At 63.8% G+C, this 57671-nt stretch carries 51 protein-coding genes, 1 tRNA gene and 1 other RNA gene (2 of these 53 cut by a window edge); 25 read left to right on the forward strand and 28 right to left on the reverse strand.

The window, feature by feature from the left end; all coding sequences use genetic code 11:
* Positions 1 to 639, reverse strand: partial view of a M23 family metallopeptidase gene (locus IEY62_RS15430; protein WP_456152522.1) — the start only. The gene continues 822 nt to the left of window position 1, outside the view; only the first 639 of its 1461 coding nucleotides appear in the window; it begins with the start codon at positions 637 to 639; its stop codon lies beyond the left edge, outside the window.
* A gap of 654 nt (positions 640 to 1293) precedes the next feature.
* Positions 1294 to 1689: a MarR family winged helix-turn-helix transcriptional regulator gene (locus IEY62_RS15435; protein ID WP_189019393.1), complete on the reverse strand. Its 396-nt coding sequence runs from the start codon at positions 1687 to 1689 to the stop codon at positions 1294 to 1296.
* Between the two features lie 96 nt (positions 1690 to 1785).
* On the opposite strand from IEY62_RS15435, the gene IEY62_RS15440 reads away from it, so the two are divergent.
* Positions 1786 to 3228: an MFS transporter gene (locus IEY62_RS15440; protein WP_189019395.1), complete on the forward strand. Its 1443-nt coding sequence runs from the start codon at positions 1786 to 1788 to the stop codon at positions 3226 to 3228.
* Positions 3229 to 3262: 34 nt separating this feature from the next.
* Positions 3263 to 4186, forward strand: coding sequence for an oxygenase MpaB family protein (locus IEY62_RS15445; RefSeq protein WP_189019397.1), 924 nt, complete (start codon positions 3263 to 3265; stop codon positions 4184 to 4186).
* A 159-nt stretch (positions 4187 to 4345) separates the two neighbouring features.
* On the opposite strand, the gene IEY62_RS15450 is transcribed toward IEY62_RS15445, so the two are convergent.
* Positions 4346 to 7807 (reverse strand): bifunctional proline dehydrogenase/L-glutamate gamma-semialdehyde dehydrogenase, encoded by a 3462-nt coding sequence (locus IEY62_RS15450; protein ID WP_189019400.1) that lies wholly within the window; start codon positions 7805 to 7807, stop codon positions 4346 to 4348.
* A gap of 123 nt (positions 7808 to 7930) precedes the next feature.
* Between IEY62_RS15450 and IEY62_RS15455 the strand changes: the two genes are divergently transcribed.
* Positions 7931 to 8860, forward strand: a complete 930-nt coding sequence (locus IEY62_RS15455; RefSeq protein ID WP_189019528.1) for a LysR family transcriptional regulator — start codon at positions 7931 to 7933, stop codon at positions 8858 to 8860.
* 64 nt (positions 8861 to 8924) lie between these two features.
* On the opposite strand, the gene IEY62_RS15460 is transcribed toward IEY62_RS15455, so the two are convergent.
* Positions 8925 to 9009 (reverse strand) — tRNA-Ser (locus tag IEY62_RS15460).
* 304 nt (positions 9010 to 9313) lie between these two features.
* On the opposite strand from IEY62_RS15460, the gene IEY62_RS15465 reads away from it, so the two are divergent.
* From IEY62_RS15465 to recR, 4 genes are all read left to right on the forward strand, one after another.
* A complete protein-coding gene (locus tag IEY62_RS15465) occupies positions 9314 to 9637 on the forward strand; it encodes a hypothetical protein (RefSeq protein WP_189019402.1) in 324 nt (107 codons plus the stop codon).
* A 79-nt stretch (positions 9638 to 9716) separates the two neighbouring features.
* Positions 9717 to 9813, forward strand: an RNA gene (gene ffs, locus IEY62_RS15470) — signal recognition particle sRNA small type.
* Between the two features lie 33 nt (positions 9814 to 9846).
* Positions 9847 to 13140, forward strand: a complete 3294-nt coding sequence (locus IEY62_RS15475) for a DNA polymerase III subunit gamma and tau (RefSeq protein ID WP_189019404.1) — start codon at positions 9847 to 9849, stop codon at positions 13138 to 13140.
* Positions 13141 to 13173: 33 nt separating this feature from the next.
* The gene (recR, locus tag IEY62_RS15480; RefSeq protein ID WP_018778094.1) at positions 13174 to 13773 is read left to right on the forward strand and encodes a recombination mediator RecR; all 600 of its coding nucleotides are present in this window, start codon (positions 13174 to 13176) and stop codon (positions 13771 to 13773) included.
* A gap of 15 nt (positions 13774 to 13788) precedes the next feature.
* Here recR and IEY62_RS15485 read toward each other — a convergent pair whose 3' ends face one another.
* A complete protein-coding gene (locus IEY62_RS15485; RefSeq protein ID WP_189019406.1) occupies positions 13789 to 14856 on the reverse strand; it encodes a hypothetical protein in 1068 nt (355 codons plus the stop codon).
* A gap of 88 nt (positions 14857 to 14944) precedes the next feature.
* Here IEY62_RS15485 and IEY62_RS15490 point away from each other — a divergent pair, with 88 nt between their 5' ends.
* A complete protein-coding gene (locus tag IEY62_RS15490) occupies positions 14945 to 15469 on the forward strand; it encodes a DUF427 domain-containing protein (protein ID WP_189019408.1) in 525 nt (174 codons plus the stop codon).
* Between the two features lie 152 nt (positions 15470 to 15621).
* The gene (locus IEY62_RS15495; RefSeq protein ID WP_189019410.1) at positions 15622 to 16968 is read left to right on the forward strand and encodes an aspartate kinase; all 1347 of its coding nucleotides are present in this window, start codon (positions 15622 to 15624) and stop codon (positions 16966 to 16968) included.
* 77 nt (positions 16969 to 17045) lie between these two features.
* Here IEY62_RS15495 and IEY62_RS15500 read toward each other — a convergent pair whose 3' ends face one another.
* From IEY62_RS15500 to IEY62_RS15515, 4 genes are all read right to left on the reverse strand, one after another.
* Positions 17046 to 18293 (reverse strand): Dyp-type peroxidase, encoded by a 1248-nt coding sequence (locus IEY62_RS15500; protein WP_189019412.1) that lies wholly within the window; start codon positions 18291 to 18293, stop codon positions 17046 to 17048.
* An 11-nt stretch (positions 18294 to 18304) separates the two neighbouring features.
* Positions 18305 to 18874: a copper chaperone PCu(A)C gene (locus IEY62_RS15505; RefSeq protein WP_229785354.1), complete on the reverse strand. Its 570-nt coding sequence runs from the start codon at positions 18872 to 18874 to the stop codon at positions 18305 to 18307.
* Positions 18875 to 18953: 79 nt separating this feature from the next.
* Positions 18954 to 19556 carry a copper resistance CopC family protein gene (locus IEY62_RS15510; RefSeq protein WP_189019414.1) on the reverse strand — a complete coding sequence of 201 codons (603 nt, stop codon included), beginning with the start codon at positions 19554 to 19556 and terminating at the stop codon, positions 18954 to 18956.
* 96 nt (positions 19557 to 19652) lie between these two features.
* Positions 19653 to 20288: a hypothetical protein gene (locus IEY62_RS15515; protein ID WP_189019416.1), complete on the reverse strand. Its 636-nt coding sequence runs from the start codon at positions 20286 to 20288 to the stop codon at positions 19653 to 19655.
* 321 nt (positions 20289 to 20609) lie between these two features.
* Here IEY62_RS15515 and IEY62_RS15520 point away from each other — a divergent pair, with 321 nt between their 5' ends.
* Positions 20610 to 20909 carry a DUF4193 domain-containing protein gene (locus IEY62_RS15520; RefSeq protein WP_018778105.1) on the forward strand — a complete coding sequence of 100 codons (300 nt, stop codon included), beginning with the start codon at positions 20610 to 20612 and terminating at the stop codon, positions 20907 to 20909.
* A gap of 106 nt (positions 20910 to 21015) precedes the next feature.
* Here the strand turns inward: IEY62_RS15520 and IEY62_RS15525 are convergent, their stop codons facing one another.
* From IEY62_RS15525 to IEY62_RS15535, 3 genes are all read right to left on the reverse strand, one after another.
* Positions 21016 to 21399: a LapA family protein gene (locus tag IEY62_RS15525; protein ID WP_189019418.1), complete on the reverse strand. Its 384-nt coding sequence runs from the start codon at positions 21397 to 21399 to the stop codon at positions 21016 to 21018.
* 168 nt (positions 21400 to 21567) lie between these two features.
* A complete protein-coding gene (locus IEY62_RS15530) occupies positions 21568 to 21798 on the reverse strand; it encodes a hypothetical protein (RefSeq protein ID WP_189019420.1) in 231 nt (76 codons plus the stop codon).
* Positions 21799 to 21976: 178 nt separating this feature from the next.
* Complete coding sequence (locus IEY62_RS15535) at positions 21977 to 22201, reverse strand: hypothetical protein (RefSeq protein ID WP_189019422.1); 225 nt, start codon at positions 22199 to 22201, stop codon at positions 21977 to 21979.
* 114 nt (positions 22202 to 22315) lie between these two features.
* Between IEY62_RS15535 and IEY62_RS15540 the strand changes: the two genes are divergently transcribed.
* Genes IEY62_RS15540 through IEY62_RS15555 form a run of 4 tightly spaced genes read left to right on the forward strand, consistent with a single transcriptional unit; the run spans position 22316 to position 24702 of the window.
* Positions 22316 to 22804, forward strand: coding sequence for a MarR family winged helix-turn-helix transcriptional regulator (locus IEY62_RS15540; protein WP_189019424.1), 489 nt, complete (start codon positions 22316 to 22318; stop codon positions 22802 to 22804).
* An 8-nt stretch (positions 22805 to 22812) separates the two neighbouring features.
* Complete coding sequence (locus IEY62_RS15545; RefSeq protein ID WP_189019426.1) at positions 22813 to 23358, forward strand: SSI family serine proteinase inhibitor; 546 nt, start codon at positions 22813 to 22815, stop codon at positions 23356 to 23358.
* A complete protein-coding gene (locus tag IEY62_RS15550) occupies positions 23345 to 24283 on the forward strand; it encodes a 3-methyladenine DNA glycosylase (RefSeq protein WP_189019428.1) in 939 nt (312 codons plus the stop codon). Before IEY62_RS15545 ends, IEY62_RS15550 begins: the two co-directional genes overlap by 14 nt.
* Positions 24284 to 24312: 29 nt before the next feature.
* Positions 24313 to 24702 carry a serine protease inhibitor gene (locus IEY62_RS15555; protein ID WP_189019430.1) on the forward strand — a complete coding sequence of 130 codons (390 nt, stop codon included), beginning with the start codon at positions 24313 to 24315 and terminating at the stop codon, positions 24700 to 24702.
* 87 nt (positions 24703 to 24789) lie between these two features.
* Here the strand turns inward: IEY62_RS15555 and IEY62_RS15560 are convergent, their stop codons facing one another.
* Both IEY62_RS15560 and IEY62_RS15565 read right to left on the reverse strand, forming a co-directional pair.
* On the reverse strand, positions 24790 to 27966 hold the full coding sequence (locus IEY62_RS15560) for a S8 family serine peptidase (protein WP_456152521.1): 3177 nt from the start codon (positions 27964 to 27966) through the stop codon (positions 24790 to 24792).
* A gap of 259 nt (positions 27967 to 28225) precedes the next feature.
* Complete coding sequence (locus IEY62_RS15565) at positions 28226 to 31168, reverse strand: exo-alpha-sialidase (protein ID WP_189019432.1); 2943 nt, start codon at positions 31166 to 31168, stop codon at positions 28226 to 28228.
* 237 nt (positions 31169 to 31405) lie between these two features.
* Between IEY62_RS15565 and IEY62_RS15570 the strand changes: the two genes are divergently transcribed.
* Together IEY62_RS15570 and IEY62_RS15575 are read left to right on the forward strand one after the other, a co-directional pair.
* Complete coding sequence (locus IEY62_RS15570; RefSeq protein ID WP_189019434.1) at positions 31406 to 32353, forward strand: phosphoglycerate dehydrogenase; 948 nt, start codon at positions 31406 to 31408, stop codon at positions 32351 to 32353.
* A gap of 133 nt (positions 32354 to 32486) precedes the next feature.
* Entirely contained in the window at positions 32487 to 33455 is a 969-nt protein-coding gene (locus IEY62_RS15575) for a manganese catalase family protein (RefSeq protein ID WP_189019436.1), read from the forward strand.
* 62 nt (positions 33456 to 33517) lie between these two features.
* Here the strand turns inward: IEY62_RS15575 and IEY62_RS15580 are convergent, their stop codons facing one another.
* Both IEY62_RS15580 and IEY62_RS15585 read right to left on the reverse strand, forming a co-directional pair.
* Positions 33518 to 33808, reverse strand: coding sequence for a DUF1540 domain-containing protein (locus tag IEY62_RS15580; RefSeq protein ID WP_018779990.1), 291 nt, complete (start codon positions 33806 to 33808; stop codon positions 33518 to 33520).
* A gap of 125 nt (positions 33809 to 33933) precedes the next feature.
* Entirely contained in the window at positions 33934 to 34116 is a 183-nt protein-coding gene (locus IEY62_RS15585) for a hypothetical protein (protein ID WP_110505467.1), read from the reverse strand.
* A gap of 325 nt (positions 34117 to 34441) precedes the next feature.
* Here IEY62_RS15585 and purS point away from each other — a divergent pair, with 325 nt between their 5' ends.
* Genes purS through purL form a run of 3 tightly spaced genes read left to right on the forward strand, consistent with a single transcriptional unit; the run spans position 34442 to position 37783 of the window.
* Entirely contained in the window at positions 34442 to 34693 is a 252-nt protein-coding gene (gene purS / locus IEY62_RS15590; RefSeq protein ID WP_011773385.1) for a phosphoribosylformylglycinamidine synthase subunit PurS, read from the forward strand.
* 1 nt (position 34694) lies between these two features.
* Positions 34695 to 35477, forward strand: a complete 783-nt coding sequence (gene purQ / locus IEY62_RS15595; RefSeq protein WP_189019438.1) for a phosphoribosylformylglycinamidine synthase subunit PurQ — start codon at positions 34695 to 34697, stop codon at positions 35475 to 35477.
* Positions 35474 to 37783, forward strand: a complete 2310-nt coding sequence (gene purL / locus IEY62_RS15600) for a phosphoribosylformylglycinamidine synthase subunit PurL (RefSeq protein ID WP_189019440.1) — start codon at positions 35474 to 35476, stop codon at positions 37781 to 37783. Before purQ ends, purL begins: the two co-directional genes overlap by 4 nt.
* Positions 37784 to 37809: 26 nt before the next feature.
* Here the strand turns inward: purL and IEY62_RS15605 are convergent, their stop codons facing one another.
* From IEY62_RS15605 to IEY62_RS15635, 7 genes are all read right to left on the reverse strand, one after another.
* The gene (locus tag IEY62_RS15605) at positions 37810 to 39267 is read right to left on the reverse strand and encodes a putative bifunctional diguanylate cyclase/phosphodiesterase (protein ID WP_189019442.1); all 1458 of its coding nucleotides are present in this window, start codon (positions 39265 to 39267) and stop codon (positions 37810 to 37812) included.
* Positions 39264 to 39767 carry a hypothetical protein gene (locus tag IEY62_RS15610; RefSeq protein ID WP_189019444.1) on the reverse strand — a complete coding sequence of 168 codons (504 nt, stop codon included), beginning with the start codon at positions 39765 to 39767 and terminating at the stop codon, positions 39264 to 39266. Before IEY62_RS15610 ends, IEY62_RS15605 begins: the two co-directional genes overlap by 4 nt.
* A complete protein-coding gene (locus IEY62_RS15615; protein WP_189019446.1) occupies positions 39764 to 40948 on the reverse strand; it encodes a GGDEF domain-containing protein in 1185 nt (394 codons plus the stop codon). Before IEY62_RS15615 ends, IEY62_RS15610 begins: the two co-directional genes overlap by 4 nt.
* A gap of 104 nt (positions 40949 to 41052) precedes the next feature.
* On the reverse strand, positions 41053 to 43008 hold the full coding sequence (locus IEY62_RS15620) for a glycosyltransferase (protein WP_189019448.1): 1956 nt from the start codon (positions 43006 to 43008) through the stop codon (positions 41053 to 41055).
* Complete coding sequence (locus IEY62_RS15625; protein WP_189019450.1) at positions 43005 to 44699, reverse strand: ArnT family glycosyltransferase; 1695 nt, start codon at positions 44697 to 44699, stop codon at positions 43005 to 43007. The genes IEY62_RS15620 and IEY62_RS15625 overlap by 4 nt, the downstream gene beginning before the upstream one ends.
* Positions 44689 to 46665 (reverse strand): cellulose biosynthesis cyclic di-GMP-binding regulatory protein BcsB, encoded by a 1977-nt coding sequence (locus IEY62_RS15630; protein WP_189019452.1) that lies wholly within the window; start codon positions 46663 to 46665, stop codon positions 44689 to 44691. The genes IEY62_RS15625 and IEY62_RS15630 overlap by 11 nt, the downstream gene beginning before the upstream one ends.
* A 191-nt stretch (positions 46666 to 46856) precedes the next feature.
* The gene (locus IEY62_RS15635) at positions 46857 to 47498 is read right to left on the reverse strand and encodes a GntR family transcriptional regulator (protein WP_189019454.1); all 642 of its coding nucleotides are present in this window, start codon (positions 47496 to 47498) and stop codon (positions 46857 to 46859) included.
* 231 nt (positions 47499 to 47729) lie between these two features.
* Here IEY62_RS15635 and IEY62_RS15640 point away from each other — a divergent pair, with 231 nt between their 5' ends.
* The 6 genes from IEY62_RS15640 to IEY62_RS15665 are packed head-to-tail and all read left to right on the forward strand — an operon-like array spanning position 47730 to position 52987.
* Positions 47730 to 49103 carry an MFS transporter gene (locus IEY62_RS15640; protein WP_189019456.1) on the forward strand — a complete coding sequence of 458 codons (1374 nt, stop codon included), beginning with the start codon at positions 47730 to 47732 and terminating at the stop codon, positions 49101 to 49103.
* Complete coding sequence (locus IEY62_RS15645) at positions 49100 to 49894, forward strand: carbon-nitrogen family hydrolase (protein ID WP_189019458.1); 795 nt, start codon at positions 49100 to 49102, stop codon at positions 49892 to 49894. Before IEY62_RS15640 ends, IEY62_RS15645 begins: the two co-directional genes overlap by 4 nt.
* A 10-nt stretch (positions 49895 to 49904) precedes the next feature.
* Entirely contained in the window at positions 49905 to 50615 is a 711-nt protein-coding gene (locus tag IEY62_RS15650; protein ID WP_189019460.1) for a DUF2848 family protein, read from the forward strand.
* Entirely contained in the window at positions 50615 to 52087 is a 1473-nt protein-coding gene (locus IEY62_RS15655) for a 4-hydroxyphenylacetate 3-hydroxylase family protein (RefSeq protein WP_189019462.1), read from the forward strand. The genes IEY62_RS15650 and IEY62_RS15655 overlap by 1 nt, the downstream gene beginning before the upstream one ends.
* A 2-nt stretch (positions 52088 to 52089) precedes the next feature.
* Positions 52090 to 52461, forward strand: coding sequence for a cupin domain-containing protein (locus IEY62_RS15660; RefSeq protein WP_189019465.1), 372 nt, complete (start codon positions 52090 to 52092; stop codon positions 52459 to 52461).
* A 1-nt stretch (position 52462) separates the two neighbouring features.
* Entirely contained in the window at positions 52463 to 52987 is a 525-nt protein-coding gene (locus IEY62_RS15665) for a flavin reductase family protein (RefSeq protein WP_105693877.1), read from the forward strand.
* Positions 52988 to 53044: 57 nt separating this feature from the next.
* Here IEY62_RS15665 and IEY62_RS15670 read toward each other — a convergent pair whose 3' ends face one another.
* The 5 genes from IEY62_RS15670 to IEY62_RS15690 all read right to left on the reverse strand — a co-directional run.
* Entirely contained in the window at positions 53045 to 53365 is a 321-nt protein-coding gene (locus IEY62_RS15670) for a putative quinol monooxygenase (protein ID WP_189019467.1), read from the reverse strand.
* A gap of 118 nt (positions 53366 to 53483) precedes the next feature.
* The gene (locus tag IEY62_RS15675; RefSeq protein WP_189019469.1) at positions 53484 to 54377 is read right to left on the reverse strand and encodes a carbohydrate ABC transporter permease; all 894 of its coding nucleotides are present in this window, start codon (positions 54375 to 54377) and stop codon (positions 53484 to 53486) included.
* Positions 54377 to 55393: a carbohydrate ABC transporter permease gene (locus IEY62_RS15680; RefSeq protein ID WP_229785356.1), complete on the reverse strand. Its 1017-nt coding sequence runs from the start codon at positions 55391 to 55393 to the stop codon at positions 54377 to 54379. Before IEY62_RS15680 ends, IEY62_RS15675 begins: the two co-directional genes overlap by 1 nt.
* Before the next feature lie 5 nt (positions 55394 to 55398).
* Positions 55399 to 56808 (reverse strand): N-acetylglucosamine/diacetylchitobiose ABC transporter substrate-binding protein, encoded by a 1410-nt coding sequence (gene ngcE / locus IEY62_RS15685; protein ID WP_189019473.1) that lies wholly within the window; start codon positions 56806 to 56808, stop codon positions 55399 to 55401.
* 567 nt (positions 56809 to 57375) lie between these two features.
* On the reverse strand, positions 57376 to 57671 hold the 3' portion of the coding sequence (locus tag IEY62_RS15690) for an MmcQ/YjbR family DNA-binding protein (RefSeq protein ID WP_189019476.1). The gene runs 115 nt beyond the window's last position; the window shows 296 of its 411 coding nt (coding positions 116–411); the start codon falls outside the window, past its right edge; its stop codon occupies positions 57376 to 57378.

Below are 57671 nucleotides of genomic sequence, written 5' to 3' on the forward strand. Positions count from 1 at the left end.
CATGGTTTGCAGCGGATCCACCTGCTTGATGGGCAGATACGTCCAACCGTTCGGGTTGGTGTGGAGCCCGTTGACGATCGTCTCAAAGTGGAGGTGGCAACCCGTGGACCAGCCAGTAGTGCCTACCTCGGCGATGACCTCGCCGACGCGGACAGACTGGCCCTGCGTGACGCCGATGTCCTGCAAGTGGTTGTACGTGGTGACCAGGCCGTTGCCGTGTTCGATTTCCACGCGGTTGCCGCCGCCCCAGATGTGCCAGCCGACCGCGCGGACGACTCCGGCGTCGGCTGCGTAGACGCGCGTTCCGCAGGCTGCAGCGTAGTCCTGGCCCCAGTGGAACTCACCGGCCAAGCCTGTCAGCGGGCTGTAGCGGTAGCCGTAGGGGGAACTTGGGTTGAGTACTTCCAGGGGCGCATAAAGGCTGCCCGCAGGGGGTCGGGACATTCCGGCGGAGGCTACCGTCAGGCCGGTGGAACCATCCTTGCTGACCGTCCGGACCATCGCCCGGTCAAAGTAGACCATGGGCGTGCCGGGCAGTTGCTCGGGAGGTGCCTGGGTGGGGTCGATGACCATGGTTTCCGCTTCGGGCGGGGTCAGGCTCCCCAACGCCGTGGGTCCAACGACCCCTTGGGCAACCATCCCGTCCACCGTTCCCGCAGGAAGGGCGGTCAGAGGTTGGAAGCCGAAGGCGAAGAAGGCCAGAACGGCAAGACATCCGGCGATGAGAACGCGACGGAATTTTTCGGTGCGGATCAGGTCAATCGCCCGGTCTGATTCATGATGCTTGCCCACAAAACACTCCCCAAAAGCCAGCGGCACCAAACCCCAGCCTGGCGTGCAAGCACCATTGTTGCGGGTATCACCTCAGAAATAAAGGCTTCCCGGGCGCCGTGGAGCGAAAGGTTGAATCAGTTTTTGCTCAAGATGTCTTGAGCTTCTGCGGGGGGCGCTTTTGCTGCGGACACTTCCAGGCGGCCGGCTCGAAGATCACCCCTACCGTCCGAGTGGACGTGTAGCGTTTAAGGCCCCTTTACCGGGCATTTTGCGGGCGGGTCTTATGGCTCCAGCCCCTTCCCGAAGCACAGGGTGCGGGAGAGACTATCTGGTTTGCGGTGCCCCTGAACCTGACGCGGAGCAAATGCGGGAGGGCCTTCGCGGACGTTTGGAGAAGGACGGCACAGCGACTGTTCCGGGAGTCCCGGCTTATGTCCATGACGTCAATCTTGGTAGCCGTGTGCGCGTCATGCGAAAAACGATGATGCTTTACTCCAGCGGCTGGCATCCTGCGGCCAGCTAGGAGCCCAGGTTAGCCTTCAGCAGCGCTCGGTGCTCGACGGCGGCAGTCGAGTGGAGTGCGCGGCCCGCCTCAGTCAGTTCCAGGAACAGCGAGCGGCGGTCTTCTTCGCAGGTTTGCCGGGACACGAGCCCTGCCTTTTCCAGTCGGTCCACCACTTTGGAGACGGCACTCTGGGTCATGGGTGTCCGCTCCCCCAAGGACTTCATGCGACACGACGACTCTTCGCTCTCGGCCACGAGGTCAAGGATTTCGAACTCATTGAGGCCGATGTCGAATTTGGCTTCCAGGGCGCGGTCGATTGCTCCTGCGGTGCGGAAGTAGGAGCTCTGGATGTCGCGCCACTGCTCGACCAGTTCACGGTCTTCCAGTTGGCGGTCACGCGTCGTTGCCATGCCCTGATTCTAGTTCATGAACCAGTTAAAATCCACGTCATAAGATTCCGCGTCATATTCCTTGTCATTGAATGACGTGTCATATAGATTGATCGCATGACCTCACCCACCACCCTCAAAACACCTGCCGAGCCGCCCTTGGTTTCAGCCGTTCGCTGGACCCGGGCCCAGTGGCTCCTGCTGATGGTCGTCTGCACCGTTCTGGCCCTGGACGGGCTGGACGTGTCCATGGTTGGCGTCGCTTTGCCCTCCATCGGACAAGAACTCCACCTCGGAACCGATTCACTGCAGTGGATCGTTTCGGCCTACGTCCTGGGTTACGGCAGCCTGCTGCTCCTCGGCGGCCGGCTCGCGGACCTGTTGGGCCGCCGTCGAATCTTCCTCATCGCCTTGACCGTGTTCGCCGCGGCGTCGCTCCTTGGCGGCCTGGTGGACGACCCCGCCGTCCTGATTGCCACGCGTTTCGTGAAGGGCCTCGCAGCGGCCTTCACCGCACCCACCGGGTTCTCGATCATCACCACGAACTTCGCCGAAGGACGCGAGCGCAACAAGGCGCTGTCCATCTTCACCACGTTCGGCGCCAGCGGATTCTCGCTGGGCCTGGTAGTGGGAGGCCTGATGACCAGCCTGAGCTGGCGCTGGACCTTCCTGGTATCAGTTCCGATCGCCGTGGTGGTGGTCCTTCTGGGCATCAAGTTCATCCCCAAGGACAAGCCGTCCGCCGAAAACAGCGGACACGACATCTGGGGTGCCGTGACCCTGGCACTGGGCATGCTCGGCCTGGTGTACACCTTGGTTTCAGCACCGGAGCAGGGCTGGGGATCTGTGGCAACAATCGCCGGATTCGCAGTCTCCGTTGCAGTGCTGGCAGCATTCGCAATCATTGAAAACAAGGTCAAGCATCCGCTGATCCGCTTCGGCATCCTCAAGGAAGGCTGGGTAGCAAGGGCCAACCTCAGCGCGGTGGGGCTGTTCGGGTCCTACCTGAGCTTCCAGTTCATCGTCACCATGTTCCTGCAATCCGTGCTTGGTTGGACACCGTTGGGCATGGCGCTGGCCTTGCTGCCGGCCGGCCTGCTGGTGGCCACCAGCGCACCTTTCGCGGACAGGCTCATCGAAAAGTTCGGAGCCACGCAGCTGATCCTCACCGGTCTTACTGCGCTCGGCCTGGGCTATGTCCTCTTCCTCCGGGTGGGCACAACTCCGAACTACGCCCTGGACATCCTGCCGTCGGTGGTCCTGCTGGGCATCGGCTTTGCCCTGGCCTTCCCTTCCATCAACGTCCAGGCCACAGCCGGGATCAAGGACTCGGAACAGGGACTGGCGGCAGGGCTGATCCAAACCAGCACGCAGGTAGGCGCCGCATTGGTCCTCGCCGTCACCACAGCCCTGGTCAGCGGTCACGGCCAAGCCGCCGGCACCGTCAGTGCCCAAGCCATGCTGGAACAGTACCGTCCGGGACTCATCCTGAGTGCCGCCGTCGCAATTGCCGCCCTGCTGGTGGCCGCTGCACCATCGCGCAAGCGGGTCCGCACGTAGCTGGCTCTGTACACCTCCGCCAAAGCGCTGTCTCATGGGATGCATGAGGAATTACCTCACTGAGTACCGCCACGAACTGCAGCGCACGTTCACCGGCACGTCGGGAACGCCGCCTGAGTGGGTGCCGCGCCTGGCGGAAGGGAACGACGCCGGTTATCACCTTCCGGGCTCGGCCGTCTGGGCGGTGCACGGCCACGTGGCTACCATCGTCGCCGGGATCAGGGTCCTGCTGATGCAGGCCCTGCATCCCGGCGCGTTGGCAGGTGTCTACGAGCATTCAGGTTTCCAGAAGGATCCCCTGGGCCGCCTGGCGAATACCGTGCGGTGGATCTTCACCGTGACCTACGGATCCACCGAGGCAGCCGAGTCCGCAACGGCCGTAGTGCGGAGGATCCACGAACGCGTCCGGGGGACGTACGTGGACGGACACGGCACCGTCCACGAGTACGCCGCCAATGACCCCGAGCTCCTCCGCTGGGTCCACGTCACCTACGCGGACTCATTCCTCACAGCCAACCGCATTTGGGGCACCTCCATACCGGGAGGTGCCGACGCCTACGTCAGCGAATGGGCAGCAGCCGGTCGACTCATCGGAGTTCAGGACCCGCCCCTTACCGAAGCACAAGTCCGCGACGAGCTGGAGGGATGGTACGCCTCAGGGATTCTTCGGGCCGATGAACGCTTGGCCGAGACCGTCTCGTTCATTCAGCACCCTCCACTGAGCCCGCTCCTCAAGCCCGGGTACCGCATCCTGTTCGCAGCCGCCGTCGCAAGCCTTGAGCCAAAATACCGGGACCTGCTGGGGCTCCAGCGTGCCCGGTTTGGCGTCGTTCCGCTGCCGGTCATCACGGCGGCAAGGGTGGTGCTGGGCATGGTCCGGTTCGCTCTGGGATCGCACGGCCCCAGCGAACTGGCCGCGCGGCAAAGGTTGCAAAGGCTCGGATACGCCGACGCGTAGTTGCGCCGAGGGGTGAGCTCTCAACCTTTCAAACGACGCACAAAAGCCGAAAGCCAACCCCTCGGCGACACCTCACGTTATGTGGGGTTCGCCGAGGGGTTGGCTTTCAACCTTTTACGCACATGCTTTCTGCCGGGAGCTCACCCCTCGACGCACGAACTAGATCAGGTGATCCGACAGGTGATTCGGGGTGCCGAAGCGGTGGGCGGTGATGGACACGGCCTGCTCGCGGAGGAACGGCAGCATCTCGATCCGGCCGGCCTGGGTCACAGCACCGTGGTACACCGCAACGTCCGGGCGGCCACCCATCGCTGCGCTCAGCGCGGCGAAGTCCCCACCGATCAAGCGGATCCGGCCGGCGTCGAACTTGGCAGCGCGGCCCAGCCACGCGGCGTCGTCCTCGATCCGGACGTTGACGCCCAGGTTCGCAAACACAGTCACCACAGCGTCGGGAAGCACGACGGCGGAACTCACCGTGAGCTTGGAGCCCGCCACTGCACCGGCTGCGACAACGCGGATCAGCTCAGCGAGCCGCTCGCCTTCGGAGAGGCGGATGGTCACCGGCAGGGAACGGTAACGGAAGACGTTGCGCTCTGCGGTCAGGGCGGAGACGTCCTTGGTGGTGCCGAACTCGGCTTCCCAGGCCGCCGCGTCGCTGAAGAGTGCCTGCTGGAGGCTCTGGAGTTCCTCAGCGGTCACATCAGCGGACTTGGCAGCGGCGAGGAGCTGGGCGGCAGACCCCTGAAGGACAGTGCCGCGCTTGGCCTTGGCTTCGGCGGGGGTCCAGGAACCAAGCCCGATCAGGTAGTTCGGTCCACCGGCCTTGGTTCCGGCGCCTACAGCCGACTTCTTCCAGCCACCGAACGGCTGGCGCTGCACGATAGCACCGGTGATGCCGCGGTTGACGTACAGGTTTCCGGCCTGGATCTTGTCCAGCCAGACACCCATTTCAGCGGAGTCCAGGGAGTGGAGGCCGGCGGTGAGGCCGTACTCGATCTCGTTCTGGATGGCGATAGCTTCTTCGAGGGTTTCAGCGGTCATGACACCCAGCACCGGGCCGAAGAATTCGGTGAGGTGGAAGTAGGAGCCGCGCTTGACGCCCGAGCGGATGCCCGGGGACCAGAGGCGGCCGGTCTCGTCGAGGCGTTCGGGCTTGACCGCCCAGCTTTCGCCGTCGCCCAGGGTGGTGAGGGCGTTGAGGAGCTTGCCGTTGGCGGGCTCGATGATCGGCCCCATCTGCGTGGTGGCGTTCTCCGGGTAACCAACCGTCAGGGAGCGCGCGGCGTCGATCAGCTGGTTGTGGAAGCGGGCGCTCTTGGCGACTGAACCGACCAGGATCACCAGCGAGGCAGCCGAGCACTTCTGGCCCGCGTGCCCGAATGCCGAGTACACAACGTCCTTGGCAGCGAGGTCCAGGTCCGCACTCGGGGTGACGATGATGGCGTTCTTGCCGGAGGTCTCCGCGAGCAGCGGCAGGTCCTGGCGGAAGGAACGGAACAGCTCGGCGGTTTCGTAGCCACCGGTCAGGATCACGCGGTCAACGCTCGGGTGGGAGACCAACTGGGTGCCCAGTTCGCGCTCTTCGAGCTGTACCAGCGCCAGCACGTCCTTGGGGACGCCTGCTTCCCAGAGTGCGTCCACCATGACCGAACCGGAGCGGCGGGCCTGCTTTGCCGGCTTGATCACGACGGCGGAGCCTGAGGCGAGCGCTGCGAGCGTCGAGCCTGCGGGGATCGCCACCGGGAAGTTCCACGGCGGGGTCACCACGGTGAGGTTGGCTGGGACGAACGTGGCGCCGTCGACCGTTTCCAGGTCCTTGGCGCGCTCGGCGTAGTAGTGCGCGAAGTCGATGGCTTCGCTGACCTCGGGGTCGCCCTGATCGATGGTCTTGCCGGTTTCGGAAGCCATGACCTCCAGGAGTTCGGCGCGGCGGGCCTCGAGGACTTCACCGGCGCGGTGCAGGATGGCTGCCCGCTCGGCGGCGGGACGTGCGCCCCAGGCCTTCCCGGCGTCAACGGCGGAGGCAATGATCTGCTCGAGTTCCGCGGCGTCGGAAACCTTGGTGGATTCGACGATCTTGTTGCCGGCCGTGGATCCCGGGATGCGCTTGAGGATGTCGCGGCCCCAGGCACGGTTTGCCGGGAGGGCGGGGTCGGTGTCCGGGGTGTTGCGGAAACCCTCCAGCGGTGCCGGTTCCGCCGGGAGACGGCGGTCCTGCTGGCGGTTGGGCCCCGGAACTTCGCTCTTCATGCTGGCCAGTGAGTTCAGGAAGCGCTGCTGTTCGCGCTTGAACAGGGCTTCATTTTCGCTCAGCTCAAACACTGCGGACATGAAGTTTTCCTGGCTGGCGCCCTCTTCGAGGCGGCGGATCAGGTAAGCGATGGCGACGTCGAACTCGCCCGGGTGGACCACCGGTGTGTAGAGCAGGAGGCTGCCGACGTCCTTGCGGACCGCGGTGGCCTGTCCGGTTGCCATGCCCAGCAGCATTTCGAATTCGATGCCTTCCGTCACCCCGCGCTGCTTGGCGAGCAGCCATGCGAAAGCAACATCGAACAGGTTGTGGCCCGCGACGCCGATGCGGACCGCGTCAATGCGCTCCGGGGTGAGGGCGTAGTTGATGACGTTCTTGTAGCTGGTGTCCGAGTCCTGCTTGTTGCCCCAGGTCGCCAGCGGCCAGTCGTGCAGCGAGGCTTCCACCTGCTCCATGGGAAGGTTGGCTCCCTTGACCACGCGGACCTTGATGGGTGCGCCACCCTCGGCGCGACGGGCAGAGGCCCACTCCTGCAGTTCCTGCATGGCGCCGAGTGCGTCAGGGAGGTAGGCCTGGAGGACGATGCCGGCCTCGAGGTTCTTGAACTCGGGCATGTCCAGGATGCGCTTGAACACCGCGATGGTCATGCTGAGGTCCTTGTATTCCTCCATGTCCAGGTTGATGAACTTGGGCTTGGGGAAGGACGCTGCGAGGCGGTAGAGCGGGGTGAGCTTCTCCACGACGTGATCGACGGCTTCGTCGAAGGCCCACGGGGAGTGCGGAGCAACTGTGGAGGATTCCTTGATGGAAACGTAGTCCACGTCTTCGCGGGCAAGGAGCTTCAGGGTGCCTTCCAGGCGGCGCTGGGCTTCGTGCTCGCCCAGGACGGCTTCGCCGAGGAGGTTGACGTTCAGGTGCACGCCGTCCTGGCGGATCTTGGCGATAGCCGGTCCGAGCTTGGCGTCGGTGGCATCCACAATCAGGTGGCCCACCATTTCGCGGAGTACCCGGCGGGCGATCGGGATGACCACCTGCGGCAGGATCGGGGCCATGACACCACCCACACGTACAGCGCTGCGCATGTACCAGGGAAGGAACTTGGGCACCTTGGGGGCGAGTTCGGCGAGCTTGCGGCCGGCGACGGACAGATCCTCAGGGCGGATGACGCCGTCGACGAATCCGACAGTGAAGTCCAGCCCGTTGGGGTCCTTGAGGACGCCGGCGAGGCGCTGCGCCGAGACATCCACGGGGATCTTGCTGGCTTCGGTCAACCAGTGGCGGACCAAAGCAATGGCTTCCTGGGCCAGAGCATCGAACTGCCCCGAATCCTCGGTGCGCGGGGCGGTGGCATCCGGGAGGGTGCTGGTCATGGGGGCTCCTTCTGGGACGGAGAAGTTTGTTTGTTTCCATCAGTATGGATCTACAATCTCATTAGGAAAAGCGATCTTTTCTGACGAATATTGATTACCCATCCCGAACCTTTGGAGGCTGCCTTGCTGGACGTCCGCAGGCTGCGTTTGCTGCACGAACTAAAGATCCGCGGAACCCTGGCCGAGGTGGCCGATGCGATGCAGTACAGCCCTTCATCGGTATCCCAACAATTGACCCTTCTGGAGAAGGAAGCCGGGGTGGAACTGCTGCGCAAGGCAGGCCGCCGGGTCCAGTTGACGCCGCAGGCCGAGATCCTCGTGGCGCATACCGCGGCGCTGCTGGAGACACTGGAACGGGCGGAAACCGAGCTCGCCGCGTCCCTGTCCATGGTGACCGGGACCGTGCGTTTGGCCGTTTTCCAGTCCGCGGCACTGGCTTTGCTTCCCGATTTCCTGAGCATCATGCGGCGGGAGTACCCGGAGGTCCGCGTGGAAATGACCCAGCGCGAGCCCGAGACCGCCCTCTACGAAACGTGGGCCCGCGACTTCGATCTGGTGGTGGCCGAGCAATACCCCGGCCACGCGGCGCCGCACCACAGCGGACTGGACCGGGTTACCCTGACCAGCGATGCCATCAGGCTGGCCACTCCCCCGGTAGGACTCGGCGGCGAGACCGTTTCCTCTCTTGCGGACACCGCCACCATGCCGTGGGTCATGGAACCCCGGGGAGCCGCGTCCCGGCATTGGGCCGAGCAGGCATGCCGCTCCGCCGGCTTCGAGCCGGACGTGCGCTACGAAACGGCCGACCTTCAGGCTCAGATACGGCTCATTGAGTCCGGAAATGCCGTGGCCCTCATGCCGGACCTCGTCTGGACCGGGCGAAGCAGGACGGTCCAGCTCCTGGATCTTCCGGGCCTGCCGAAGCGGACCGTCTTCACTTCCACCAGAACAGCGGGCAGAATCCACCCGGCCACCGCCGCTTGCCGCGAGGTGCTTGAACGCGTTGCGGAAGCCCAGCAGCAGGATGCCGAACAGCAGGCCGACGCCGGCTAGCCAAGCTCAGCCGAGGTGTCCCGGGAACGCAAAAGGCCCCGGTCCTGGGGACCGGGGCCAAACGCGGAGAATGGGGGATTTGAACCCCCGAGGGCGTTAACCCAACACGCGTTCCAGGCGTGCGCCATAGGCCGCTAGGCGAATTCTCCTTGCTTCCGATTCGAAAGCAGATACTACTGTACCTGAGAATTTCGGCATCGTGTAATCGGGTTGAATCACCGCCAAAGGCCAGCCTGGGAAGCGCACCCGTTAACGGAAAAATGGACGCCCCCAACGCGCCCATTCTTGCGGCACAACCGTTGAGCTACCGGGTCCGGCCCCTCGCCCCCAGGCCCCGCAGCTCACAACCTTGAGATTGCCCCAATCGGTGTACATTCCCATGGTCCGCCGCCACCCCGTCTTTTGCAATGGTTGAGACCGGTTTGTAGCCTAATTTGCTGACAAGATGTCCCCATGACGCAGCTTCACGCCTTGGTGGTCTACGTGCCCGAGACACATATCGAAGAGGTCCTGCTGGCCATCGGCGACGCCGGTGCGGGACGGATCGGCGACTACTCCCACTGTTTCTACACATCCCCGGGCACAGGCCGGTTCACTCCCCAGCCCGGCGCCCAGCCCTTCGTGGGAGAGGTCGGAATTGAGGAGCAGGTCCCCGAAATCCGCGTTGAATGCGTGGTTGAGGAAGCAATGCTCGACGTCGTGGTGCTGGCTTTGCGGGCAGCGCACCCTTACGAGGAACCGGCTTTCATGACGTGGCCGGTGAACGGTTGGCGGTGACCCAACCACCCGCCGTCGAGCGTTATCCACAGCCGTCCGTACCGATTCGAACCCCGAACCAAGTTCGGGTAAGCTTATCGACGGCCCCTCATGTGGCGTCATCCTGTTGAACTCCCCCAGGACCGGAAGGTAGCAAGGGTAGATGGGCTCTGGCGGGTGCATGAGGGGTCACTTATTTAAATGTCAGTCTCTATAGGTAGGTTTCACTTGTGACTGTTACAACTGCCCTGTATCGAAGGTATCGCCCGGACTCTTTCGCGGACGTTATCGGGCAGGAACACGTCACAGAGCCACTGATGACGGCGCTCCGGAAGAACCGCGTGAACCACGCCTACCTCTTCTCAGGTCCGCGCGGCTGCGGCAAGACCACTTCCGCCCGCATCCTCGCGCGCTGCTTGAACTGCGCCGAAGGCCCCACTGACACTCCGTGTGGCAAGTGCCCCAGTTGCATCGAACTTGCCCGCGGTGGCTCCGGCTCGCTGGATGTCATCGAGATCGACGCCGCCAGCCACGGTGGCGTGGACGATGCCCGCGATCTCCGCGAGCGCGCAACCTTCGCCCCGGTCCGGGACCGCTACAAGATTTTCATCATTGACGAGGCCCACATGGTCACGTCTGCCGGCTTCAATGCGCTGCTGAAGATAGTGGAAGAGCCGCCGGAACACATCAAGTTCATCTTTGCCACCACGGAGCCGGACAAAGTCATCGGCACCATCCGCTCCCGCACGCACCACTACCCCTTCCGTTTGGTGCCGCCCGAGCCGCTCATGCACTACCTTGAGCTGCTCTGCCAGCAGGAGAACGTTCCGGTTGCACCCGGCGTGCTGTCGCTCGTGATCCGCGCAGGCGGAGGTTCCGTTCGCGACACCTTGTCCGTCCTGGACCAGCTGATGGCCGGCGCCGGACCGAATGGCCTGGACTACGAGCTCGCGGTTGCCCTGCTCGGCTACACGCACGCTTCCTTGCTGGACGACATCGTTGATGCCGTTGCCGCAGCCGATGCCGCCACCGTTTTCCGCGCCGTGGACCGTGTTATCCAGACCGGGCATGATCCCCGGCGCTTCGTCGAGGACCTGCTGGAGCGCTTCCGCGACCTCATCATCGTCCAGGCGATGCCCGAAAGCGCCCAAGCCATCCTCCGCGGAATGCCCGCCGACCAGATTGCCCGCATGCGCAACCAGGCAACCAACCTTGGCGCAGCCGAGTTGTCCCGCGCCGCGGACGTCACCAACACAGCCCTTACAGAGATGACGGGTGCAACCTCGCCCCGGCTCCACCTTGAGCTCCTGTGTGCCCGGATTTTGCTCCCCAGCGCTGAACAAACCGAGCGTGGTATCGCCGCGCGCATCGACCGGGTGGAACGTCGCCTTAACTACGCGGGCGACGACGGCGCTCCGGCTGTTGCTGCAGGCACACCTGCAGCCGCGGCTGCTTCGCCGGTGGCCGCGCCCGTTGCGCAGTCGACGCCGGTTCCTGCGGCTTCAGCTGCACCGTCGGCCGAACCCGCAGCAGTGGAGCAGGTCCCTGCTGCTTCAGTACCTGTTGTTCCTGAACCGTCGGCGGGAGGTGCTCCGCGGGATGCCATCTCTGCGCCCCGGGTGTCCACCAACGATTGGCCCGTGGAGGAACGTCCGGCCCCGGCCCGCGCGGCCCAGGCTCCTACAGCCCCGGCTGCTCCCGGCCCGGCACGAACCCAGCATCCAGAGCCCGTCCAAGCGCCCGCAGCCGCCGCACCGCAGGCCCAGCCATCCAAGGCTGCACCGTCACAGGCAGCGCCCCCGGCCGCGCCACCTCAGGCTGCACCGTCACAGGCAGCGCCGCAGGTACAGCCATCCCAGGCCGCACCCCAGGCACCTGCGTCAGCGCCGCAGCCTACTGCTGCTTCAGTTCCGGCTGCCGGAGGCACAGGGGACGTCGAGGCCCTTCGCCGCGCCTGGCCGGATGTGCTTCAAACACTGACCAAGATCAAGCGCAGCACATGGGCCCTTGTTGAGCCCAACGCACAAGTTGCCCAATTCGACGGCCAGGTGCTGACCTTGGCCTTCACTACCGGCGGCCTTGCTGGTGCCTTTGGACGCGCAGACCATTCCGAGAACCTACGCCAGGCAATCCACAAGACCATCGGCATCGACTGCCAGATCGTCGCAGTGGCTGGCGGCAACAGTTCAGCGAGCTCTGAGCCAAACCCAAAAGCGCCTACTAGCCGGGAGACCCCGGCTGCCTCGACGCCAACGGGTGCCCCGGTACCGGCAGGCGGACCCGCTGCGGCCATGGAGTCCCCGGCCGCGTCGACGTCGGTACCGGCTCCGGTGTCGTCGGTCGACTCGGCGTGGGGCCTCGCTCCAGCCAGCCCTGCCGCGGCCACGGCTCCATTGGCAACTCCCGCCTCGGGCATAGCTGCGTCCTCGGGACCATCCCATGCAGCTGACGTGGCTCCGGCGGAGAAGCCCCAGCCCTTTGCTACACCCGCCCCCTCAGCAACATCAGTTCCTACCACTGCGGCGCCGGTCCAGGCACCCGCCCAGACACCGGCCCCCGCTCACGCTGCACCTGCACCTGCACCTGCACCAGCACCAGCACCAGCACCAGCCAGGGTCGAGGCCGTTCCTTCCTCCGCGGGCGAATACTCCTACCCTGACGACGACTGGGGTCCGCCGTTGGACGAGGACGCCCCGCCGCTCGAGGAAGAGCCTCCGGCTGACTGGGAGCCACCCTACGGCCGCCAGGAAGAACGCCGAAGCAACCCACAAGCGGCCGCGGCCTCCCCTGCCACCCCGGCGCCTGCCACCCCGACAACTGCACCTCCAACTGCGCCAGCGCCCGCATCACCAGGCACCGCAGCACCTCAAGCCACCACGGCGCAATCCCCCTCGGATGACCCGTGGTCCCGCGCGGTGGAACAGGCTCCGGGCACATGGGTTGTCGGCACGGAATCCAACGTCGGTAAACAACCGCAGGCAGTTGAAGAAGTCGTCGTACCCGCAACGGACACCCCGGACTACGAGCCGGCGGCGGCGCAGGTCCCGGAGACGGTGGCCCCCACCGCGTCGTACGGTCACCCAACCAATGCCGAAGAGAACCCGAGCTCCAGCTGGGACGTGGCACCGGCGTCGAGCTGGCCGGGAACGCAGGCGTCCAGCGCGCCCGTGTCCGGAGCGCCGGCCGCCGGCAGCATCCCCACATGGCCGTCCTTGGCGACGCAACCTGAGGAAGCGCACGGTTCCGTGGCCACGCTCGAGGACGACGCGCCGTCGGGCAATCCGAACGGACGCCAGAGCCTGTACCAGCGGCTGACAAACAGCCCCGAAGCCCAGGCGGGACGGGTGCAGGCACCTGTTCGGACGCAGGCAGCGCCGGCCGCCGTGCCAGAGGATATTCCAAGTCCCGAGGACGAAACCATCGAGGAGTCGAGGGTCTTTGGGCGGGCCGCGGTGGAGCGTATTCTGGGCGGAAAGCTGATCGAAGAGCGCGCCTTGGACGGTTCTCCCCTGCAAACCCGCTGATCCCGGCATTGATTTCAAACAAACGAGGACATTGTGTACGAAGGTGCAGTTCAGGAGCTGATTGATGAGCTCGGCCGGCTACCCGGCGTGGGCCCCAAGTCAGCGCAGCGCCTGGCGTTCCACATCCTGGAGGCCGACCCCGAGGACATGAAGCGCCTGGTCACGGCGATCACCACGGTCAAGGAACGCGTGAAGTTCTGCTCTGTCTGCTTCAACGTCACCGAGCAGGAAACATGCAACATCTGCCGTGATCCCCGCCGGGATCCTTCGGTGATCTGTGTGGTTGAAGAGTCCAAGGATGTGCTGGCTGTGGAGCGTACCCGGTCCTTCCGCGGCAGGTACCACGTGCTGGGCGGCGCCATCAACCCCATTGCCGGCATCGGCCCCGAACAGCTGCGCATCCGTGAGCTCCTGACGCGGCTCAACGACGGCGCCATCCAGGAAATCATCATCGCCACAGACCCCAACCTGGAAGGTGAGGCCACGGCTACCTATCTGGCCCGTATGCTCAAGTCGATCGGGATCACGGTGACGCGGCTGGCTTCCGGGCTGCCCGTCGGCGGAGACCTGGAGTATGCCGATGAGGTCACGCTGGGACGTGCCTTCGAGGGCCGGCGGAACGCGCTGCTCTAAGGAACGACGACGCCGTCAGGCGCGCAACCTCCGGAGCCCCAACCTCCGCCCGCCGACGGCAACCAGGGCAGCGACGGCGGCCTGAACTGCAAAACCGCTCAGCGCCACAGGCACGGGTGGCGTCAGCCCGTCGCTGGAGACCCCGCCGAGACAAGGGACCTCCCTGGAAGGCCCATCGGCCGCGAACTGGAGCCCGGACAAAACCCAGGCAACATTGTTATCCGGCGGGACAAACTCCCCTCCGAAGCTGGCGAGCAGCAGGGCCGGATGCGATGCCGCCAACCACGCCACCCTTTCCGTATGCGCCACTTCCACCTGGTGCAGGCTGCCAACACACTCATAGGCTGTAATCCCCCCGGCGTCGTCGCGCTCCACGTTCACGGGAACTGAAGCGGTGGCCAGGTCCGTGGTGCCGGGCAGCAGGAGAACGGTGAGGGCAACATTTCCTGCGCAGAAAAAGGCCGCCAGCACGGTGGCCAGGGCGACGCCGGGGACGGTCGTTGCGAAGCAAGCCCGCGAGCCGGCCCCCATGAGCCCGAACAGGGCCACTTCGAGGACAACCACGACGACGGCGGCAACGGCCAATGCGAGCGGCCCGCCGCTGCTGATGCCCACCACGAGCAGGACCGGCAACGCCAGCAAAGAAAGGGCCAATCCCCGTAGGCTCCCTGCCAGAAGCATCACCAGGAGGCTTTCATGAATGTGCCGGTATCCCCAGACAATGCCGAGCATGGCAGCCGGGAGCCCCAGGAAAGCTGCCATGACTACGAAGGTGGCCTCCGGCATCGCGTTCTCGATCCAACCATTCCGCAGCACCCAGGCAACCAGTCCAGCAGCCGTTCCCCCGGCGAAAGCTACGCCTGAACAGCACGAGAGCCAGAACAGCCACGATGAGAAGGACTTCCGGGCGTCCCGCCAAGCGTCCCCGGCCGCGTCCTTGACTACCGCGCCACGTGGTGGCTCGGAACCAGGGCCGGGCTGCCCGGCACGTGGCTGGTCATCGACCAACCCACCCCCGATGACCTCATACTCGGGCTCATTCCACCCGGCATCACGGGCCGGATGGTCAGGGACGCCGGCCATTGCCCCACGCACTCCTCATGCTGTGGATGGTACGCCCGGCAGCCCGGCACCAACATCCATTCCGGGGAGAAGGTGGGACCATGGAAGGATGGTTTCCCTTCCCGGTTTCCCCCGTTCCAAGCGTCCGCAGCGGATCAAGCCTGGCCCCGGACAGGAATCAGTGTGGGACTATCCGCGGCCACCTCGGGTCGAGGCCCGTTCGGAGAGGATAGTGGTGCGGCTCGGTGGCCGCGTCATTGCCGACACCGTGGATTCTGTGCGGGTCCTGGAAACCAGTCATCCGCCCGTTTACTACCTGCCGTTCGCCGCCTTTGTACCCGGCGTGCTCATCCCAGTGGACGGCGGCACCTTCTGCGAGTACAAGGGAATGGCCGGATATTTCGACGTCGCAGCAGGCGGGGTTGTTGCGTCACGGGCCGGGTGGACGTACCCGGAACCAACCCGGGGTTTCGAAGCACTGCGTACCCGCGTGGCTCTTTATCCTGGCCGGATGGAGTCCTGTGAGGTGGACGGCGAGCAGGTAACCCCTCAGGACGGCAACTTCTACGGGGGCTGGATCACGCGGAAGATCGTGGGCCCCTTCAAGGGCGGCCCCGATACTGCCGGGTGGTGAGCTCTCCCGGGCCGCAGATTGTGTGGCCGCCATGTGGTCACAATTCCTACCAGCCCTGCAGGCGGCGATAAACTGGGCAAATAAGCTACGCAGGCGTGCCCGAATTGGAGCATGCCGCGTTCGAACCCTATTGATGCAGTGAGGGTGCGCGCATGACTATGCCCACTACCGAAGTGAAGATCGAAGAGCTCTCCAACGAGGCTGCCATTACCAAGCAGCTGATCGTTCAAAAGTTCGGCGGCTCCTCGGTTGCCGATGCTGATGGCATCAAGCGGGTCGCACAGCGCGTCGTGGATGCGCAGAAGGCCGGCAACGAGGTCGTCGTTGTCGTCTCCGCCATGGGCGATACCACCGATGAGCTCCTGGACCTTGCAGGCCAAGTGACGGACTCCGCGCCTGCCCGCGAAATGGACATGCTGTTGTCGGCCGGCGAGCGAATTTCCATGGCCCTCCTTGCCATGGCCATTAACAAGTTCGGAGCCTCAGCGCAGTCCTTCACGGGTTCCCAGGCCGGCATGATTACCGATGGCATCCACGGCAAGGCGCGCATTATCGCCGTCGACCCCCACCGCATCCGCACTGCCCTGGACAAGGGACACATCGCGATCGTCGCGGGCTTCCAGGGCATGAGCCGCAGCACCAACGAGATCACCACATTGGGGCGCGGCGGTTCGGACACCACGGCGGTCGCCCTGGCTGCAGCCCTTGACGCCGATGTCTGCGAAATTTACACGGACGTTGACGGCATCTACACAGCCGATCCCCGCGTGGTGACTTCGGCCCAGAAGATCGACCGGATTTCCAGCGAGGAAATGCTGGAACTGGCCGCCTCCGGCGCCAAGATTCTCCACCTGCGTTGCGTGGAGTATGCCCGCCGCTTTGGTGTGCCGCTGCACGTCCGTTCTTCATTCAGCCAGAACGAAGGTACTTGGGTCATCCCGGGCGCCGACGAAAAGTTCACGATTCAAGAGGGAGTTGCCTTGGAGCAGCCAATCATCTCCGGCGTTGCACACGACCGGTCCGAAGCGAAGGTCACTGTTGTTGGCGTCCCGGACATCCCCGGCAAGGCTGCTGCGATCTTCCAGGTGATCGCCGACGCCCACTCGAACATCGACATGATTGTCCAGAACGTGTCCACGCACGGCACGGGCCGTACGGATATTTCGTTCACCCTGCCAATCGTCGAGGGCGCCGACGCACTGGCAGCCCTGCGCGCGGCTGAGGGCCAGATCGGCTTCGAGAGCATCGAGTACAACGAGCACGTTGGCAAGCTCTCCCTGATCGGTGCGGGCATGCGTTCCCACCCCGGCGTTTCGGCCACCTTCTTCAAGGCACTCTCCGACGCCGGTATCAACATCGACATGATCTCCACCTCGGAAATCCGCATCTCCGTTGTCACCAGTGCCGACGCCCTGGATGATGCCGTGCGCGCCATCCACAACGCGTTCGAGCTCGACGGCGACGCTGAGGCTACCGTTTACGGCGGCACCGGCCGCTAGGGCTGCTGCATTGTCAGAATGAAGGACCGGAGCGCGCGCTCCGGTCCTTCATTCGTCTCAGGCGAAGAGCTTTCGTATCAGGCAAAGAGCCCGTCGCCTACGAATCCCCCGGGAGCGCATCCCGGCGGAATCGCGAACACGGCCGATCCCACCGGAGTGGTCCACAGATTGAGCAGGTCCAGCTCGTCAAGCCGGCGCTGGATGGGAACGAACTGCCTCTGGACGTCGGCCTGATACGAAGCGAAGATCAGCCCGGAATCGGAGACACCCCCAGGGCCCGGCACGGAATCGTAGTTGAACGCCCGCCGGAAGATCCGCTGGGATGAGTCCTCCGGCCGGGCCCTGCGCAGGTGGGAGAAATCGGCAATCACGGGAAACCCGACCGGCGTGACGGCGGCGAAGTCCGGCTCGTCGTGTTCGGACTTTCCCGTCAACGGAGCACCGTTGGCCAGCCGGCGGCCCACGGCTTCTTCCCGCCCGGATTTATCCAGCTCGTCCCACTTGTCCAGGTTCATGCTGATCCTGCGAATCACCAGGGATGTCCCGTTCGGTGTCCACGCCGGCATGCCGTCATCCCCGTAGACAACCCGCTCGAACTCCGCACTGCCCGGGGCTGGGTTGGATGTCCCATCCACCTGCCCGAAAAGATTCCTCATGGTGGTGCCGGACTGTTCCGTTCCGTAGGCCCGGCGGAATCCTGATTGCACCCAACGGACAGTGGTGAAGCTGCGGCTGTCCTTGAGCAGCATGCGCTGCGCGTGGGCAACCGTCAGTGGATCGTCGGCGCAGATCTGCAGCAACAGGTCGCCACCACTGAGCTCCGGCACCAACTTGTCGATGGAAAATGCCGGAAGGACCGACGGCCCTGCCTGGACCCGCTCCGGGCCCAGGACCCGGAAGAGACCCGGGCCGAATCCGAAAGTGACGGTCAGCCGGGCCGGACGAACCGCCAGTTCGCCCTCGGTGTCGGCCAGCGCAGGCTTTCCCTGGGTCAGGTTGGCTGCGTCGTCGCTCAACAGCTTCAGCAGTGACTTGAGCCGTTCGGGTGTGGTCCCTGTTTTCAGATCGAGAGCGACAAAAACTCCATGGGCCTGCGCGGCAGTTCCAACGCCCGCCTGCCTGTCGGCATAAAACGGCACGGTCCTTGTGCCGTTGGCGCCATCCTCCGAAGCCACTTGCATTTGCGGAGCTGCGGTCCCGGCCAGTTGCGCGCCCGCCGCAGCCAACGCCCCGACGCCGGCGGCGGCACCTCCGAAGAGAAGGTGCCGCCGCCGGAGACCCGATCCCGGAGGTGGTGTATTGCCGCCCGGTGCGGGGGTCCCCACTGCGTCAACCACTATTTGGTCGGGGCAGGCGATGCTGACGCACCGTCCCCGCCCGGGGCGTAGTTCTCGTTGGCGCCTGAGAAGTCCTTCCCCTGGGCAGTGAAGGTGACCGTACCGCCGTCGGACGTTTTCAGCTCAAAGGTGACCTGGTCACCGGCCTGGACCGGTTTGGTCAGGCCCATGAGCATGATGTGGTTCGCGCCGGGCTCGAGCTTGAGTTCGCCCTTGGCAGGAATCACGAAACCACCCTGTTTGGCCTGCATTTTCATGGTGCCATCGGCTCCCATGACAGTTTCGTGCAGTTCCACCATGGTGGCGACGGGTGCTGACGCGCTGATGATCGTCACGTCGTTGTCGCCGGTGTTGCGAATCGTTCCGAACGCGGCCGACATGCCGGTCTCCGCAACCTTTACCCAGGTATCGGAGACGGTCAATGGCCCGGCGGACTGGCTTTGGGAGGTGGCTTGGGTTGCGGAACCGGAGGCGCCGGGCGCCTGGCTGTCGTTCTGTCCACAAGCGGTGAGAGCCAGGGATGCGGCTGCGACAAGGGACAGGACGGGAACAATGATTTTCTTCTTCACGGTGATGCTCTCTGTTTCGGATTGGTGTCCTGCGGCAGGCCTTCCGGCCGCGACGCAGGAAAGATGACAGGCGTCTTGGTTACTCGCCACGAGTGCCGGACCGACGCCGGCGTTTGAAGACTCCCCAACCCAGGTACAAAGCCAGGCCCGCAACGGCCCCAAGGGCAGCGGCAATCAGCCACTCCGGGATCCGTACAGCGGCCGTCGCCTCCTTGGGCTCGGCCGACCCGGCAGGAGCGTCGGGGGCGGCGTTGCCGGGGGCCGCGATGGCACCGGCCGTCGCATCCGCCCCCACAAGGAAGGTGTAGCTGCCGTTGATGGGGTGACCGTCGCTGGAAACCACGCGCCACCTGACTTGGTATTCCCCGGTGGGCAGGTCAGCGGCGAGGGGCTGGGTCAGGGTCCCCCGGTCCAGGACGGATTCTCCTTGGACCCAGTTGTTTGATGCGGCATCGACGACGCGTACTTCGTGGCCGATGGTCAGTAATGGTGCACTGAATTTCAGTTCAATGCCCGACGGCGGCGCGGACAGCCGCTCGCCGGTTGAAGGGGTGGACGAAACCAGTTGGTCATGCGCGGACGCCGGCGGTGCAGCGACCAGCCCGAAGGCAAGGCACAGCACGACGACGGCAAGTGGGATTGCTCCGCTGAGTCCTGGGTTTCGCCATGAAGATATACGCAAGGATTCTCTTGCCATGGCTGCTTCCCGCCCCGCGGCCTGCGGCAGAGTCCGGCAGTCCGTGAAAGGGATCGCCGCCCGAAGCCGGGCTGGCGGGGCTTATGAGGTGATGAAGGCGCGGTGCGCCTGGGACACGACAGGAAGCGGCGGCGGTCCGCGGTGGCGCATGGCCAGCAGCGGGACCCCAAGATTGCGCAGCGGGCGGACCGCCCAGTCCGCGGGGATGACTTTGGCTTCCGGTTCCACGGCCAAGGGTTGGATGGCCCTGAGGAAAGGAACCAGCCTGAGGCCAAGGGCAGTCAGCAAACGTACCGCTGTGACCTCGCCGTAGCGCAGGACGGCAATCGTGGCGATGGCTGCGAGCGCGTGCCCCAGGAGCATCGCCGGAGAGGTGTGATCCAGGGCTCCGGGATCCGGCATTGATGCGAGAATGTGCCCGGCGTGGCCGGCATGCCCTGCGGCCGCTGCCATGCCGTCGTCGTGTGAACCGGGGTCCAGGCTGTAGAGGCTGTGGAACACGCTCTGGCTGGCAACCACTGCTGTGGCGAGTCGCCACAGCGACAGCACTTTTCCGGCAAGGGCCATACACACCAGACCGGAAAGCGCCAGGGACAGGATCAGGAGGGGCGCCGCTGGCGCGCTGCCGCCCGAGATGACGTGTGATGCGGCGGCGAGGAAGGTGGCAACAACAGCGCCAGCCCAGCCGCGCGCGAAGCGGGCCTTGCGTGCCGTCATGTCCCTCCCCCTTTTTCGGAGGGCCACCCACGGCTGGCCCTCCTTACGATGCAGTCATTCTACGCGACGTAGAATCCGTGCTGGGTACCAACGCAACGATTGAATCCGAGGGCTTCCACCGGAGAACCTTGATCTTCCCGGCCACCAAAACATCGAACTCCGGTAATACAGGAGTAGTATCTCCGTGCGTGGCGGCCTTTTTTGACCGCCACGCACGTGGTTTTCGCCACAAGCAGTAGAACTGGGGTATGGTATGGAATTTTCATGGCATGCTGTACGTTGCATACCCGGTAACCCCCTAACACGAAGAGGCATTAAAAAGTGGCAGCCGATTACGACGAACTCCGTACCGATGTAAAAGAGAACCAGGAGCAGTCGCTCCAGGCTCTTCAATCTGCCAGCGCCCCCACGGCCAAGAGCGTCGTGCTGGAACTGGACGAAACCGATGGCCTTGACGCCAATGGCCCCGGTGGCGAAATCGTCGCCGAGGAACTGGTCATCCAGGTCATCCCGCAGGCAAACGATGAGTTCACGTGCAACTCTTGTTTCCTGGTACGCCACCGCTCGCAGATTGCCCGCGAAAAAGATGGCGTTGCCTACTGCACTGACTGCGAAGGCTAAGACGACCCAACACCCCGGCGGACTGAACGTCGTCAGGGAGTGCCGCCGTCGGGATTAAATTGCGGAAGGACCGGAGCATGCGCTCCGGTCCTTCCGCAATTAAGGCCTAAGGTGCCGTTCCCGGACCGCCCACGGCCTTCTTGCGCCGGTGGTTGCCCATCCTGAGTTGAAGGATGCGCGCTCCCCCGGCGAGGGCAACCAGCACCCCGCCACCCACGGCGGCAATGAAGAGCGTGGTACCCAAGGCGAGCGTCCCCTCCAGTCCAAAGAACCGGACGGTGATCATGTCCTGGTTCTGGACAAAGAACACAATCAACATCACCAGGACCACCAAGCCGACAGCCACCGCTACCCACAGCGCTGCTGTGCGGGTGGGCCGGGCGTGGCCTGGTGCGGGCGGCGGGGTCACGCGTTCCTGGTGCCCGGAACCGACCCGGTCCGGGCGCGCCGTACCACCCGGAACACCTGCTGCATCTTCGTGGAAACTCATTGACGGCCCCCTTTGTACGCCAGCACGTACTATGCAATTACATAATAAGCATGCTGACTAGCTGCTCAACAGTGGCACGCCGGTCCGAACATGGTCAAGGTGGCACACTTGCCAATCGATGAGGAAGGGCCGGAGTTCGCGGTCCGGCCCTTCGGCTTGGTAACCCCGTCAGACGGAGTAGTCAGTTGATGTCGCGCCGGGGTCGTTGTTCCGGACAGCGTAGTGATGGCCTTCGGAATCGGTTTCAACATCGAAATTCTTCAGGTCTTCCTCGGAAGCGGTCTCAAAATCGTCATGCTTATGCACAACCGGGGCATCCGTGTCACCGTGTGTTGCGGGCCCAAAAACGGACTGCAGCCGATCGGTCACATGCTGGAAGCCTTCCAATCTGCGTCCCATGTTCTTCCACCTCCTCCCGTGCTGGAGAAAGAAAAAGCGCGCGCCCTTCAGTGAGGCAATTTTACGCCTGCGGGCACGAAAAGGCTCTGGATCGGACGAACGCCGGGCCGGCAGTTAAGGACAATCCGGGCGCCGGGCATTGTCATGAAGTGGCAACTCGGCGGGAGGCAAACGGGGTTTAGCGCAGGGACTTGTCGTCCGGGTTGCGGGGAACCACGTAGGTGCTGCCATCCGGCCGGTGGAGGGTTTCCCACTGCTGCGTCTCGGCTTGGCGCTGGGCCAGCAGCTTCCGGTTGGCTTCGGTCATTTCGTGATCCAGGGAGCTGCTGTGCGCCGGGCCAAAAATGACGCGAAACTTTCCGGTTGCGCGCATGAATTTCCGGGTGAAGGATTCCTTTGCCACGCGGATCGACTCCTCATTGCTCGACGACTCTATGTGTTCATAGTACGCTAATCATTAGTGCACTAACTAATTGGTTCGGTGTAGCCTCGTCAATGCAGCAAGCAGGAGGAAGCCATGACGACCATCAGCGATACCAGCCAGGAAACCGATGACCTCCTGCTGGAACGCCAACTGTGCTTTGCCCTCACCGTAGCCTCGCGCAGCGTTGTAGGCGTCTACAAGCCCGTCCTTGAAAAACTCGGCCTCACCCACCCCCAATACCTGGTGATGCTGGCCCTGTGGGAACGCAGCCCGCGGACACTGAAGGACATCAGCGACAGCCTCCTCCACGATCCCGCTACCCTCTCGCCGCTGCTCAAGCGCCTGGAAGAAGCGCAGCTCATCACCCGCGAGCGCGTGCCAGGCAATGAGCGCGCACTGGCCATCACGCTTACAGACAAGGGGGCGGCCCTCCGCGCACAGGCAACGGCAGTGCCCGGGGAAATCCGCGACCGCCTGCAGCTCAGCCGCGAGGAAGTAGCCGAACTCCACCAAGCCATGACCGGTTTGATTGCTGCCACTCAGCGCACTGGCCAAGAGCCACGTAAAATGGAGGCAACCTAGGAGATCCGATGCGCATGCGAAGTGTCCGCACATTACTGGCAGTACTTGCTGTCGCCAGCCTCGCCGCATGCTCCGGCGCCCCCGCCCCAGGTTCCACCAGCAGCGCAACCCAGGCACCGACGTCGGCCCCTTCAAGCAGCAGCACGGCACCCGGCAGCCCCTCCGCCAGCAGTACCCCGGCAGCGAGCGGCAGCCAGTCGGCAACGGCCGGACGCGGCGACGCTGAACTATCCATCACGCTCCTTGAGACTCCGGAGGCGGCGCCCAAGACCTTCACCCTGGTCTGCACCGGGGGAACGCCCGCTGCGGAGAGCAACCATCCATCGGCTGCCGAAGCCTGCGCCGCGATCAAGAACAACCCCTCCATGCTCAGCCCCGCTCCCCCTCGGGCCGACCGGGCCTGCACCATGCAGTACGGCGGCCCCGCAACCGCCAAGGTGACCGGCGTCGTGGATGGCAAGGAAGTGGCGGCTGCCTTCAACCGCACCGACGGTTGCCAGATCGGCATGTGGGACGCCGCCAAGAGCGTCCTCGGATCAGATGGCGGTTTCTAGGCTGCGGCACCTTCCCCAAGAAGAATGGCTTGGGTTGGAGGCTGCCCATCACGCCCGGGTCGCACGCTACGCCGACCCTTACCTGGCCCGGCGCTCGGCCGGCAAGAAGCACCCGGTTGAGGACTTCCTCTTCACCTACTACACCCAGAAGCCCGGGCAGTTGCTGCGCTGGCACCCAGGTGATGCCGTGGTCCTCAGCGGTGAGCGGGCTCTGGAGCGCAGCGCGTGGAAGTTCTACCGGGCCCTCGACGACGGCGAACTCGCCACGCTCGGGCTGCCTGCGGGAACATCTGCAGTCACCTTTGACCGGGCCGGCTTCCTGGCCGACCGCACCGAAGCGATCCGCTTCGCGGGCATCATCTTGTCCGGCACGGCCAAGCGACCGGCCCAGTTCGGCTGCTTCGGACTGCACGAGTGGGCCATGGTGTACCGGCAGGCGAAGTTCGAACTGCGCCACGAATACCTGGAACTCCGGCTCGGCGGCGACGGCACGGACACCGTGGTGGAAGAGAACCGCATCCGCTGCTCCCACTTCGATGCCTTCCGCTTCTACACCCCCGACGCCCTGCCCCTGAATGAGCTCACGCCGACCCGCGAAAACCAGCGCACCATGGAGCAACCCGGCTGCCTGCACGCCAACATGGACCTCTACAAGTGGGCTTACAAACTCACGCCGGCACTCCCCAGCGAGCTGGTGATGGACTGCTTTGAGTTGTCGTGGCGGATCCGGGCCATGGACATGCAGGCCTCTCCCTACGATCTTGAGGAATGGGGCTACCCACCCATCAGGATCGAGACACCGCAGGGCAAGGCCGAGTACGTTGAATACCAGCGGGCTTTCGCAGCCGAATCCCAGGAGCTGCGGGCCCGCGTGCTCCAGGCTGTAGCCCCGCTCTTGGACGAGCTGAGCGGCGCGGCCGCCTGAGCACCCGACGCCACCAGCGAAAGGTCACCATGGTTTCCCCAAGCAACAGCGAATACGACGTCGACCTCACTGTCACGCTGACAGAGGCACCTGGCGCTGACAGCCGGGAGTTCCACCTCCGGTCCGCCGGGGGTGTCCTCTCCCCCGACCCCGAGTCCGTTGATTCAAACCTGCCGGACGCGACAGCGGCGCTGGCCGCCGTCGAGCAGTTCGGGGAGGAAATCTTCTTTCCCGAGCCGCGACCGGACCGGATCTGCACTCAACAGTACGGCGGCCCGCAGGTGGCCGAAGTAAGAGGATGGTTCCGCGGCCGCAAAGTCCACAGCCATTTCAGCAGGACGGATGGTTGCGAGATCGCCCGCTGGAAGGCCTTGGCGGCGTTGCTGGGCAATACCGGAGGCGCAACGGGGGCGGTGTAGGACGCGCCTTCCGGCGCACGACACGCAAATGGGCTGGGGACTCCCGAATTCGGGTGTCCTCAGCCCATTTGCGTGTCCCGCAGATTTTTAGCCGGCGTTATTGCTCTGTGTCGGCTCGTCAGCGCGGATCTTGCCCCGCGGTTTCTTGTCCTTCTTGTCCTTCTTGGGGTCTTCCTCGTCCGGGACCACTACGGTTCCGCCCGGGTTGATCAGAACGGTGACGAAGCTGGGCTCGCTGGTTCCGGCGAAGGTCAGGCGGCCAATGTAGGAGCCGGGCTCCAGGTTCTTCCAGTTCAGCGAAATCTGGCCCGTCTTGCCGTTGGCGAGTCGGATCGGATTCGGCGTCACGGTGGCGTTGCCCTGGTTGGCTCCCAGCACTGCAGCATCAACGGTTGCCTTGGTGGGCTGGTTGTTGGGGCTGGCGTAGAGGTTGGCGAAGACATAGTAATCGCCGGGCGCCGGGTTGGGAACGGACAGGGTTTCGCTGGCGGATGCCGTTGCGGCCGGCAACTGCTGACCGGACGGCGTCAGGACCAGCATGTCGAAGTCCGCGGCCTCGTTGGAGGAGATCACCGAGAACTTGGCCAACGCGCTGCCCGCACCAACGGTCACCTTCTTCACGAAGTTGGATGCGTTGGTTTCGCCGGCAAACGGGCCGGGAACCAGCTCGATGGCCGAGGAATCAGCCTTGGACAAGCCATCAATGGTCACACCCACCGGCAGGTTGGTGCCGGAGGTGATGTTGATGGTGCCTGAGCCGTTGGGACCGGTGCCCGTGAACGCCAGGGCCTTGTCCGCGATGACGGACTGCGGCCGGACTGCGATGGGCGAGGTGACGGTCTTGTTGGCACCCTGCCAATTCAGCGAGCCCATGGCGAACTTGCCCAGTTCAGCGTTCTTGTTTTCGAACTGGACCTTGAAGGTCTTCTTCTCGCCGGGAGCACCGAAGGTCAGCACTGACGGCGTCACCTTGACGTTGACACCCGGAACATCCACGGACGCCCGGTAAGTACCCGGAGTCAGTGCCGTGAGGGTACGTGTGACCTCGATCTTGCCGGCCAGGTTGCCGAGTGCGAACGAAGGAACGTTCATGTCGCGCGCGGCCGTGGTGCCGAGCCCTTCCATGCCCAGGTCCATTCCGGTGCCCTGGATGAACTTGAGGTAGTCCTCAGTGGTGGCGTCGTACACCAGGCCCGGGTTGAGGACCTTTGCGGGGTCAACCTGTCCGGCACCAGTAGCGAAGACGTCCTTGTTGACGGCGCCGTTTGCCAGCTTGACCGGACCTGCGGTGGTCATCATGGCGGACTTCACGGTGGCCGGGGACCACTGCGGGTTCTTGCCCAGGATCAGTGCGCCGAAGCCGGCCACGTGCGGTGAAGCCATGGAGGTTCCGGACAGGAAGCCGAAGTTATCCCCTCCGGTTCCGATCGGAGAAACACCGGCGAGGATGGCCACGCCGGGAGCGGAAACATCCGGCTTCAACAGGTCAGAGTCAGTTGCCAGCAGCGGTCCACGGGAGGAGAATCCGGCGATCTGCGGCTGCGCTTCTGCGGGCAGTCCAGTGGTGTCGCGGTTGATCAGGGACACGGTGATGGCCGGGTTGGCCGTGACCTTGTCCTTGATGGTCTGCGTTGCAGGCGGGTTCACGTGAACTGTGGGGATGACGTGCTTATCGGTGTCCAAGGAGGAATCAGTGAGATTCACCAGGATCATGCCCACACCACCGCCACGCAGGACCTCGGCGCTCTTGGCAGTGCGGTCAACCACGCCACGGTCACAGACAACCACCTTGCCGGCAACCTTGGCCGGGTCCAGGGACCCGGGAGCGCACAGCGCTGCGTTACCTGAACCGCTTGCGGCATTGGTGGACAGCACGACGCCGGCCCCGCGAACCTCCCGGTTCATGATGCTCGCTCCGCGGAATTTGCTGCCATCGGAGAATTCAACGGTGCCCTGAAGTTCCTGGGAGAACGATGTGGCAGCCACGGTGGTCAACCAGGGGGCTCCGTGGTTGACGGTGCTGGCCGTCGGCCCGGAGTTGCCGGCCGAGGTGGCCACGAAGATACCTGCGGAGGCTGCGGACAGGAACGCCAGCGACACGGGGTCGGTGGTGGAAGTGGTGGAACCGGAGATGGAGTAGTTCAGCACGTCCACGCCGTCCAGGATGGCCTGCTCGATCGCGTCCACCGAAGCGGAGCCGTAGCAACCACCCGTGGCAGGATCAGTGTCTTCCCAGCAGACCTTGTAGATGGAGAGCTTGGCGGCTGGCGCGATGCCACTGGTGGTTCCGAAGCTCCGGCCGTCCACCACGGCGTCAACATTGCCGTTGCCTGCTGCCGTGCTGGCGGTGTGGGTTCCGTGGCTGTCCACGTCCACGGGTGAAATGACTTCTTCTGGTGCACGGTTTTCCGGGGGAACTGTTTCGAGGAAGGCATCTGCGAAGTAGTGGGTGCTGAGGACCTTGGAGTTGCAGGCGCTGCCGTCGTAGTCTGCGCCCGTAGCGGTACCCGGCTGGCATTCACCCACGAAAGTATCGCCGTCGGCCTTAAGCATGGCGATCTTGCCGTCAGCGGTGCGGTAGGGAACGCCCACCTGGGGGTTTCCCACCAGCGGACCTACGGGCTCGCCGGCGAAGTACGGGTTTGAGGGTGTGTAGCCGGTGTCGATGACGCCAACAACGGTGCCCTTGCCGGCGTTCTCCTGGCCACCGTACTGGGTTGCCCACGTACCGTTGGGGCCACTGAGCTTCAGGAAATCGGTGGTGGAGTAGTCCGGCGCGTACTGGGTGTCCGGGGCGACCATCAGGACTTTGGGGTCCTTGGCAAGGTTGACTGCCTGGTCCGCCGTGAGGTTGGCGCTGAAGCCGTTGACGGCCGTGGTGAACTCGCGCTTGATCGTGACGTTTTCCTGCCGGGCAACTTCCTGCTGCTTCTGCTGCAGGTGTTCCTGGTATTCCTTCACCTCGGCGCTGTCGGCGTCGAGCTTCTTGCCTTCCTCGGGTTTGGTGGGCGCGAGGCCCGCCGTGCCGCCGTCGTACGTTGCCGCAGGTTTTTCGGCAAGGACCACCATGTAGCGGCCGTCCTTATAGGAACCGGGGTCAAGGTTCTTCTTGGCCACGCCTGCAACATTTCCGGGCGCCTCCGGGGCGGGGGCGGCCTGGGCCGGCATCGCCATGGACGAGAGCAGCAACGGCAGACCGACGGCGAGCACCGCGGCCTTCCGGAGTCCCCCGCTTCTGACGAAGCTCTTTCCTTGTGATTTCACGAGTGGTTGCACCTTTCACTGAGGGAGGCCCGGGCTCCATCGCCAAGGCCTGTCAAATATCAGTTGGTTGAACCTTTGACAGTTCTTGTCAAAACCGCGCAACCAGCCGAGTCATAGAGTATCTAGTGAGAGCCGAATATGACATACAGCACATTCCAGGAAATTTGTCTTGTCACAGCAGGGGTGATTCGTCATCCAACGACAAACAACGGACCGCAGGAATGTCCTGCAGCCCGTTGCCTGTCAGTGCCGCGAAGCGTCAGCCCTTGGGCGTCACCTGAAGCCGATCAAACGAGACCTGGCGGCCCGCATTGTCCAGGACAACAACGTCATCACGGCCGTTCTTGACGTCAGAGGGAAGGATGAACTCCAGCGTGTTGTCCGTCGTCGGGAAGATCCAGCCCAGGCGGTACCCGGTCTTGTTCAAGTACACGTAGTACCAGTTGCCGTAGTCGAGGCCCCTCAGCACAACCTTCTGACCGGTCCGGTACTTGTCAGCGGTGCCCAGGTCAGTAGGCGGCGTGCCCAGAACCTGCCGGGCTATTCCGGGCTCCGAGGCGGGCCGGGCCGGCTGAACCGTCAGTGCCAGGGAGCCGCCTTCCACGGCCGCGGAGGTTTCCAGGGAACCGTTGCGGGCCGTCACCTTGAACGTAACCGCGCCCAGACTGCCGGCAGCGACATCCTCGGCCGTCAATATATGTTCGCGGGTGGCGCTCACAGTATCCCCCGCGGCGAGCGAGGCTGCGGAGATGCCGGCGCCGGGGGCCTCCAGGCCGCTCACTGCAACGTTCCCGGCGTTGCCCACGGTGTAGCTGTAGGTCACGGGATCGCCGACGCTGGCGAAACGGTTGCCGTCAGCGTCCCGCCATTGCGCCGACACCGTCCCCTCGAGCTTGGGATCGCGGACTTTCAGGTCCACTTCGCCGCCGTTTACCGTGATGGTCTTGGTGCTCTGGCCGGCCGCGCTGACCTCCCAGTTGGTCGCCGGAACAAAGAAGCCCTGCCCGGCTTCCTCGGCGGTCACCGTGTGCCGCGGGGTGGTGCACTGGTAGCTCTGACCCGCAGGCAGCACGCTGTAGCGGCAGTTGCCCGGACCTTCCGGAAGAAAGGGGCTGAAGTTGCCGGCCGTCGGCACTATTTTCTCCACCAGCGGGCTCGTGTTCTTGACCGTGAAGGTGTACGGGACCAGCTCACCGGCAGCGTACGGCTGGGTAGAGAGATCACGCCCGACGTCGGCACGCGCCCCGCTGATGTCGGCCGTCAGCAGCCCGTCGCGCAAAGCGACCGCAGCGCCGGTGAACGGCACCGTTGTGGTGAGCGACGGCGTCGTACTGGCAGTGATGCTGAAGCTCGCCTCCGGCACGAAGTAGCCGCGCTGGATGTCGGCAGCCGTGATCACGTGCTTGGCCGTGGTGCAGTTGTAGCTGGCGCCTGCGGCCAGGTTGTTGAACCGGCAATTGGGGGCCGACGGCGGCAGGAACCCGGAGTCGAACGTCCCGGAGACCGGTACTGCATTGGCCGTGACATTGGCGGTGCTCTTGACGTTGAGTGAGTAGCTGAGGACGTCGCCCACCTGGTACGGGCTGGCTACGACGTCGCGGGCGGGTGCCGTTCCGGTGATGGTCAGGCCCACCTGCGGGGCCACCGGCACGGTGGCGGTGAAGGTGAACTGCGAAACCCGGCCATCCGTCGTCGTGAATGCTGCGTTGAGGTTCTGCGGACCGCTGGCGTTGGCCGGGGCGGTCAGGGCTACGTTGACGGTCACCGAAGCGCCGGGGGCGACGTCGGGAACCGGCACCGTGGTGGCCGACCAGCCGCTGGGTGTGTAAACAGTGGCCGTGGCGCCGGACAGCGCGCTGGCTTCCTGGTTGGTGACGGTCACGGGAACCTGCTGGGTGGCGCCCGGCGCGGTGGTGACAGCGGGAACCGCCAGGGGTGCGCATACGTAGTTCAGCCACGCGTCGTCGAACTTCGCGAACGGCATGTTGTCCGTGTAGTTGCCCTCGTAGAGCACGCCGAACTTGCCGTCCTCCAGGCGGGTGACGGTGGAGTAGGCAGAGAAGCCGGAACGGATGGTGCGCACGCCCGGCCAGGTGGCGCCGTCGTCGCAGGAGACACGTGCCGAGACGTTTTCGCGGCCGGTCTTGGAGTTGGCGTTGGTGAAGATGAGCTTCTTCGCGTCAGCTGAGCCCTGTGCCGCGTTGGGGAACATGCGCGCAATGGCACCGTTGTTGGCGGGATCCGGGAGCTCGGTGTCCTGCGTGACCGGACCGTAGGTAGCGCCGCCGTCGGTGGAAATGGCAACTTTGCGGTAGCCCTGGTTGGCGTTGTCCCTGGAGTTCAGGAGCACCCGGCCGTCGGAAAGCTCAACGGTCTTGTTCTCGTCCATCCGGTCACCGACGTTGGCGCCCTTCTTCCAGGTCACTCCGTGGTCATCGGAGTAGACGGAGTACGCCTGGATCTTGTTGGTTCCGTCTGCCTGGCGGATGTCCCCGGCGTACTGCTGGATGAGCCGGCCTTTGTACTGGCCGTATTTGAGCTGGATGCCTTCGCCGGAGGAGGCGAAGTTGGAGCGGACGTCACCGGCCATGGGGTTGGTTTTGCTGGTTCCGGGCTTGGTGACGTTGGTGATGAGCCGTGGCTGGCTCCAGCTGATCCCGCCATCAGAGGACTCGATGACAGCTGAGGAGATCACGGACCTGTCGGCGTCGTCGTTGCCGAACTGGCTGCCGCCAAAACCCTGGTCCTTGGAATAGACGAAGAAGGCGAAGACCTTGCCGGCTTCTGAATCGTAGATGTAGGAGGGGTCGCTGTAGCCGTATTTGGGACCGCTGGCGTCGCCCTCGTGGCCCGCGGCGATGACCTGCACCGGCCCCCAGGTCTGGCCGCCATCGGTGCTGCGGCGCTGCACGATCGAGTTGGGGTTGGGAGCATCCGCGGCTGAACCGGGACGGCCATCCCACGCAGCGAGGACCACGTTGTTGCCCAGGTACGTCAGCGCGGGAATGCGGTAGAAGAAGTTGGCGGCCGTGCGGTCGCCGCCGATGTTGGCCTCGGTAAAGACGCCCGGCGCTGCCGCGGGGTTGTTGGGTGGGATGGGGGCAGCGGTGGCTGGAAAAGCGGGCCCGGCCAGGAGGCCCAGGCTCAGGGCGCCGGCAGCTGCGATGCGGGCGAGCGATGGTGCGGGGGGTATGGATTTCAAATCCAGTGTCCTTTCGAATCGGCTCCGGGTTGGCGGTTCACGCCCACGTTTGGCACAGGGATTGGGGTGAAAGCTAACTCGTGGTGGTCGTTCGTGTTACGTGCTACGTCGAACGTCCTACAACCATAGGGTGTTGGGCGTCACATTTCCAGGGATGAAGCCGAAGAAGATACCCGCCGGGATAACGCGGTAGCCTCGAGTGCAAACTGCCCGACGCCCGCGAACCTTGGAGTTGCCGTGAAAATCCTCGTCCCCAACACCATCGAGCTGGACCTCACGGACCTCGCCTCGTCCGGAGACGAGATCGTGGTCTACGAAGTGGACAAAGCGATCCCCGGCGAGCACCGCGACGCAGAGGTCCTGGTGGTCTGGCGCAACACCTCGGACAACCTTTCTGACGCCGCCCGCGCCATGCCCGGCCTCAGGCTCGTCCAGACTCTCGCAGCCGGTCCGGACTCCGTACTCGCCGCGGGATTCGCGGACACCGTAGCCATCACGTCCGGTCGCTCACTCCACGACGGCCCCGTAGCCGAACACGCCCTGGCGCTGATCCTGGCCGCCGTGCGCCGCCTCGATGTCCTCATGGAATCCCAAAAATCCGGCACGTGGAACCAGCCCTACAACGCCGAGCAGTCCAACCCCGCCACCGAACAGCTCTACACGCTCGACGGCGCCAAGGTCACCATCTGGGGGTTCGGCTCCATCGCTGGGCGGCTCGCTCCCCTGCTGGCCGCGCTGGGTGCGGAGGTCACCGGCGTCGCAAGTTCCAAAGGCGAGCGCTATGGCTTCCCGGTGGTGGCCGCGGACGGGTTCCCGGAGGTCCTGCGCTCCACGGACGTGCTGATCTCGATACTGCCCGCAACACCGGAAACCACCGACGCCCTGAACGACGAGGTCCTGCGTCAGCTGCCGGCGAGTGCGGTGTTCGTCAACGTGGGCCGGGGTGCCACAGTGGATGAGGGCGCGCTGCTGGGCGCCTTGCGGGAGGGTCGCCTGCGCGCAGCCGCGCTGGATGTGACCAGGATTGAGCCGCTCCCGGCCGATTCGGAATTGTGGTCGGCGCCCAACCTGATCATCACACCGCACGTGGCGGGCAACCGCCCCAAGGGTTCGGCGAAGCTGGTCCTGGCCAACATCTCAGCCCTCAAGGAGGGCAAGCCACTCACCAACCAAGTGGCTGGCTAGTCCTTTTCACAGGGTCAATTTCCTTAAGGATTTCCTTGCCTCAAATTAGTAAGCATGCTTATGGTAGGGATTCCGGGGTGGCCAGCAGAGGGTTCCCATCCCACGTAGAGCATGAGCCAACGTGAGGAAACATATGTACCTGCACACCCAACTCCTGATCAACGAAATCGCCGCTGACGAGCCGGATCCCGCAGCAGCCAACGCCCTCCAGGAAGGGCTCGGCGGGCAGTTCGGCGAAATGCGGACCATGATGCAATACCTGTTCCAAAGCATGAACTTCCGCGGCGATCCCGCATCAAAGCCCTACAAGGACCTCCTCCAGGGCATCGGTACCGAAGAGATCAGCCACGTGGAACTCATCGGAACAACCATTTCGCAACTCCTTGATGGCTCACCCCGCTATCAGGGCAAGAAGTCCGATCCCGTGGACCAGCCGGGCGCCGGCGGGGCCACTCCCCTGAAGATCGCGCTGGACACCAGCAACATCCATCACTATCTGGTGGGCGCCCAAGGTGCCCTGCCCGTGGACGCCGCGGGTAACCCGTGGAGTGGCTCCTATGTCTACAACAGCGGCAACCTGGTGCTGGACCTGCTCTACAACTTGATGCTTGAGTCAACGGGCAGGCTGCAAAAGTGCCGTATCTACGAAATGACGGAAAACAAGACGGCGCGCTCCACCATCGCGTACCTGATTGTGCGCGACCAAGCCCACGAGAACGCCTACGCAAAGGCCTTGGAAAGCCTGGGCGTGAACTGGGGCAAGGTCCTCCCGATCCCCAAGACCAACGCCGAGCAGTTCCCGGAAGTGAAGAAGCTCCTGGACAAAGGCCTGCAGAGCATTCAATACACCTTCAGCGCTGACAACCTCAGCGAAGCAGGCAAGCTCTACCGTGGGGCGTCGCCGTCCAACGACGGCACCGAACTGAGCACCGAACAAATGCCGGACGGATTTCCCATGACCATGTCCCCTGAGCGCAAGGAAGAATTTGCCCCCGGCCTCGATCCGGAACTGCTTGCCTTGATCCAAGCCACGGCCGAGCAGGAACTCAAGGACGCGGACAGCCCCAAGGAAGCCAAGTCCACGCCGGCCAAGAAGAAGTAGAGAACCACAAAAAGGGTCCCCGCCTCAACCGAGACGGGGACCCTTTTGCTCGTCGATAAAAATCAGGCGTGTTCGTAGGTCAGGCAATCGGCGGCTTCGCGGCCGGGTCCAACCTTGACGTCGTGGGCCTCGCACATGAGGTTGTTGTTGTGGACGCACTCGGACCTCTGGCAGGCGCCGACGTGGGCCAGGACCTTGGGAAGCCCACCCATGGCGTTGGTGTCAATGAACGTTGCGCAGGAAGCGTGGTCCTGGGTGCCGCCGATGGTGATACCAAAAGCGGTGCAGCCGTCGTGGTTGAATCCGCAGCTGCCAACGCTACAGGCGGATACTTCTGCAATGTGATCGGTCATTGGTCCTCCTGGTTATCTTTGTTTTACCAGGGGGGTGAACCCCCGCGTGTATCTCCAAAATACGCCGGAACCACGCCGTTTAACCCCTTTGAATAGCGCATTTGTACGTGCGCTATTGTCTGCCCCTACCGGGGTCCGCGCAGGGCATCGCTGATTTTCGCCCGCGTCTCCGCATCCAAGGGGGCTGTCACCCTATGGTCGCGGGCCGCTTTGTCAGCCCTGATCTTCTGAATGACCATCCGGCCCAAACCTGCAAGAACGGCAGCGGCCACAACGCCCAGCACCATCGATTTCGGTTTTTCAGCCATGCGGCAATACTAGTGACGCGCGCCCTCCGCGGCCAGCGCCGGCAGGCGCCCCCACGTGCCGCCGTCGAGCCTTCCCTTGGCACGATTTCCGACGTGACGGCGGGGTGTCCTCGCAGAATCAGGCTGAATAGGGTATGTGCCCCGCTCCCGGTAGAATGGTTGTGCAAGCTCGCGGAGCGCCCCCATGCCGTTCAAACAATGCAGTTCACAACCGTGTTTAACCCTGTGTCCATAACGCTGTTTGAATGCGGCTGAACGGCGTGAGACGGCACCTCCGCGGCAGCCTTATTTAAGGTTCACCCAACTCACGCACAGGAGTTACCGGATGCCCCGGATCGTCGTTGACGTCATGCCCAAGCCCGAGATTCTGGACCCCCAGGGGAAGGCCATCGTGGGTGCACTGCCCCGCCTCGGCTTCAACAGCTTCAGCGCAGTCCGCCAGGGCAAGCGCTTTGAACTGACTGTTGACGGCGAGGTGACCGACGCTATCCTGGCCCAGGCCCGCGAAGCCGCCGAGACCCTCCTGTCCAACCCGGTGATCGAGGATGTTGTCAACGTCGAGGTCGTCGAGGCCTGATATGACTTCGATCCCCCTGATTGGCGAGGCTATCGCCGTCGCCGCCGACGCTTATGGTGCCCGTGGCCTCGCTGGCGCCAAGATCGGCGTCGTCACCTTCCCCGGCACCCTTGACGACCGCGACGCCGCCCGTGCAGTGCGCCTTGCAGGTGGCACGGCGGTGCCGCTCTGGCATGCAGACTCCGAGCTCGGCGACGTTGATGCAGTCATCATCCCCGGCGGTTTCTCCTACGGCGACTACCTCCGCGCAGGCGCCATCTCACGTTTCGCGCCGCTGATGTCCAAGATCATCGATGCTGCGAACTCGGACGCCAAGCTCCCGGTTTTGGGTATCTGCAACGGCTTCCAGATCCTCACCGAGTCGCACCTGCTGCCCGGTTCCATGATCAAGAACGACCACCTGAAGTTCATCTGCCGCGACCAGACGCTGCGCGTGGAAAACGCCAACACTGCCTGGACTGTGGACTACACGGACGGCCAGGAAATCATTGTGCCGTTGAAGAACCAGGACGGCCAGTACATCGCCGACGAGAAGACCCTGGACGCCCTTGAGGCCGAGGGCCGTGTGGTGTTCCGCTACGTGGGCTTCAACCCGAACGGCTCCCGCCGCGACATCGCCGGCATCTCCAACGCAGCGGGGAACGTCGTTGGCCTCATGCCGCACCCCGAGCACGCAGTGGAGACCGGCTTCGGTCCGGAGTCGTTGAACGGCGAGCCCCGCGACACCGACGGCCTAGGCTTCTTCACCTCCGTACTGACCAAGATTGTGGGAGGCGACAAGTGACCACGGAAACCACCAAGAAGTTCAACATCGACACCGTTGAGCACGCTGCCAAGACCCCGGACACGGAACTCCCGTGGGCCGAGCTGGGCCTGAAGCAGAACGAATTCGACGAGATCGTCAAGGTCCTCGGCCGCCGCCCCACCGGTGCCGAGCTGGCCATGTACTCCGTCATGTGGAGCGAGCACTGCTCCTACAAGTCCTCCAAGAACCACCTCCGCCAGTTCGGCGAGAAGGTCACCGAGGAAATGAAGAAGGACATGCTGGTTGGCATCGGCGAGAACGCCGGCGTCACCAACCTGGGCGACGGCTGGGCCGTGACGTTCAAGATCGAGTCCCACAACTCGCCGTCGTTCGTTGAGCCGTACCAAGGTGCCGCTACCGGCATCGGCGGGATCGTCCGCGACATCATCTCCATGGGCGCCCGCCCGGTTGCCGTGATGGACCCGTTGCGCTTCGGCGCCATCGACCACCCGGACACCGCCCGCGTCATGCACGGTGCCGTTGCCGGCATCGGTGGCTACGGCAACTGCCTTGGCCTGCCGAACATCGGCGGCGAAATGGTGTTCGATTCCGTTTACCAGGGCAACCCGCTGGTGAACGCACTGGCCGTGGGCGTCATGCGCCACGAGGACATCCGCCTGGCCAACGCTTCGGGCAAGGGCAACAAGGTTGTCCTGTTCGGTGCACGCACCGGTGGCGACGGCATTGGCGGCGCTTCGGTGCTCGCCTCCGAATCCTTTGACGACACCAAGCCCTCCAAGCGACCGGCCGTCCAGGTGGGCGACCCCTTCGCTGAGAAGGTCCTCATCGAGTGCTGCCTGGAACTCTTCAAGGGCTCCCTGGTGGAAGGCATCCAGGACCTCGGCGCCGCAGGCATTTCCTGCGCAACGTCCGAGCTCGCCTCCAACGGCGACGGCGGCATGCAGGTGGAGCTGACTTCGGTCCTGCTGCGCGACCCCACGCTGACCCCGGGCGAGATCCTCATGTCCGAGTCGCAGGAACGCATGATGGCAGTGGTCACCCCCGAGAACATCGAAGCCTTCGAAGCCGTGATGGACAAGTGGGCCGTGGAGTACTCCTGGTTGGGTGAAGTCACTGACACCGGTCGCCTCATCATCACCTGGGAAGGCGAAGTAATCGTCGACGTCGATCCCCGCACCGTTGCGCACGACGGCCCGGTCTACGACCGTCCGTTCGCCCGCCCGGAGTGGCAGGACTCGGTCCAGGCCAACTCCTTCACCGGTTCGGTTGAGGACGCAGGCCGTCCCTCGGCCCCCACCGAGCTGGCAGCAGCCGTCACCGAACTGGTGGCATCGCCGAACATGTGCAGCAAGTCCTGGATCACCAAGCAGTACGACCGCTACGTTGGCGGCAACACTGCCATGGCATTCCCGGACGACGCCGGCGTAGTCCGCGTTGACGAGGAAACCGGCCTGGGCGTTGCCCTGGCCACCGACGCCAACGGCCGCTACACCTACCTCGAGCCGTACCAGGGCGCACAGCTCGCACTGGCTGAGGCTTACCGCAACGTAGCCACCTCCGGCGCCGTTCCGATGGCCGTCAGCGACTGCCTGAACTTCGGTTCCCCCGAGGACCCCGATGTCATGTGGCAGCTCGCCGAAGCTATCCGCGGCCTCTCGGACGCCTGCATGGAACTCGGCATCCCGGTGACCGGCGGCAACGTTTCGCTCTACAACCAGACCGGCACCACGCCGATCCACCCCTCCCCTGTTGTGGCAGTCCTGGGCAAGCTTGACGACGTCGCCCGCCGTACGCCGTCGGGCTGGCGCGAGGACGGCCAGGCCATCTACCTGCTGGGAACCACCGCAGCTGAGCTGGACGGTTCGGAATGGTCCAACCTGCGTGGACATCTCGGTGGCTTGCCGCCGAAGGTTGACCTTGCAGCCGAGCGTGCCTTGGGCGAGATCCTGATCAACGCTTCCCGCGACGGCATGGTTGACGCAGCACACGACCTCTCCGAAGGTGGCCTCGCGGCTGCTCTGGTGGAGTCGTCGCTGCGCTACGGCGTCGGCGCCCGCATCGCCCTTGAGGAACTCATGGAGCGCGACGGCGTGGACCTGTTCACGGCCCTGTTCTCCGAGTCCCAGGCCCGGGCCATCGTGTCCGTCCCGCGCTCCGAGGAAGTCCGCTTCAAGGACATGTGCACCGCCCGCGGCTTCGCGCACCTCCGGATCGGCGTTGTTGACGCTGCCGGTGGAAAGCTGGAGATCAACGGCGTGGACGAGCTCTCACTGGACGCTCTCCGCGAAGCCCACGAAGGAACCCTGCCGAAGTACTTCGGCTGATCCTCACCACATAAAGCAACGCGAGGTCACTTATGGCCCATAAATTCCTCCGGGATGGGCCATAAGTGACCTCGCGTTGCTTTTAACCGGGCCAGGAAGTCAGCTTCGGGCAACGGCTTCCCGAAGAAATACCCTTGGCCGCTGGTGCAGCCGATGCTCCGCAGCAGTTCGGCTTCCTTGGCCGTTTCGATGCCTTCCCAGACCGCTTCCAGCCCGCACGAACGGATCACGTGCTGGATGGCCGCCAGGAACTCCAACTGGCACGGGTCGTCCCCCAGGTCCTTCACGAACTGCCGGTCTACTTTCACCCGGTCCACGGGAAGCTTGCGCAGGTAGCCCATCGAGGAATAGCCGGCGCCGAAATCGTCGATCTCAAGGCCCACGCCCAGCCTGCGCAAGCTCATCAGGGTGTAACGGTCCAGCTCGTTGTTCCGGATGATGGCGCTCTCGGTAAGTTCCAGGACCAGCGAATCCGGGGACAGGCCTTCCTTCAAGAGGACATCCCGGACGTCGTCCACGAATTCCAGGCTCTGAAGGTCGGCGGCAGAGACGTTGATGCGCATGGAGAAGGCCGGCGTGGACTTCGCCGGATTGTCCCGCCACTGCCGTAGCTGGCGCATGGCCGTGCACAGGACCCACCTGCCCAGTTCCGCAATAAGCCCGGTGGCCTCAGCCACGGGAATGAACTGGTCCGGCATGATGAGGCCGTGTATCGGGTGGTTCCAGCGGACCAGGGCCTCGCACCCCTCAATTTGTCCGGTGGCCAGCTCCACGATCGGTTGGTAGTAAAGGACCAGCTGCTCCGAACGGATCCCTTCCCGGAGGTCGCCAACGATCTGCCGCTGGAGTTGCCGGGAATGCAGGGTGACGGGATCGAACAGCTTGAGCTTGTTCCGGCTCTCGTTCTTGGATTCCTCGACGGCGAAATCGGCTTCCTGGAGGAGGTCCTCCAAGGTGTGGTGCGACCCGGCGACGCTCAGTCCCATGCTGGCAGCACACTGGACACTGCTGTTGCCGAGGTCGATGGTGGGTTCCAGCGCGGCCAGGATGCGGTTCCCGACGGCGGCGGCCCGGTTTTTGGGGGTGGCGGGCATCAAAACAGCGAATTCGTCGCCACCCAGGCGGGTGACGACGTCGTTCTCCCGGACTGCCGAGCGGAGGCGCATGGCAACGGTGACCAGAACCTGATCCGCCGCGGCGTGCCCGGCAGAGCTCTTCAATGCCTTGAAGGCGTCCAGGTTCAACAGGAGCAGCGCGGGCGGGGCCGCTCCGTGGGCCCCGGCAGCCATGGCTTCCTTGAAGGCAACGGCCAGCGCCAACCGGTTGCCGACGCCGGTCAGGGGGTCGGTGAGGGCCTCATGGCGTCGCTCCTTCCGGACATCATGGAGTTCTTCCAGGAGTGCGCGGACCTGCCGTTCCAGGCTTCGTATTCGGGGGTCGTCATCATCAGTGGACACCAGCCTGCGAGGCTTGGTGCTGGTCACGATTCGTCCAGGCTGCGCAGCGTCATGTCCACCACGGCCTGGGGCTTGGGAACCGGGTTGCGGTGCTCGTCCAGGAACAGACGATAGGAAGCGATATCCAGCCGGCCGTCGGGCTTTGCCTTGTTGCCCATGCGGTAGACGTTCGCGATCCACGAGCCGCCCAGGATGGCTTCGATCCAGGCATCGCATTCAGCGAGCGGGAGATGGACGCGCGTTCCGGTGTTTCTCCGGTGCCCGGCGATGGACATTGTGATGCAGCTGCCAAGGAGGCCCTTGTCCGCGGTGAACCAGGCGAGGCCTTCGACGTCGGCCACGATGGTCAGGTTCGCGTTCCCGTCCTCAACGGACTGCACAGGACCCATCCGGACCGAGCGCCGGTCAGCATTCAAGGACGTAGCTGTTCCCGCTTTGTAGGGAGCGCTGGTGATGTCCTTCCTGAACACGGACAACTCCTGGTTGTGCTGGACCTGGATCCTGGTGGTCAGTTCGTTAAGGGTCATGATCGTGCCTCATCCGCGATAGTGGCCGCCTCGAGGCGGTCGGCTCCTACAATCCGGTTTCTTCCTTGTGCCTTGGCACTGTAAAGCGCTGCGTCAGCTACCTCGATCATGAAGTTCAGATCGGCTCCGGAGGAGATGCTGGACGTCACTCCATAACTGATGGTGGGGAACGGGATTCCTTCCGGAGTACGCATGTCTGCTGTCCGGCGGCTGATTTCGACGGCGATGCTCTCCGCCCGCTCCTGGGTGGCCCCCGGCAGGAAAAGGATGAATTCCTCCCCGCCGTAGCGGCCAATAAGGTCCGTGGAGCGGACGGACGCCGCGCAGGCTGCCGCGAAGGCCTTCAAGGCTTCATCCCCGGCGCCGTGACCGTATTCGTCGTTGACTGCCTTGAAGTGGTCCAGGTCTGCCAACACCACGGCAGCACCGGATCCCGTGGAGTACAAGCGGTTGAGCTCAGTGGTAGCCAGTTCGAGGAACGTTCCGCGGTTGAGCAGGCCGGTAAGGTGGTCCCGGGCTGCGCGTTCCTTCAAGCCCTTGATGAGTTGGTCGCTGGTAAGGGCCGTCATGCTGAAGGACACTGTTACCAGCAGCACCAGGGAAACCAGCCCTGAAGGTCCGGGACCGAAGTACGTTCGGAAGGTCTCACTCGCCGGCCCTTCCAGTGCATACACCGTCCAGCGGCCCAGGTAGTACGTGGCCAGGAGACCTGCCGCCAGCGACAGAGCCTTGTGGACTTGGGAGTGGGAAGCTTTGATCAGCCAGAGATCCCGGGCGGCCAAGGCGATGCCGGCGGTCATCATGGCCAGATAAACAAAGCCTCCGGACCAGACATTCGTGGCGGGGCCTTCAAGGACAGAAGCCACGGCTGTGACTGCCGGGCCTGTGGCCAATTGCCACCGCGCGGTTTTTAGGTCCCGCAATGAGCGGGCTCCGGCCCAGACGCTGAATGCTCCGGCTACCACCAGCACGTTTCCGGCAGGATTGGCCCACTGCTGGTGGGATGTTCCGTTGAGCAGGAACGCTGTGTTGCCCGCCATGAATTCCAGCAGGGCCAGGCTCCACCAGCCCGCATATGGCGAGCGGGTGCGGTGGAAGGACGTACAGAACAACGCCAAGAGGGTCACTGTGACCACACCCAGGGCAACTCTTACAGAGAATGGATCGAGCACCGTGTCCAACCCCCTCAGCTGGTCATCCTTCGGCTTTGGATTCAGTGTGGCGGTGCTTACTCAACCTCTCTGCGGCATTTGCTCAAGATTGGCTCAAGATCAGGTGCGGTTCCTCACCCGACCCAGTGGCCGTCGTCGTGGTATTCCGCCTCCAGGCCGTGCGGAGTCTTCTCCCACTTGTGGGGGCTGGTGAGCATCTGCCAGGCCGCACGCCACGCCGCCACGGAATGCAGTACCCAATAGAACGGGTTCAGCAGGGCAAAAATGGCGATCCGCCACCCGTGCCTGCGGAACGTGGCGACGCCGGAGACGATGATCATCATGGCGTTGCCGAACAGCATGGATACCACCCCTCCTGCCAGCAACCAGCCGGGCAGGACCAGGCCCACAATGTCGTAGCCGATGTAGGTCACCACGGTGAAACCAACCACCAGCGGATAGGCCAGGAACGCCAGCGGCGTGCCGAGGATCAGTCCAAGGAAGCCCACGGTTCCAGCCACCCCTGTGCTCTTGATGTACCTCAGGGAGTTCCGGGTGTTCACCGCCGAAGTAATCATGTACCCCTTGATCCAGCGGGTGCGTTGCTTGATCCAGGCGGGCACCTGTGAACACGCCTCCTCCCAGGTGGTGGAATTGATGACGCCCACCCGGTAGCCATCCACGGCCGCCCGGAGTCCCAGGTCCGCGTCTTCGGTTACGTTCCAGGGGTCCCACGCGCCAACCTCCTTGAGCAGCGCGGTGACGAAGTGGTTGGACGTGCCGCCCAGTGGCAGGGGGATCCCGGAGTTGTCCAGGCCCGGGAGCATGGAATCGAACCAGTGCGTGTACTCGATGGTGAACAGGCGGGTCAGCACGTTCTGGTCGGCGTTGAAGTAATTCAGCGCGGCCTGGACGCAGATGAGGGGTTTACGGCCGGGGTTCAGGTGTTCCCGCTCGAACTCATCCCGTTTGAAGGCTGCAATGGAGGCCCTCAACTGTCCCGGATCAGGGCGGTCCTCGGCATCGTAAATGACCACGTACTCGCCCCGGGCGAAGGTCAATCCGTAGTTGCACGCCCTGGGCTTGGTCTGCGGCTCGCCCCTGGGAACAATGAGGATACGGACGTACTCCGGCGGCTTGGAGGCCTTGGCCGCTGCGATGGTCTCGGCGTCGTCTTCCTCCAGGAGGACAAGCACATCCAGCTTGGACCGGGGGTAATCCAGCTGCCCAAGGTTCGTCAGCAGCTTGTCGATGATGTTGGCCTCCCGGAACACCGGGACCAGGATGGTGTAGACGGGCAATTCGGAATCCGGAATCCGTTCATCGGCCACCGGCGGGAGGCCGCGGCGTGCGCGTTCCTTGTTCCGTGCCCGGACCACCGCTGCCTCGTGGAGCTTGTCGAAAGGCCACCGCAGGCTCGCCAACGATTTGAATCCGATGCTTACCAGGAAGACAACATTCGCGGCGGTCAGGAGCACTATGACGGCCATCAACGGCGAGATCACGAACGCCACCATGATCGCCGCGACCAGGACCACGGGAAGGTAACGCTGCCACGGGGTCAACGCGATGCGCGCCGAGTCACCCGGCCGTTCCTCAGCCAGGCGTTCAGCGGATTCGTACAGGAGGTGGCGGCGGAAGGAACGCTGGATGGACTGGTAGATGTCCCAGTCGGTGGTAGTCCGGAATTCGACGTCGGCCACCCGGAACTTCTGCGCCGCTTCTTCGGCGATTCTTTCCGAAGGAGCAACTGCCGTGGCCACCACAAGGACGTCGCCTTCCAGCCGCCACGGCAACCATTGGGGTTCCCCAAGCTCGCTGAAGATGAGCCGCTCCATCAGTTCGTCCCCGGGTGGCTCTGCCACCAGGTCCACCAGCGGGGCGTCCCACTGCCGGGCCAGGACTTCATAAATCCGACGCCGGTCCAGCCCGGCTTCCAGGATCAGGTGACGTCCCAGCAAACCGCCTTCGCTCGCAGCGCGATCCAGGGCACGCTGCAGTTGTTCAGGGCTCACCAGACCTGCGGCGAGCAGTGTCTGGCCGATCGACTGCCGGTTGAACTGGCCTTTGACGAGGGAAGCGGGGCTCATGAATCCGAGGACCTTTCATAGATCCGGTGTGTGGGAGTGGAAAAAGCGACGGAGTAGCGCACGCCGAAGGAAGGGTTTTTGATGATCGCCTGGTAGACGAGGTCGGTGGGGCCCGAGTCCCGCGCTCCCGTACCTGCCTCGACGTTGACGAACACCCACTTGGCATACTTGGCAGGATCATCCAGCGCCGGAGCGAAGTAGTCACCGGAGGCCCGGTTGTAGATCTCCTTAAGCGGGATGCCCATCACGGGAAGTACCGCGTTTCCGCGTGCGCTTTCATCCATCAGGATCCCGCCGGATTCGTAATGCTGGTTCAGCCAACGGGCGGCGGCGGTGGAGTTGGTGGTGGATTCAGCAGACATCCTGCCTTCCGCCAGGACAGCCAACCTGCCGGTGGGGTCCTCGTTCCACCACATGTTCTGCACCACCAAGGCCGCCAGCAAAACACAGACCAGCCAGGGCCGGAGCCGCGCCGGCCGGGTCAGTTCCTGCACGAAGACGGCCACCAGGATGGCTACCAAGGGCAGCGCAGTCAGGGCGAAGCGGTTGTTCCACCAAGTGGTGGGAAGCGAGTGATCGTTATTGATGGCCGTTTGGCCCAGGAACAGGCTCAACAACGCAAAGGCGTAAGCGCTGCCGGTCACCGCCACCAGCAGGGTGCCGTTCGCGAAGCCCCGCCTGAAGACCAGCACGACGGCGCCGCACGCCGCCAGGGCGAGGACCACCACACCTGCGGTTTCGAGCAGCGACCAGTGGAAAGTAGTCAGCGTCAATCCGAGGTTGCCCTTGGTAGGCAACAAGCCGCCGTCGGTGATGTTTTTCTGCTGCGCGTAAGCGGAGTACTGCCCGAACATGAACTCCAGCGGGTTGCCGTAGACGGCCCAGTTGTACGAAAGCCACCACAGCACCGCCGCGGCGGGGACCATCACGTAACCGCCTGCCATGGTGAAGGCTTCGCGCCATTGCCCCGTGCGGCGTTTGGAGACGATCAGCACGAACAGCGTGCCGGTCATCACCAGCGCCCACCCCTCATAACGGGACAGAACGGCTGCAGCCGAGGGAATGCCTGCGAAAACTGCCAGTTCACCGGCGCTCATCCGGCGGCGGCTGGTGGCCCAGTGCGCCAGCCCGGCCATGCCGCCCACGATGCACATGATCAGCACGGGCTCGGTCAGGGCTGTGGTGTAAACGTAAAGGACGGCCGGATTGGCCAGGACCACCAGCGTGGTCGCGAGTCGACCTGCCCTGCCCAAACCGAGGCGCGCGGCAATCAGGTACAGGCCCGTGGCGGTGGCGGACAAGGCGAGGATCCCCAGCAGTCCCGCAGCCCAGCCCGTGCTGAACAACCACATGTTCAGCACGAACGGCGCCAACAGGAGGTGCGGCATGGGCAGCCATACCGTGCCGAGCTGTTCAAAGCCGGGCGCCTTGCTGTCGAAGATGCGCCGGGCGATGGTCAGGTGGCTTTGGGCGTCGGAATAGTCCAGGTTGGTGCCATGGCCGATGGTGTACAGGCACGCAATGTAGCCCACCACTGCGGCCACCACAGCCACGATCCTGGTACCGGGGACCTTGCGTCCGTCCACCGGTGCTCCCAGCCGTTCCCAGCCCCGGGTGACCAAAGATGTCAGGGACCGCAGCGCCGGCTGCCGGTGGGCAGCGCGGCGTCGCGTGGCAACGCTAGTTGCCATGGCCCGGTTCGGTCGCCTTCTGTTCGGCGTCCACGTAGGCCTGCGCTTCCTTGGCGCGGCGCCGCATCAGGATGGTCCGGGCGGCGAACGCCAGGCCCAGCACCAGCACTGCACCGCCGATCCACCAGGCGTAGGGACGGTAGTCGTCGGTGACGGCCTTCTGCGGAACCAACACGTTGCTCTCCAACAGGACCGGGGTACCCGAGGGCTGGGTGACCAGGAGGTTCCGGGACAGCGACGCCCAACCTCCGTCAACACCACTGATGTGCGAGGTCAGCGCGGCCTGCAACGCGGCAGCGGAAGCGTCACCGTCCGGTGTCCACGCCCCGAGGAGCAGCAGATCACGGCCGCCTTGTTCGAAGGCCTCCAGGACACCGAACGGCGCCGAAGTGCCCACCCCGTATTCGACGTCGTCCGGAGAGATGGTGCGGAACTCCGCCAAGCGGAGCGGTGCCGAGAGCTTGTCGGCAACATCGCCGGTGGCGCCCACCACCAGCCCGGACTCGCTGGAGCCGGCCACGGTATCCAGGCCCACCATCCGGGTATCCAGCAGCGTGGCGCCCTGCCGCTGCAGCGACGCTATCAACGTGGCCGCGTTCACGGTGTTTGCCTGGGCGTTTCCGCCGCCGAACGCCACGGGAACACTCTGTCCCAGGGCTTGCGGGAACCGTGCGAAGCCGGCCTTGATGGAACCGCCCCGGACTGCAGTCAGCGTGCTGCCCGCAGTGTCCACGGTTACCTCCATGGGCATCACACCGGCGGGTCCGGTGCAGTCCCCGCCCGCGGGAAGGGCGGCGAGCCGGATCCGGAGGCCGTTGTTCGCCTGAAGCTGCCCGGCAGATACTTCGGCATCCACCGAGAAGCTGTCACCGCCGTCGAGGTTCTTTGAACTGAGCAGGTAGTCGTTCCAGAAGACGGAAAGCTGCGCTTGGGCGTTGGCCGGGACAGCCGTGTGCGTGCCCTTGAGCTGGACCTTCACTGACTGGACCGGGCCGCCGAACTGTGACTGGGTGACTCCTACGTAGGATTCGGGCGTGCCGTAACCGGAGAGTTTCAGCGTGCTGCTGCCCAGGTCCTTGAGGCTTTGGGTCAGTCCGGGCGCTGCCGGCAAGGCGGACGTCAATCCGGTGACGGACGACGTCACGGCGAGCGCGGTCTTGTCGCTGGCCAGTGCGCGCGCGGCGGTGCGGAGCTGTTCGTCATGGCCGCTGAGGATGAGCTGCGGGAGGCCGGCGGTAGTGGACAGTTTGGTGCTGGTTTCGCCTTGGTCACCCACGACGCTGAGAACCCGGCTGCCCGCAGGCAGTCCCGCTGCCCGGGCACCAAGCCCGGCTTCCGGAACCACGCTGACGGTGGCATCCGGGTAGCGGTGCGACATCGCGGCGGCGGCCGTCATGATGGCTGCGGAGACATCCGTGCTTGGTTCCGCGGGAACGGGAAGTACGACGGCGGGTACGGAGACCGGGAAGAACCCGCCAACGGTTGTGGGAACCTCCGCGGTTCCGGAGAAGTCCACTGCCAGGTTGTTCAGGGTGGCTGTGGCGTTGGAGAGGACGCACATGGTCTGGGTTGCAGGGACGAATTGGAGCCCCACGGTCAACTGTTGATTGACGACGTCCGCGCTGCTGACTGCCTGGTCAAGGGCGATTGTGGCTGCCGCGGCGGCCTCAAGGATTACCCTGCCGTTGGCGGTTGCACGGATGGTTCCTTCCGGCTTCCCGGCCACTGCAATGGTGCCTTTGACCCGGGTTGGTTCCAGTCCTGCGGTTACTGGCACCACCAATGTTTGCTCGGTTTGGCCGGCCATGGCCGAGACGCTGGAGGATGCGTGGACCGCAGCTGCCTGGGCGGGTTCGGCGGCGGCCATCGGGGCGGCGACGGCGGTGGTGGCCAGGGTTGCGGTGCAGGCGAGCAGAATAGCCGCGGTGCGGGATAAAGCACGGGCTCTGGCAGGGTTTTGGGTCACGATGTCAGTCCTGAGTAACTAGCAGCGGATGAGGTGGGAAAGCCTTGTTAGGCCAACCTCATTGACACTGCCGGGCCGAAATCAAGACCCCTTGCTGCGTAGGCTCAAGATTTACTCAAGACCTCAAACAACGCGGGGTCACTTTTGGCCCATAAACGCCCCTGACATGGGCCTTAAGTGACCCCGCGTTGCTAGTAGCCGATGACGGCCCATCGGGTGGAGTCCAAGTGAGCATCTATGGCTTGGTGGGCCGCTTCCAGGCTTCGGGTGCGCAGGGCGTCCACGATCAACTGGTGCTCACGGAGCACATCACCGGCTCGATCCGATCCGCGGGAGACTGCTTTGACTCCGATTCTCAGCTGCTTTTGCCGCAGCGAGGCGTAGAAGTCGGTAAGGACGGGATTTCCGCCGGCCTGAACCATGAGCGTATGGAACTCGGTATCCAGCTCAATGAAGCGCGCGGGATCCTCCTTGGCTTCCCGCTGCTGGTCTATGACGCTCTGGAAGGCGTCAATCTGGCCTTCGGCCATGGTGTCCAGAGCTGAGACCGCCCACTTTTCCACTACCGCCCTTGCCTGCAGGATGGCCCGGACATCGGGGTCGGAGATTGGTGGCACAAACGCGCCCTTGTGGGGGATCCGCTTGACGAAGCCTTCCGCTTCGAGGCGCAGCAGGGCCTCCCGTACCGGCGTACGTGACGTGCCCGTGGTCTTGGCGAGGACTGCTTCGTTGAGGAACGTTTCCTCCTCCCTGGGGAGGGCAGCGATGTAGCTTTTCATCCACTGATAAGCCACTTCGGGCTGGGATTGCGCAGTGGGAGTCATCTGGATCATGGAGAGCCTTTCTCGCGAAGCCCAGTATACGAGTTGCATTCAGGAGGGTCCCGGACGTCTGGAAGAAACTTTAATCCCAACTATAGACAGGTTGTATACAACCCGTCTACAGTAGTTCACAGTGGCGGCTCAAGTGATTCCGCTCACCCCCAGGAACCCCTCAATTTCTTGGGACCCCGGCCCGCCTCGCAAGAAGCCCGGCCGCTCCCAATCGCAAAAGGATCCCCGCAAATGACCGATTTGAAGAAAGCCGAGCTAAAGCAACAAAAGCACTCCAGCTTGCCCGTGGTTGCTGCTTCGAGCCTCGCCGGTACGGCAGTGGAATGGTACGACTTCTTCCTCTACGGCACAGCCGCTGCGCTGGTATTCAACAAGCTCTTCTTCCCCACCGACGATCCCCTCGTCGGCACCATGCTGGCGCTGGGCACCTTCGCCGCCGGCTTCCTCGCCCGGCCCCTCGGCGCGATTGTCCTGGGGCACCTTGGCGACAAACACGGCCGCCGTGCCACCTTGGTGGCCAGCCTCATGCTCATGGGCGTCGCAACCACCCTCATCGCCTTCATCCCCTCCTACGCCGCCATCGGCATAGCAGCACCGTTGCTGCTCCTGTTGCTGCGGCTGATTCAAGGATTCGCGCTCGGAGGAGAATGGGGCGGCGCCGTCCTTCTTGTCTCCGAGCATAGCAACGACAGCTCCCGCCGCGCGTTCTGGTCCTCCTGGCCGAACATGGGCCCGCCCTTGGGCAACCTCATGGCAGCCGGCGTGCTGGCCATCCTCGCGGCCACCCTGCCGGAGAGCGAATTCCTGGCCTGGGGCTGGCGCATAGCATTCGGACTGTCGGCGCTGCTGGTCATCATCGGCCTCATCCTCCGCCTGTATGTACAGGAAACACCGCTGTTCAAGGAAGCGCAGCGGAAGCGCGAGAGCCTGGGCGTGTCCGAACGCAAGCTGCCCTTGGCCATCCTGTTCCGCCGGAACTGGCGCGAAATCCTCATCGCCACCGGAAGCCGCATGGGCGAGAACGCGGGCTTCTACATCTACTCGCTGTTCATCATCACTTACGTCACCCAGATCATGGGGCTGCAAAGGCAGGCTGGACTCACCGCCGTCATGATCGGGCAGGGAGTGGCCGTCGTCGCTATACCTGTCCTGGCCATCTACGCGGACCGGGTGGGCCGGAAACCCATCATGATCGGGGCTTCGATCGCCACCGTGGTGTGGGCATTCGCCTTCTTCGCCTTGCTCAACACCGGACAGATGTGGGGCATCATCGCCGCGGCGGTAGGCGGCCTGTTGATCTTCGCCGCATACAGCTCGGTGATCGGCGCCTTCTTCTCGGAACTCTTCCCCACCGATGTCCGGTACAGCGGCACCTCCGTGGCCTACAACCTGGCTTCGCTGATCGCCGGCTCACTGTCTCCCATCATCGCTCTGGCCCTCTACAGCGCCTTCGGCACCGGCTATGCGATCGGCATCTACCTGGCAGGAATGGGCCTGATCTCCATGGTCTCGGTGATGTTCGCCAAGGAAACCAAGGGCCTCAAGCTCAGTGATTTGGACGAGCCGGCAAGTGGCCCGGCCAGCACAGACAAGGAACAAGCATGAAAATCGCACTGGTCCAAGTGGCCAGCCCGGACACCGAAAGCCGCGAGGACCGTATCGACCGGGTCGAGAAGATCCTCCGGAGCATCAACGGTGCTGAGCTGATCGTCCTGCCGGAACTGTGGAGTGCAGGCTACTTCCACTTCGATGACTACGCGACCCTGGCAGAGACACTGTCCGGCCCCACCGTTTCGATGTGCTCACGGGTGGCCAAAGACTTGGGCGTGCACCTCCACCTCGGAAGCATCATCGAGGCCGGCGAGGACGGGCAGCTCAGCAATACCTCCATCCTGCTGGGCCCGGACGGCAGCGTGGTCCACACCTACCGCAAGATCCACGTTTTTGGCTACAAGTCCAAGGAGGCCAGTCTCCTGACAGCCGGGGCCGCCTTGCCCGTGGTCCAGCTTCCGTTCGGGGCCACGGCAGGAATCACGTGCTACGACCTCCGTTTCCCGGGGTTGTGGATGGAGCTCAGCACCCGCGGCGCGGAAGTCGTGATCGTCCCTGCGGCCTGGCCGGCAGCCCGGCGCGAACACTGGCGCCTCCTCACCACCGCCCGCGCCCTGGAGCACCAGATCTTCGTGATTGCCTGCAACGCCGCAGGCACCCAGGAAGGCGTGGAGCTCGGCGGTCACAGCAGGGTGGTGGATCCGGCCGGCAACGTGCTGGCCGAGGCCGACTCCGGGGAGTCCGTGCTCATGGTGGACATCGATCCGCAGCAAGTGGGGATTGTCCGCAACGAGTTCCCAGTGATCAATGACCGCTTGGCCAGCTACGAAACCTTGACCGTCTAGAGGAAACCCAATGCAAACACAGCAAACAACCCGGCCAGTCCCCCTCACCTTCAGGGTGGTGGGCCCCGAAAAAACCGCCGGAACAGACAGCACGATCACACTCTCGGACTTCCACGCAGTGGTGGCCGGCTATACGGGCCGCGATCCGAAAGCAGTGCAGCACCACATCGACGAGCTGGCGGCCATCGGGGTAGCTCCTCCACCGGAAGTTCCCATGTTCTACCGCATGGATTCGGACCTGTTCGAAACCTCAGGCGAGCATGAGACCTCGGAGAACCTGACCTCCGGCGAGATCGAACCGCTGTACATCCGCCACGACGGCAAGTTCTACCTCGGGATCGGATCGGACCACACCGACCGTGACATCGAAGCCCAGGACATCGGCGATTCCAAGCGGGCGTGCCCCAAGCCGGTCGCCGGTGAGGTCATCGCCGTCGAAAACCTGGAGGCCCTGGACCTCGACAACTGCACCGCCCGCTCGTGGGTGGACGGCACCCTGTACCAGGAAGGTTCGTTGAGCGGCCTGCGCAAGCCGGCCGACGTCGTCGAGCGGCTCCTGGCGCGGACAGACATCGGCGACGCCGACTTCATGTGCCTCGGCGGCACCTTGCCGCTGCTGAACGGAAAGTTCGTCGACGGAACTTCCTGGAAGTTGGAGCTCTCATTCCCGAATGGGACCACCATTGAACATAACTACAAAATCAAGAAAGGCTCACTCTGATGAGGACCGGAAAAGAGTACCTGAAGTCCCTGAACGACGGCCGGACAGTGATCCTCGACGGCGAGGTAGTGGGCAACGTCCTGGAACACCCGGCCTTCGCGAAGGTCGCCCGGACCATGTCCGAGCTGTTCGACATCGCAGCCGATCCCGCTAACGGCATGCAGTTCCATTCCGAAGAAATCGACGGTCCCGCCAACAGGACATTCGCCGCTCCACGTACGCAGGAAGAGCTGGTGCTGCGTCGTCAGGCCATCGAAAAGTGGGCAAAGCACACCCACGGCTGGGTGGGCCGGAGCCCCGACCACGTAGGTACGTTCTTCGCCGCGTTCGGCTCCCACCCGGCAGTGTTCGCGGATGAAACGCGGGACTTCGCCGGCAACGTGGAGCGCTACTACAAGAAAATCCTCTCCGAGAACCTTTACCTCTCCTACGCGATCATCCCGCCGCAGGTTTCCCGCGCTACCACAGCGTCGGGGTGGGAAGGCGAATACCTGCAGGTCGGCGTCGTGCGTGAAACCGAGGAGGGCATCATTGTCCGCGGTTCGCAGATGCTCGCCACGGGCGCTGCCATTGCCGACGAAGTCTTCGTCACCTGCATCAAGCCGCTCGGACCGGACGACGTTGACTTCGCGGTCAGCTTCGCCATCCCGGTGGCCACCGACGGCCTCAAGCTGTACTGCCGCCGCCCGTTCGCCCCCGCCGCCACCAGCGACTTCGACTACCCGCTGACCAGCCACTACGACGAGCCGGACGCCCTGGTGGTCTTTGACGACGTCCTCATCCCGTGGGACCGCGTATTCATCAACCGGAACATCGACACCCTGCGCCGCCAGTTCTTCGAGACCGGCGCCCATGCCCTGGGCAACTGGCAGGCGCAGATCCGCTTCTCCACCAAGCTGAAGTTCATCGCCTCCGTTGCCCGCAAGGTCACGCAGGTCAATGGCACAGACAAGATCCCGGGCGTCCAGGAGAAGCTCGGCGAGCTGGCCGCGATCGTCCAGTCCGTTGAGTCGGCAGTCCTCGCCGCCGAATACACCGCGACAACGGACGACGCCGGCATGCGCGTTCCCGGGAAAAGCGCGCTGTACGGGGCCATGGGCCTGCAATCGGAGACCTACCCTCGCGTTATTTCCATCCTGCGCGACCTCGTTGGCGGCGGCGTGTTGCAGTTGCCCTCCAGCGTCGCGGACATGACCAGCAGCGTGACCCGGCCGGACATGGAACGCTATGTCCAGTCCCCCGGCGTCACCAGCGAGGAACGCGTCAAGCTGTTCAAGCTCGCCTGGGACATCATCGGCTCCGAGTTCGCCGGACGCCACCAGCAGTATGAGATGTTCTACGCCGGCGCCCCGTTCGTGGTCCGGGGTGCGTACACCTACCGGAACTACGGCTACGACGCCTTGGTCGCCGAGCTGGACACCTTCCTTGGTTCCTACGGCATCGACGGCAGCACCGAATCGGAAGGAATCTGACCATGGCCAAGCCGGAATTCGAGTTCACGCCCACGGACTCCGTGGATTTCGCACCCTGCAACCCGCATATTGAGGGACTGTCCGAAGCAATCCTGGCCCGGGATTCGGACAACGACTCCGTCACCCGCATCCTCAAGTTCGAGCCGGGCACGGACACATCCCCCAACGGCGTCCTGACGCATGACTTCTGGGAGGAAGTGTTCATTTTCGAGGGCTCGTTCGTGGACCAGCGGCTGGGCAAGACCTTCAAGGCCGGCGACTGGGCAACCCGCCCGCCGGGCATGGAACACGGCCCGTGGGTCTCCGAAAACGGGGCCAAAATGTTCGAGGTCCGGTACTACACGGATCCGGCACAAACTGAGCGGAGCAACTGACATGAGCCTGGCACCAGCCTTCACCATCCCCGATGCCATGGGGATGCGCCGAGCCATGGGCCGCTTCCTCACAGGCGTTGCCGTGGTCACCACCCAGCACCAGGACGAGCAATACGGGATGACCATCAGTTCGCTGACGTCCATCAGCCTGGAACCTCCCATCCTGATGATCTCGCTGAACTTCGGCACCCGGACCGGTGAGGCCCTGATGGAGAGCGGCAAGTTCGCGGTATCCATCCTCGGCGCCAAACAGGAATCGGTGGCCCGGCGGTTCGCGGTACGCGGCGGCGACCGGTTCGGTGACGGAGACTTCGACATCACGGACAGCGGCCTTCCGGTGATCAAGGGCGCCCTCGCGCAGGCGGACTGCACCGTAGTACAGCAGTACGACGTCGGCGACCACCAGGTCTTCTTCGGCCAGGTCACCACGTGCCGGGACCGGGACGGCGAGGTGCTCGCGTTCAAGGCCGGACGGTTCGGGTCCTTCTCCGACTTCGGTCACGCAGAGATCCCGTGGATGTTCTGAGAAGTTAAACAGGTAGTGCCCGGCTCGTTTGAGCCGGGCACCACCTCTGCCCTCCGGCTAGGCGATGGTCAGTTCGCCCATGCGGTCCCAGCCGCTGCCTTCGAACTGGCGGCTGATGATGTGGGGCGTCTCCACGAGCGCCTTCGGCATATCCGCCATGGCTTTCTTGAAGTGTTCGCTGTTGACGTGGGCCTCAGCAGCATCGTCCTGGAATGCTTCCACCAGGACGAACTCGTTGGGGTTGTCCACGCTGCGGGACCAGTCGAACCACAGGTTGCCCGGCTCTGCACGGGTTGCCTCGGTGAAATCACCTACGAGGTCCAGCCAGCGATCGGACCAATCTGGCTTGACGTTGAACTTGACCACAATAAAGATCACGGGCTGCTGCCTTTCGTTGCATTACAGATCCGTTCCAGTCTTTCAGACTTAAAACCCGACGGCGGCCCGCACCTCAAGGTGGGGACCGCCGTCGCGCGCTGTTTTTAGCGCAGTTGTGCTACTTGGAGGTGCCTTGTGAGACGGACCCCTGCAGCTGGCGCTGGAAGATGATGTAGACAATCAGCACCGGAACCACGGTGACGGTCACCGCGGCGAACAGCGCCCCGAAGTCCACCGCGTAGCCCATCTGGCCGGCAAAGGCCGCGAGTTCCTGCGACAGGACGCGGGGCCCGGCGGCGTTGATGGACACCGGAATAAGGAACTGGTTCCACAGGCCCAGGAAGTTGAAGATGGCAACTGAGGCAAGGCCCGGCTTGGCCATCGGCAACATGACCTGGAAGAACGTCCGCCACTCCCCTGCACCGTCAAGGGCTGCTGCCTCAGTGATTTCGTGCGGCAGCGACTTGAAGAAGGAGAAGAGGAAGAACACCGTGAACGGAAGCGCGAAGCCAACGTAGACCAGAATCAGTCCGGGCAGCGTGTTCAGCAGTCCCATGTTCTTCAGGACGAAGAACAACGGAACCATGGCCAGGAAGATCGGGAACGTCAGACCCGCGAGCATCAGGTAGTAGATGGCCCGGCTGCCCGGGAAGGTGTAACGGGCAAGAACGTAGGCACACATGGCGCCAAGTACCATGACGATCACCAAGGCAACAGCCACCACCAGCACGGAGTTCAGGAACGCAGCTCCGATGCCTGCTTCACTCCACGCCTTGGTGTAGTTGTCCAGGTTCCATTGGGACGGCAAGGCGAACGGCGAGGCAAAGATCTCGCTGGACGTCTTGAACGACGACATCACCGTCCATAGCAACGGCAGGATGACGATGAGCGTCCAAATGGTCAGGGCGGTGTGCGAGACCGCTGCCACCACTTTGTCGGACGTGGATGTTGCCGGGGTCCGCGGCTGGAAGTGCAGGGACTTCATTTCCGGACTTGAAACTTTTGTTGTCATTACAGGCTCACATCCTTATCGCCGCCGGTGAGCCGGTTGACCACGAAGACCAATCCGGAGAAGATCAGCGTTGCAACGGCCAGCACAACACCCATGGCGCTGGCGAGGCCGAACTGTCCCTTGCTGAAGGCCGTGAAGAACAACTGCTGCGCCATGACCAGCGTGGAGTTGTCCGGACCACCGCCGGAGTTCAATGCGGCCATGTAAACGAAGGCATCCAAGGCCAGGATGCCCATGTAGATGTAGGCAGTCTGGATGTTGTCGCGGATCAACGGAATGGTGATGGATACAGCGGTACGGAAGCGACCCGCGCCGTCGATCCTTGCGGCTTCAAAAAGTTCAGCCGGAATGCCCTTGATGCCGGCGACGAACAGGACCATGTAGAAGCCGACGAAGCCCCAGACGATCACGAACATCGTGGCGATCATGGCAGTGTCCTTGTTGCCCAGCCAGGCAAAGTCCTTGAACTGGTCCAGGCCCAGCCCCGTGAGGAGGCCGTTCAGGAGACCGCCCGAAGGATCGTAGATCTGCCCCCACATGATGCCGATGGCAATGGCGGGAATCGTGTAAGGGAAGAATGACACAACCCGGTAGAAGCTGGAGTTCCGCAGGCCCTTGATCTGCCCCTTGCTGCTTCCGCCCACTGTCACCAGGGAAGCCAGTACCAGGCTCAGGATGATGGTAATGATCGGAAGGAAAATGACCAGGAGGATGTTGTTCCCCATGGCCTTCATGAAGATGTCGTCCGTGAAGATCTTGGCGTAGTTCTCCAGGCCAATGAAGTTCTGCGTGGGCGAGAAACCGGACCAGTCCGTCAGCGAGTAGCCAAATGCCTGGATGAACGGCCAGATCACGAACAGCAGGTAAATCGCGAGCGGCAGCCCGAGGAACACCGCGAAGAAGCTGACTTTGTCCCATGTCAGCGGCTTGCGCCGCCGCTTGACCAGTTGCTGTGGAGCTGCGGCCGGAACGACGGCGGCCAGGCCGTCGTCGTTCCGGCTCTGCTGTGTTTTCACTACGGTCACTTCACTTCGATCTTCTTGACCGAGCTGTCGTTGCGGACCTTGTCGGTGATGTTCTGGAGTGCGGAGGTCAGGGTTGCAACGTCCGACTTGCCGTCCAGGAAGGTGTTCCAGACAACGAGCTGGTCCTTGTTGGTTCCGTAGAGGTCGATGAAGTTCCAGGTGTAGACCTTTTCGCCCGCATCGCCGAGCATCTTCGTCTGGGAAACCAGAGCAGTGGAACCGAAGCCATCAGCGGGAACGGTGTCCTTGACGATGGTCGGAGCCAACTTGGTCTTGGCGAAGTTGGTGGCAGCTTCCTTGGACAGCATGATCCGGAGCATCTCCTTGCCACCGGCTGCGTTCTTGCCCTGGGAAGGCACCATGTAGGGCTCGCCGGCTGCGCTGTGGATGGCGGTGTACGGCATCTTGGGGCTGGCACTGACCGACGGCGCCGGGGCTCCCATCATGTTGAAGCCGGCCTTCGTCTGGTCCTTCATTTCGTTCTCGATCCACGAACCCGACGGGTAGAACACAGCCTCCTGGGCGTTGCTCCACTGTGCCTGGGCGGCCGTGAACTGCGTACCCGAGCCGCCCGGCTTGAAGAAGCCGGCCTTGACGATCTTGTCCAGCGCGGTGAAAACGGACTGGATGGCCGGGTGCGACCAGCAACCTTCCTTGAGGTTTTCCAGCGCCAGGCGGACCTCGTCCCCGCCTTCCTTGATGGCTGACGCGATGGCGAGTTCCTGGTAGTACGTTGCGGCTTCCTTGCCCCACACGAACAGGTACTTGCCCTTGGCTTTTGCCTGCTCACCCAGGGCATACATTTCGTCCCACGTCTTGGGAACGGTCCAGCCGTTTTCCTTGAGCAGGGAGTCTGAATACCAGACGGCGTAGACGGTCAGCACGTAGTTCAGGGCGGCAAGCTTGCCATCGAAAGTGCCCGGAGCAAGGACGCCCGTGTACAGAGTGTCCTTGATGACCTTGCCCTCGAGGTTCTTGGCCTCCACCACGGGGGTGAGGTCCTCAAGCTGGGCCAGGATGGTGCTGAATCCGATTGCCTTGGCGCCGGAGTTGTCGATCAGGTCCGGCGGGTTGCCACCGACGAAGCGGGGCTGCAGTTCCTGGGCGATGTCCGTGGAAGGGGCGATCTTTGCGGTGGAGCCCTCGTGCGTCTTTTCAAAGATCTTGCCGGCGAAGTCCACGTAATCAATACCGTAGCCGCCCTTGAAGATCACGGCGTCGAGGGTGGCCTTGTCTGCCATTCCGAACGGGTTGGTATCGGAGACGGTGCCGGTGGGGCCGGTGGATGTGCTGCCTCCACCGGCAGCGCAGGATGCAATGGTTCCCCCCATGGGCACGAGTACGGCTGCTGCGAGTGCTCCGCGCAGGAATCCACGGCGACCGACGGACTGGTGCTGAATGGTCATTTCAATACCCCTTTTGTGACTCGTAAGGCCGACTCCGGCGTCTGGCGCCGTCCAGTCGGACAGTCTGGGCTGACGCTCTGGCAGCACCAACCTTCGTGTGACATACTTCACCACGAATGATCGAAAATCAATATTTCTCCGCAGTTTCGATCAACATTTGTCAAAGCGTGATCTTTTCACGGCCCCTCCGCGAGGGTCTTTCCGCAGCCCGTCAGGGACCGGCGATCCACACCTCCAGGATGCTCAGTTCCCCGTAGTTCCGGCCAATTCCCGTCCATCCGGGACTCAGGGACGGGGTCTGTGAGGCAGTTTTTACTGCACAGAAACACTCCGGGGCCAATGCGCAAAGCAATCATCCGCCGCGTGGTTCGATCATCCAGTGCAGCAGGGGCATATCCGTAGGCTCTTCGCATCGGTTCACCGGCTCAGCGCGCTCGTGGGACGTTCCACAGACGGGCCTGTATTTTCCGATCCAGCATCAAACCGCTCCTGACCAGCCCATGAGCTGGGCTCCCCTGGTATGCACTATCAATCTAGTCCGATGTCAGCGCCATGGGGAGGGGTGTCTCAGTCGCCCTGCGGGCGCGCCAGCCGGGCCCAGCCGAGTTGCTCCTGTTGCTTGCGGCTCAGCGTGGCTACCACCAGGTCGTAGGAGTCCTCCACCATGTCCCGGACCATTCCATCAGGCAGCGCGCCATCCAGCCGGACACCGTTCCAGTGGGTCTTGTTCATGTGCCAGGCCCCCGTGATTTCCGGATGCGCGGCCCTGAGCTGTTCGGCCAGCGCAGGCTCGCACTTCAGGCTCACGGACCAGTCGTCCGGATCCATGGAGGACAACGCGAACATCTTGGCTTCGTGCCGGG

This window comes from Paenarthrobacter histidinolovorans, assembly GCF_014647595.1.
GTDB lineage: Bacteria > Actinomycetota > Actinomycetes > Actinomycetales > Micrococcaceae > Arthrobacter > Arthrobacter histidinolovorans.

What these genes read in the sequence shown, in the direction of transcription:
- IEY62_RS15435 (WP_189019393.1), bottom strand. Translation starts at nt 1,689, where the DNA reads ATGGCAACGACGCGTGACCGCCAACTGGAAGACCGTGAACTGGTCGAG.
- IEY62_RS15440 (WP_189019395.1), top strand. Translation starts at nt 1,786, where the DNA reads ATGACCTCACCCACCACCCTCAAAACACCTGCCGAGCCGCCCTTGGTT.
- IEY62_RS15445 (WP_189019397.1), top strand. Translation starts at nt 3,263, where the DNA reads ATGGGATGCATGAGGAATTACCTCACTGAGTACCGCCACGAACTGCAG.
- IEY62_RS15450 (WP_189019400.1), bottom strand. Translation starts at nt 7,807, where the DNA reads ATGACCAGCACCCTCCCGGATGCCACCGCCCCGCGCACCGAGGATTCG.
- IEY62_RS15465 (WP_189019402.1), top strand. Translation starts at nt 9,314, where the DNA reads ATGACGCAGCTTCACGCCTTGGTGGTCTACGTGCCCGAGACACATATC.
- IEY62_RS15485 (WP_189019406.1), bottom strand. Translation starts at nt 14,856, where the DNA reads ATGGCCGGCGTCCCTGACCATCCGGCCCGTGATGCCGGGTGGAATGAG.
- IEY62_RS15490 (WP_189019408.1), top strand. Translation starts at nt 14,945, where the DNA reads ATGGTTTCCCTTCCCGGTTTCCCCCGTTCCAAGCGTCCGCAGCGGATC.
- IEY62_RS15495 (WP_189019410.1), top strand. Translation starts at nt 15,622, where the DNA reads ATGACTATGCCCACTACCGAAGTGAAGATCGAAGAGCTCTCCAACGAG.
- IEY62_RS15515 (WP_189019416.1), bottom strand. Translation starts at nt 20,288, where the DNA reads ATGACGGCACGCAAGGCCCGCTTCGCGCGCGGCTGGGCTGGCGCTGTT.
- IEY62_RS15525 (WP_189019418.1), bottom strand. Translation starts at nt 21,399, where the DNA reads ATGAGTTTCCACGAAGATGCAGCAGGTGTTCCGGGTGGTACGGCGCGC.
- IEY62_RS15530 (WP_189019420.1), bottom strand. Translation starts at nt 21,798, where the DNA reads ATGGGACGCAGATTGGAAGGCTTCCAGCATGTGACCGATCGGCTGCAG.
- IEY62_RS15540 (WP_189019424.1), top strand. Translation starts at nt 22,316, where the DNA reads ATGACGACCATCAGCGATACCAGCCAGGAAACCGATGACCTCCTGCTG.
- IEY62_RS15545 (WP_189019426.1), top strand. Translation starts at nt 22,813, where the DNA reads ATGCGCATGCGAAGTGTCCGCACATTACTGGCAGTACTTGCTGTCGCC.
- IEY62_RS15550 (WP_189019428.1), top strand. Translation starts at nt 23,345, where the DNA reads ATGGCGGTTTCTAGGCTGCGGCACCTTCCCCAAGAAGAATGGCTTGGG.
- IEY62_RS15555 (WP_189019430.1), top strand. Translation starts at nt 24,313, where the DNA reads ATGGTTTCCCCAAGCAACAGCGAATACGACGTCGACCTCACTGTCACG.
- IEY62_RS15575 (WP_189019436.1), top strand. Translation starts at nt 32,487, where the DNA reads ATGTACCTGCACACCCAACTCCTGATCAACGAAATCGCCGCTGACGAG.
- IEY62_RS15580 (WP_018779990.1), bottom strand. Translation starts at nt 33,808, where the DNA reads ATGACCGATCACATTGCAGAAGTATCCGCCTGTAGCGTTGGCAGCTGC.
- IEY62_RS15585 (WP_110505467.1), bottom strand. Translation starts at nt 34,116, where the DNA reads ATGGCTGAAAAACCGAAATCGATGGTGCTGGGCGTTGTGGCCGCTGCC.
- purS (WP_011773385.1), top strand. Translation starts at nt 34,442, where the DNA reads ATGCCCCGGATCGTCGTTGACGTCATGCCCAAGCCCGAGATTCTGGAC.
- purQ (WP_189019438.1), top strand. Translation starts at nt 34,695, where the DNA reads ATGACTTCGATCCCCCTGATTGGCGAGGCTATCGCCGTCGCCGCCGAC.
- IEY62_RS15610 (WP_189019444.1), bottom strand. Translation starts at nt 39,767, where the DNA reads ATGACCCTTAACGAACTGACCACCAGGATCCAGGTCCAGCACAACCAG.
- IEY62_RS15620 (WP_189019448.1), bottom strand. Translation starts at nt 43,008, where the DNA reads ATGAGCCCCGCTTCCCTCGTCAAAGGCCAGTTCAACCGGCAGTCGATC.
- IEY62_RS15625 (WP_189019450.1), bottom strand. Translation starts at nt 44,699, where the DNA reads ATGGCAACTAGCGTTGCCACGCGACGCCGCGCTGCCCACCGGCAGCCG.
- IEY62_RS15635 (WP_189019454.1), bottom strand. Translation starts at nt 47,498, where the DNA reads ATGATCCAGATGACTCCCACTGCGCAATCCCAGCCCGAAGTGGCTTAT.
- IEY62_RS15640 (WP_189019456.1), top strand. Translation starts at nt 47,730, where the DNA reads ATGACCGATTTGAAGAAAGCCGAGCTAAAGCAACAAAAGCACTCCAGC.
- IEY62_RS15645 (WP_189019458.1), top strand. Translation starts at nt 49,100, where the DNA reads ATGAAAATCGCACTGGTCCAAGTGGCCAGCCCGGACACCGAAAGCCGC.
- IEY62_RS15650 (WP_189019460.1), top strand. Translation starts at nt 49,905, where the DNA reads ATGCAAACACAGCAAACAACCCGGCCAGTCCCCCTCACCTTCAGGGTG.
- IEY62_RS15655 (WP_189019462.1), top strand. Translation starts at nt 50,615, where the DNA reads ATGAGGACCGGAAAAGAGTACCTGAAGTCCCTGAACGACGGCCGGACA.
- IEY62_RS15660 (WP_189019465.1), top strand. Translation starts at nt 52,090, where the DNA reads ATGGCCAAGCCGGAATTCGAGTTCACGCCCACGGACTCCGTGGATTTC.
- IEY62_RS15665 (WP_105693877.1), top strand. Translation starts at nt 52,463, where the DNA reads ATGAGCCTGGCACCAGCCTTCACCATCCCCGATGCCATGGGGATGCGC.
- IEY62_RS15675 (WP_189019469.1), bottom strand. Translation starts at nt 54,377, where the DNA reads ATGACAACAAAAGTTTCAAGTCCGGAAATGAAGTCCCTGCACTTCCAG.
- ngcE (WP_189019473.1), bottom strand. Translation starts at nt 56,808, where the DNA reads ATGACCATTCAGCACCAGTCCGTCGGTCGCCGTGGATTCCTGCGCGGA.